Origin of the sequence: Dyella sp. (genome assembly GCF_035685805.1) — a bacterium.
Classification (GTDB): domain Bacteria; phylum Pseudomonadota; class Gammaproteobacteria; order Xanthomonadales; family Rhodanobacteraceae; genus Dyella_A.
In genome coordinates this window covers 57,672-112,146 of sequence record NZ_DASSAB010000034.1, presented here as the reverse complement: position 1 = coordinate 112,146, position 54,475 = coordinate 57,672, and the positions used below count along the sequence as shown (strand labels likewise).

At 69.0% G+C, this 54,475-nt stretch carries 55 protein-coding genes and 1 riboswitch (2 of these 56 only partly in view); of the genes, 23 read left to right on the top strand and 32 right to left on the bottom strand.

The window, feature by feature from the left end:
• From VFG40_RS08455 to VFG40_RS08440, 4 genes are all read right to left on the bottom strand, one after another.
• Window positions 1-379, bottom strand: partial view of an RNA polymerase sigma factor gene (locus tag VFG40_RS08455; protein WP_324896914.1) — the 5' end (the start) only. Its footprint begins 881 nt before the window's first position; the window shows 379 of its 1,260 coding nt (coding positions 1-379); its start codon is at window positions 377-379; the stop codon falls past the left edge of the window.
• Between the two features lie 50 nt (window positions 380-429).
• A complete protein-coding gene (locus tag VFG40_RS08450; protein WP_324896913.1) occupies window positions 430-864 on the bottom strand; it encodes a YciI family protein in 435 nt (144 codons plus the stop codon).
• 93 nt (window positions 865-957) lie between these two features.
• Window positions 958-3,360, bottom strand: a complete 2,403-nt coding sequence (locus VFG40_RS08445) for a penicillin acylase family protein (protein ID WP_324896912.1) — start codon at window positions 3,358-3,360, stop codon at window positions 958-960.
• Window positions 3,357-4,175: a phosphodiester glycosidase family protein gene (locus VFG40_RS08440; RefSeq protein WP_324896911.1), complete on the bottom strand. Its 819-nt coding sequence runs from the start codon at window positions 4,173-4,175 to the stop codon at window positions 3,357-3,359. Before VFG40_RS08440 ends, VFG40_RS08445 begins: the two co-directional genes overlap by 4 nt.
• 106 nt (window positions 4,176-4,281) lie before the next feature.
• Between VFG40_RS08440 and VFG40_RS08435 the strand changes: the two genes are divergently transcribed.
• On the top strand, window positions 4,282-4,770 hold the full coding sequence (locus VFG40_RS08435; protein WP_324896910.1) for an NUDIX hydrolase: 489 nt from the start codon (window positions 4,282-4,284) through the stop codon (window positions 4,768-4,770).
• Between the two features lie 5 nt (window positions 4,771-4,775).
• Entirely contained in the window at window positions 4,776-5,186 is a 411-nt protein-coding gene (locus tag VFG40_RS08430) for an NUDIX hydrolase (protein WP_324896909.1), read from the top strand.
• Window positions 5,187-5,200: 14 nt separating this feature from the next.
• Here VFG40_RS08430 and VFG40_RS08425 read toward each other — a convergent pair whose 3' ends face one another.
• Window positions 5,201-5,647 (bottom strand): hypothetical protein, encoded by a 447-nt coding sequence (locus VFG40_RS08425; RefSeq protein WP_324896907.1) that lies wholly within the window; start codon window positions 5,645-5,647, stop codon window positions 5,201-5,203.
• Between the two features lie 211 nt (window positions 5,648-5,858).
• Complete coding sequence (gene parC, locus VFG40_RS08420; protein ID WP_324896905.1) at window positions 5,859-8,096, bottom strand: DNA topoisomerase IV subunit A; 2,238 nt, start codon at window positions 8,094-8,096, stop codon at window positions 5,859-5,861.
• 187 nt (window positions 8,097-8,283) lie between these two features.
• Here parC and VFG40_RS08415 point away from each other — a divergent pair, with 187 nt between their 5' ends.
• Window positions 8,284-9,075 (top strand): N-formylglutamate amidohydrolase, encoded by a 792-nt coding sequence (locus tag VFG40_RS08415; protein ID WP_324896903.1) that lies wholly within the window; start codon window positions 8,284-8,286, stop codon window positions 9,073-9,075.
• A 13-nt stretch (window positions 9,076-9,088) separates the two neighbouring features.
• On the opposite strand, the gene VFG40_RS08410 is transcribed toward VFG40_RS08415, so the two are convergent.
• The 8 genes from VFG40_RS08410 to crcB form a co-directional block, all read right to left on the bottom strand.
• Entirely contained in the window at window positions 9,089-9,964 is an 876-nt protein-coding gene (locus VFG40_RS08410; protein WP_324896902.1) for a TraB/GumN family protein, read from the bottom strand.
• A gap of 32 nt (window positions 9,965-9,996) precedes the next feature.
• Complete coding sequence (locus VFG40_RS08405) at window positions 9,997-10,752, bottom strand: hypothetical protein (protein WP_324896900.1); 756 nt, start codon at window positions 10,750-10,752, stop codon at window positions 9,997-9,999.
• A 362-nt stretch (window positions 10,753-11,114) separates the two neighbouring features.
• Complete coding sequence (locus VFG40_RS08400) at window positions 11,115-11,486, bottom strand: cupin domain-containing protein (protein WP_324896898.1); 372 nt, start codon at window positions 11,484-11,486, stop codon at window positions 11,115-11,117.
• 83 nt (window positions 11,487-11,569) lie between these two features.
• Window positions 11,570-13,030 carry a GGDEF domain-containing protein gene (locus VFG40_RS08395; protein ID WP_324896896.1) on the bottom strand — a complete coding sequence of 487 codons (1,461 nt, stop codon included), beginning with the start codon at window positions 13,028-13,030 and terminating at the stop codon, window positions 11,570-11,572.
• Between the two features lie 116 nt (window positions 13,031-13,146).
• Window positions 13,147-14,175: a proline iminopeptidase-family hydrolase gene (locus VFG40_RS08390; RefSeq protein WP_324896894.1), complete on the bottom strand. Its 1,029-nt coding sequence runs from the start codon at window positions 14,173-14,175 to the stop codon at window positions 13,147-13,149.
• Window positions 14,176-14,249: 74 nt separating this feature from the next.
• Complete coding sequence (cfa, locus tag VFG40_RS08385) at window positions 14,250-15,368, bottom strand: cyclopropane fatty acyl phospholipid synthase (protein ID WP_324896892.1); 1,119 nt, start codon at window positions 15,366-15,368, stop codon at window positions 14,250-14,252.
• Window positions 15,369-15,486: 118 nt separating this feature from the next.
• Entirely contained in the window at window positions 15,487-15,807 is a 321-nt protein-coding gene (locus VFG40_RS08380) for a putative PII-like signaling protein (protein WP_324896889.1), read from the bottom strand.
• Between the two features lie 32 nt (window positions 15,808-15,839).
• Window positions 15,840-16,229, bottom strand: coding sequence for a fluoride efflux transporter CrcB (gene crcB, locus VFG40_RS08375; protein ID WP_414649272.1), 390 nt, complete (start codon window positions 16,227-16,229; stop codon window positions 15,840-15,842).
• Between the two features lie 87 nt (window positions 16,230-16,316).
• Window positions 16,317-16,378, bottom strand: a riboswitch (Fluoride riboswitch).
• A 91-nt stretch (window positions 16,379-16,469) separates the two neighbouring features.
• Here crcB and VFG40_RS08370 point away from each other — a divergent pair.
• From VFG40_RS08370 to chaB, 3 genes are all read left to right on the top strand, one after another.
• Window positions 16,470-17,729, top strand: a complete 1,260-nt coding sequence (locus VFG40_RS08370; protein ID WP_324896885.1) for a multidrug effflux MFS transporter — start codon at window positions 16,470-16,472, stop codon at window positions 17,727-17,729.
• Between the two features lie 134 nt (window positions 17,730-17,863).
• Window positions 17,864-20,125 carry a DUF5916 domain-containing protein gene (locus VFG40_RS08365; protein ID WP_324896883.1) on the top strand — a complete coding sequence of 754 codons (2,262 nt, stop codon included), beginning with the start codon at window positions 17,864-17,866 and terminating at the stop codon, window positions 20,123-20,125.
• 158 nt (window positions 20,126-20,283) lie between these two features.
• Window positions 20,284-20,511, top strand: a complete 228-nt coding sequence (chaB, locus tag VFG40_RS08360; RefSeq protein WP_324896881.1) for a putative cation transport regulator ChaB — start codon at window positions 20,284-20,286, stop codon at window positions 20,509-20,511.
• 40 nt (window positions 20,512-20,551) lie between these two features.
• On the opposite strand, the gene VFG40_RS08355 is transcribed toward chaB, so the two are convergent.
• The 5 genes from VFG40_RS08355 to VFG40_RS08335 are packed head-to-tail and all read right to left on the bottom strand — an operon-like array spanning window position 20,552 to window position 23,580.
• Complete coding sequence (locus VFG40_RS08355) at window positions 20,552-21,025, bottom strand: hypothetical protein (protein ID WP_324896879.1); 474 nt, start codon at window positions 21,023-21,025, stop codon at window positions 20,552-20,554.
• A gap of 40 nt (window positions 21,026-21,065) precedes the next feature.
• Window positions 21,066-21,332: a cell division topological specificity factor MinE gene (gene minE, locus VFG40_RS08350; RefSeq protein WP_324896877.1), complete on the bottom strand. Its 267-nt coding sequence runs from the start codon at window positions 21,330-21,332 to the stop codon at window positions 21,066-21,068.
• Between the two features lie 5 nt (window positions 21,333-21,337).
• A complete protein-coding gene (minD, locus tag VFG40_RS08345) occupies window positions 21,338-22,153 on the bottom strand; it encodes a septum site-determining protein MinD (RefSeq protein WP_324896875.1) in 816 nt (271 codons plus the stop codon).
• Window positions 22,154-22,207: 54 nt separating this feature from the next.
• Window positions 22,208-22,993: a septum site-determining protein MinC gene (gene minC / locus VFG40_RS08340; protein ID WP_324896873.1), complete on the bottom strand. Its 786-nt coding sequence runs from the start codon at window positions 22,991-22,993 to the stop codon at window positions 22,208-22,210.
• Complete coding sequence (locus VFG40_RS08335) at window positions 22,990-23,580, bottom strand: GNAT family N-acetyltransferase (protein WP_324896870.1); 591 nt, start codon at window positions 23,578-23,580, stop codon at window positions 22,990-22,992. The genes minC and VFG40_RS08335 overlap by 4 nt, the downstream gene beginning before the upstream one ends.
• Window positions 23,581-23,764: 184 nt before the next feature.
• On the opposite strand from VFG40_RS08335, the gene VFG40_RS08330 reads away from it, so the two are divergent.
• The 7 genes from VFG40_RS08330 (at window position 23,765) to VFG40_RS08300 (ending at window position 32,184) form a co-directional block, all read left to right on the top strand.
• Complete coding sequence (locus VFG40_RS08330) at window positions 23,765-24,994, top strand: sensor histidine kinase (protein ID WP_324896868.1); 1,230 nt, start codon at window positions 23,765-23,767, stop codon at window positions 24,992-24,994.
• A 142-nt stretch (window positions 24,995-25,136) separates the two neighbouring features.
• Window positions 25,137-25,778 (top strand): response regulator, encoded by a 642-nt coding sequence (locus VFG40_RS08325; protein WP_324896866.1) that lies wholly within the window; start codon window positions 25,137-25,139, stop codon window positions 25,776-25,778.
• Between the two features lie 254 nt (window positions 25,779-26,032).
• Window positions 26,033-27,436: an SRPBCC family protein gene (locus VFG40_RS08320; RefSeq protein WP_324896864.1), complete on the top strand. Its 1,404-nt coding sequence runs from the start codon at window positions 26,033-26,035 to the stop codon at window positions 27,434-27,436.
• 235 nt (window positions 27,437-27,671) lie between these two features.
• Window positions 27,672-28,619, top strand: coding sequence for an ABC transporter ATP-binding protein (locus VFG40_RS08315; RefSeq protein ID WP_324896862.1), 948 nt, complete (start codon window positions 27,672-27,674; stop codon window positions 28,617-28,619).
• Window positions 28,616-29,350 (top strand): ABC transporter permease subunit, encoded by a 735-nt coding sequence (locus VFG40_RS08310; protein ID WP_324896860.1) that lies wholly within the window; start codon window positions 28,616-28,618, stop codon window positions 29,348-29,350. The genes VFG40_RS08315 and VFG40_RS08310 overlap by 4 nt, the downstream gene beginning before the upstream one ends.
• 1 nt (window position 29,351) lies before the next feature.
• Window positions 29,352-31,226: a GldG family protein gene (locus VFG40_RS08305; protein WP_324896859.1), complete on the top strand. Its 1,875-nt coding sequence runs from the start codon at window positions 29,352-29,354 to the stop codon at window positions 31,224-31,226.
• 85 nt (window positions 31,227-31,311) lie between these two features.
• Window positions 31,312-32,184: a cytochrome c oxidase assembly protein gene (locus VFG40_RS08300; protein WP_324896857.1), complete on the top strand. Its 873-nt coding sequence runs from the start codon at window positions 31,312-31,314 to the stop codon at window positions 32,182-32,184.
• Window positions 32,185-32,195: 11 nt separating this feature from the next.
• On the opposite strand, the gene VFG40_RS08295 is transcribed toward VFG40_RS08300, so the two are convergent.
• A complete protein-coding gene (locus tag VFG40_RS08295) occupies window positions 32,196-32,690 on the bottom strand; it encodes a copper chaperone PCu(A)C (protein ID WP_324896855.1) in 495 nt (164 codons plus the stop codon).
• Window positions 32,690-33,307, bottom strand: a complete 618-nt coding sequence (locus VFG40_RS08290; protein WP_324896853.1) for an SCO family protein — start codon at window positions 33,305-33,307, stop codon at window positions 32,690-32,692. Before VFG40_RS08290 ends, VFG40_RS08295 begins: the two co-directional genes overlap by 1 nt.
• 79 nt (window positions 33,308-33,386) lie before the next feature.
• Here VFG40_RS08290 and VFG40_RS08285 point away from each other — a divergent pair, with 79 nt between their 5' ends.
• Both VFG40_RS08285 and VFG40_RS08280 read left to right on the top strand, forming a co-directional pair.
• Window positions 33,387-33,782, top strand: coding sequence for a DUF423 domain-containing protein (locus VFG40_RS08285; protein ID WP_324896851.1), 396 nt, complete (start codon window positions 33,387-33,389; stop codon window positions 33,780-33,782).
• 51 nt (window positions 33,783-33,833) lie between these two features.
• The gene (locus tag VFG40_RS08280; RefSeq protein WP_324896849.1) at window positions 33,834-34,235 is read left to right on the top strand and encodes a hypothetical protein; all 402 of its coding nucleotides are present in this window, start codon (window positions 33,834-33,836) and stop codon (window positions 34,233-34,235) included.
• A gap of 10 nt (window positions 34,236-34,245) precedes the next feature.
• On the opposite strand, the gene VFG40_RS08275 is transcribed toward VFG40_RS08280, so the two are convergent.
• The 3 genes from VFG40_RS08275 to VFG40_RS08265 all read right to left on the bottom strand — a co-directional run bounded on the left by VFG40_RS08275 (window position 34,246) and on the right by VFG40_RS08265 (window position 36,749).
• Window positions 34,246-35,598 (bottom strand): alpha/beta hydrolase, encoded by a 1,353-nt coding sequence (locus tag VFG40_RS08275; RefSeq protein WP_324896847.1) that lies wholly within the window; start codon window positions 35,596-35,598, stop codon window positions 34,246-34,248.
• Window positions 35,599-35,609: 11 nt separating this feature from the next.
• Window positions 35,610-35,795, bottom strand: a complete 186-nt coding sequence (locus tag VFG40_RS08270) for a type II toxin-antitoxin system antitoxin (RefSeq protein WP_324896845.1) — start codon at window positions 35,793-35,795, stop codon at window positions 35,610-35,612.
• Window positions 35,796-35,882: 87 nt separating this feature from the next.
• A complete protein-coding gene (locus VFG40_RS08265; protein ID WP_324896843.1) occupies window positions 35,883-36,749 on the bottom strand; it encodes an SPFH domain-containing protein in 867 nt (288 codons plus the stop codon).
• A 130-nt stretch (window positions 36,750-36,879) separates the two neighbouring features.
• On the opposite strand from VFG40_RS08265, the gene purT reads away from it, so the two are divergent.
• A complete protein-coding gene (gene purT / locus VFG40_RS08260) occupies window positions 36,880-38,070 on the top strand; it encodes a formate-dependent phosphoribosylglycinamide formyltransferase (RefSeq protein WP_324896841.1) in 1,191 nt (396 codons plus the stop codon).
• A gap of 46 nt (window positions 38,071-38,116) precedes the next feature.
• Complete coding sequence (locus tag VFG40_RS08255; protein WP_324896839.1) at window positions 38,117-39,643, top strand: FMN-binding glutamate synthase family protein; 1,527 nt, start codon at window positions 38,117-38,119, stop codon at window positions 39,641-39,643.
• A gap of 165 nt (window positions 39,644-39,808) precedes the next feature.
• Here VFG40_RS08255 and VFG40_RS08250 read toward each other — a convergent pair whose 3' ends face one another.
• The 6 genes from VFG40_RS08250 to VFG40_RS08225 form a co-directional block, all read right to left on the bottom strand.
• Window positions 39,809-40,534: an arginyltransferase gene (locus VFG40_RS08250; protein WP_324896837.1), complete on the bottom strand. Its 726-nt coding sequence runs from the start codon at window positions 40,532-40,534 to the stop codon at window positions 39,809-39,811.
• Between the two features lie 93 nt (window positions 40,535-40,627).
• The gene (locus tag VFG40_RS08245; RefSeq protein ID WP_324896835.1) at window positions 40,628-42,538 is read right to left on the bottom strand and encodes a GAF domain-containing protein; all 1,911 of its coding nucleotides are present in this window, start codon (window positions 42,536-42,538) and stop codon (window positions 40,628-40,630) included.
• Window positions 42,535-43,137: a biliverdin-producing heme oxygenase gene (locus VFG40_RS08240; protein WP_324896833.1), complete on the bottom strand. Its 603-nt coding sequence runs from the start codon at window positions 43,135-43,137 to the stop codon at window positions 42,535-42,537. Before VFG40_RS08240 ends, VFG40_RS08245 begins: the two co-directional genes overlap by 4 nt.
• Window positions 43,138-43,164: 27 nt before the next feature.
• A complete protein-coding gene (locus VFG40_RS08235; protein WP_324896831.1) occupies window positions 43,165-43,557 on the bottom strand; it encodes a putative signal transducing protein in 393 nt (130 codons plus the stop codon).
• Between the two features lie 19 nt (window positions 43,558-43,576).
• Window positions 43,577-44,443 carry an acyl-CoA thioesterase II gene (gene tesB / locus VFG40_RS08230; RefSeq protein WP_324896829.1) on the bottom strand — a complete coding sequence of 289 codons (867 nt, stop codon included), beginning with the start codon at window positions 44,441-44,443 and terminating at the stop codon, window positions 43,577-43,579.
• Between the two features lie 93 nt (window positions 44,444-44,536).
• The gene (locus tag VFG40_RS08225) at window positions 44,537-45,094 is read right to left on the bottom strand and encodes an N-acetylmuramoyl-L-alanine amidase (protein ID WP_324896827.1); all 558 of its coding nucleotides are present in this window, start codon (window positions 45,092-45,094) and stop codon (window positions 44,537-44,539) included.
• Window positions 45,095-45,154: 60 nt separating this feature from the next.
• Between VFG40_RS08225 and VFG40_RS08220 the strand changes: the two genes are divergently transcribed.
• The 3 genes from VFG40_RS08220 to VFG40_RS08210 all read left to right on the top strand — a co-directional run bounded on the left by VFG40_RS08220 (window position 45,155) and on the right by VFG40_RS08210 (window position 48,383).
• Window positions 45,155-45,682 carry an alpha/beta fold hydrolase gene (locus VFG40_RS08220; protein WP_324896825.1) on the top strand — a complete coding sequence of 176 codons (528 nt, stop codon included), beginning with the start codon at window positions 45,155-45,157 and terminating at the stop codon, window positions 45,680-45,682.
• A complete protein-coding gene (gene rlmKL / locus VFG40_RS08215; RefSeq protein ID WP_324896823.1) occupies window positions 45,679-47,868 on the top strand; it encodes a bifunctional 23S rRNA (guanine(2069)-N(7))-methyltransferase RlmK/23S rRNA (guanine(2445)-N(2))-methyltransferase RlmL in 2,190 nt (729 codons plus the stop codon). Before VFG40_RS08220 ends, rlmKL begins: the two co-directional genes overlap by 4 nt.
• Before the next feature lie 62 nt (window positions 47,869-47,930).
• The gene (locus VFG40_RS08210; protein WP_324896821.1) at window positions 47,931-48,383 is read left to right on the top strand and encodes a hypothetical protein; all 453 of its coding nucleotides are present in this window, start codon (window positions 47,931-47,933) and stop codon (window positions 48,381-48,383) included.
• A gap of 95 nt (window positions 48,384-48,478) precedes the next feature.
• Here VFG40_RS08210 and VFG40_RS08205 read toward each other — a convergent pair whose 3' ends face one another.
• Window positions 48,479-48,916: a DUF6491 family protein gene (locus tag VFG40_RS08205; RefSeq protein WP_324896819.1), complete on the bottom strand. Its 438-nt coding sequence runs from the start codon at window positions 48,914-48,916 to the stop codon at window positions 48,479-48,481.
• 205 nt (window positions 48,917-49,121) lie between these two features.
• Between VFG40_RS08205 and egtB the strand changes: the two genes are divergently transcribed.
• The 3 genes from egtB to VFG40_RS08190 all read left to right on the top strand — a co-directional run bounded on the left by egtB (window position 49,122) and on the right by VFG40_RS08190 (window position 52,580).
• Entirely contained in the window at window positions 49,122-50,372 is a 1,251-nt protein-coding gene (egtB, locus tag VFG40_RS08200) for an ergothioneine biosynthesis protein EgtB (RefSeq protein ID WP_324896817.1), read from the top strand.
• On the top strand, window positions 50,369-51,352 hold the full coding sequence (gene egtD / locus VFG40_RS08195; RefSeq protein ID WP_324896815.1) for an L-histidine N(alpha)-methyltransferase: 984 nt from the start codon (window positions 50,369-50,371) through the stop codon (window positions 51,350-51,352). Before egtB ends, egtD begins: the two co-directional genes overlap by 4 nt.
• A gap of 250 nt (window positions 51,353-51,602) precedes the next feature.
• Window positions 51,603-52,580, top strand: coding sequence for an NAD(P)/FAD-dependent oxidoreductase (locus VFG40_RS08190; protein ID WP_324896813.1), 978 nt, complete (start codon window positions 51,603-51,605; stop codon window positions 52,578-52,580).
• A 27-nt stretch (window positions 52,581-52,607) separates the two neighbouring features.
• Here the strand turns inward: VFG40_RS08190 and mfd are convergent, their stop codons facing one another.
• A protein-coding gene (gene mfd / locus VFG40_RS08185; protein WP_324896811.1) for a transcription-repair coupling factor crosses the window boundary here: on the bottom strand, window positions 52,608-54,475 show its 3' portion. 1,594 nt of this gene lie beyond the right edge of the window; the window shows 1,868 of its 3,462 coding nt (coding positions 1,595-3,462); its start codon lies off the right edge, out of view; the stop codon is at window positions 52,608-52,610.

Genomic DNA, 54,475 nt, shown 5'->3' with positions numbered 1-54,475 from the left:
GCGGCAGCACCGGGTGGCAGGCGATGAAGATCAGCCGCAGCAGGTCGTCGCCGATATCGTCGTCGAGCGCGTCGAGGTCGGGCATCACGTGCGGCTCATGCTCGGGATCGCCGCCGAGCAGCGCATGCTTGCGCTCGGCCAGCTGGCGATGCCGCAGCTGGTCGATCGCGCGGTGTCTGGCGGTGGTGGTGAGCCAGGCACCGGGATTGTCCGGAATGCCGCTGGTGGGCCAGCGCTCCAGCGCCGCCACCAGCGCGTCCTGCGCCAGCTCCTCGGCCAGGTCCAGGTCGCGCACCACGCGCATCAGCGTGCCGATCACCCTCGGCGATTCCAGTCGCCATACGGCGTCGATGCGACGGTGGAGTTCGGCCTGGTCCATGCGGCCGATCACAGCACTGGCGGGCGCGGGCGGCAAGCATGCCGATGCCATCAGCGCGCCCGGTCGGCCAGCTCCCCGCGCAGGCGCGCTTCGGCGGCCTGCAGCTCGGGCGACATGGCGTCGGCGAAGTCCTCCGCCTCGTACAGCGGACGGATCTCGATCTCGCATTGGCCCTCGAACGGTGGCGGGCAGCGCCGCGCCCATTCCAGTGCCTCGTCCATCGAGCGCACCTGCCACAGCCAGAAGCCTGCGATCAGCTCGCCGGGCTCGGCGAACGGAGCATCGATCACCTGCTGCTTGCCGTCGGCGAAGCGCACCCGCTTGCCCTCGCGGCTGGGCTTGATGCCTTCGCCGGCCAGCATCACGCCAGCCCTCATCAGCTCCTCGTTGAAGCGACCCATCGCCTCCAGGAGCTCGCTGGAGGGCACCGCCCCGGCCTGACTCTCCGATTCCGCGGTCGCCCGCACCATCACCATGCATCGCATCGTCAATCCTCCGGACGAGCCGCGACGGGCGGCTCCTGCCATGACGACGAAGCAGCCGCCGCCGGATCGACAACGCCGATGCCGGCCCGGCGGTTATGGCGTGAGGGTCAGCGTGTGCCGGGCAGGGCCGGGCAGCAACGGGGTCGGGCGGCCGTGAACCCAGTCGGCGTGGCCGGCACCGAAGAACGGCGAGAGCGGGTTGTCGCTCTGGCCACCGGGCATGTGGAAGATGCCGTTCGCTTCATGCCCCGGCGACACGTCCAGCCGCTCCGATGCCCCGAAGCCCGGCGCGGCCACGCGGGGCAGGTTGCCGTCACCGGGCAGCGGTTCGTCGGGCATGTCGATCACACGGGCCAGCCAGCCGGGCAGCGCACGCGCCAGCGGATGGTTCACCGCCGCACGGTTGCGTTCGCCCCAGGTGCGTGCGGAGAGGCCACCGGGCTGGCTACCGAGCTCGTCGACCACCTGCCTGGCGGCGGTGAGCAGCAGCGCGTGCCAGTCGGCGTAGGCCGGGTCGAGCAGATGTGCCGGCTGCTGGTGCACCAGCGCCCAGACCGCCGCTTCCGGATCGCCGAGGCCGGGCCAGGTGAAGTCGGCAAAGCGCGCCTGCACGCGCGCGGCGAACGGCGCGAGCACGTCCGCGTGCACGCGCTCGCGGAACGCGCGCACCAGCCGGTAGTCCACGCTGTCCACAGCGGCGCGGCCGCGCCAGCGGCGGGTGAGATCGCGCAGCTGCACCAGTTGCGCATCGGTGCTGTCGGCCAGCGTCTGCTGCAGCAGGCGCTGCCAGCGCGTGAGCAGCGCGGCACGGGTATCGAGCTGGATGTCCAGCGCATCGGCGGGCGAAAAACGCGCGTGCATGCGCAGGTCGTCGCGAAGAGTCTGCGCGCGGGCCCCGAGGTCGTGCCCGCCGTTGCCGAGCAGCGCCAGGGCGGCGCCGTCGACGGTCCGGTTGTTGGCGGTCCAGAGCCGGCCATCGGCGGGGTTCTTGACGCGCGGGTATTGCTCCGCGCCGGCCCAGCCGACCCAGCCGGTATCCGGGCGTGACCAGTCGGCCGGCACCAGCGGATCGATGCCTCGACGCAACGGGATGCTGTTGCTGGCGATGGTCCAGCCGATCTGCCCGTCGCGGTCGGCCACGAGCAGGTTCTGCGCCGGCATGCCCAGCGTGGGGGCGAGGTCGAGCGCGTGCGCCATGTCGGGCGCGCGTTCGAGCTGCATCAGGGCAAGGTTGTAACCGCGTGGCCGGGCGCCAGTCCATGCCAGCGCCAGCGGCGTGCCGTCGGTGTCGGTGGCAAGGATCGGGCCCCAGCGCGTGTCCTGCACCGTGATCAGGTGGTCGGGCGCGCCCTTCACGTGGATCGTCTCGCGGTGCCGGTCGATCGGGTCCCAGCCGTCCGGCGTGCGGTAGCGCGTGGCGTCATCGGGATCGCGCTGCACGCGTACCCAGTCCTGCCAGTCGCCGTAACTGTTGGTGAAACCCCAGGCGACCTGGCCGTTCGATCCGACCACCAGCGCCGGCGTGCCGGGCAGGGTGACGCCGCTGGCATCGCGCATGCCCCCGGGCGCGCCGGGGTCCGGGTAGCGCAGGCGCGCACGGAACCACAGGTTCGGCACGCGCAGGCCCAGGTGCATGTCGTTGGCCAGCAGCGCCGCGCCGGTGCCGGTGAGCGTGCCGGCCACCGCAAAGCTGTTGCTGCCAGGGCGGGCGTCGTCGAGCGCCGGCGCCAGCACCGCGGCCAGGTCGCGGCCTTGCGCCGCGGCGCCCTGGCGCAGGTCGAGCGTGGCTGCGCCCGGTACGACCGGCACGCGCGACAGGGCCCCGATCAGCGGCGCCTCCCAATCCGGATCGGGCGCCAGCAGAAAATCCACCAGCGGCCGCGGCAGCACGGCACGCATCTGCGCGATGCGCAGCTCGCGCGTGTTGCGGCCGTCGCCGTTGAGGTCCAGATACATCGCGGCAATCACCAGCAGGCTGTCTTCCGAGCGCCAGGGCTGCGGCCGCGTGCCGAGCAGGAAGTACTCCCACGGGCGGACGGCCAGATCGGTCAGCCCGGCGTTGACGCCGTCGCGGTAGCGATCCAGCGTGCGGCGCTGGTCGGCCGGCAGCCGTGCATAGGCTTGCGCCACCACCGCACGCAGGCGCAGGCGGCGATGGGCGATGTCGGTATCCAGTGCGGCCTTGCCCACCAGCGCGGCCAGTTCGCCGGCGCTCAGCCGGCGCATCAGGTCCATCGAGAAATAACGTTCCTGCGCGTGCACGTAGCCCAGCGCGTAGCTGATGTCCTCACGCGAGCGGCCCTGCAGCGTGGCGGTGCCCAGCGCATCGCGCGTGACGCTGACCGGCGCGCTCAGCCCGCGCGCGGTCACCTCGCCGTCCAGCGCCGCCCGGCTGCGCGCCAGCAGCACCCAGATGCCGATGCCGGCGGCGAGCACCAGCAGCACGATGGCGACGAGCAGGCGGCGCAGCCAGCGCCCGGCGGTCGCGCGCCTCATGAATCGCCGAACACCGCGAAGATGCCCGCGTACGGCTTGAGCATGAACGAGGGCGCGCCGCTGTAGCCTTCGCCGTCGACATAGAACTGCGAGATGGTGCCGTCGAGGTACAGCGCGTCGCGGCAGCCGATTTCGTCGCGGAACAGCCGGGCGAAGGTGTGGAAATTCACCGGCGTCTCGCTGACCGCGAACACAACGCGGGTCGGCGTCCTGGCGCACACGCCACTGCGCCATTTCATGCTCGAGGAGTCGTCCACGAACTGCGGGTTGATGCGGCCGTCGATCAGCAGCATGGGGCCGGACTGGGTGGCCAGCGCCGCGGCCTTGCCGTCGGCCTTGAATGCCTCGCTGGTGCGCACCGCGGCGTGGCCATCCGGATACACCGCGAACACTCCGTTGGGACGCAGCGAGAAATTGCCCGCCGCGGGATCGCCGTGTGCCAGGTTCAGCGGTACCAGCGTGCGGCCGGACTCCACGTGCAGCCCGAGCGGCGCATTCTTGCGATCGTAGATGCCGGCATTGGCCGCGAACAGCAGGTGCCTGCCGTGTGCCTTGCCCCACGCCTGCAGGTTTTCGATGCTGCCGTACGGCTCGCCGGTGTCGGGATTGCGCCAGTGCAGCGCGAGCGGATGGCGGGTGAGATCCAGGCTCACCAGGTGAAAGCGCTGGCCGTCGAAATCGCGCTCCTCGCTTTCCAGCGCGCGTGCCCTGCGCGCGCATCCGATCAACGTCAGCAACGCCACCGCCAGCACGAGCCAGGGGCGCAGGGCCGGACGTGTGCGACCGGGGCGGGGGGAGAGCGGGAGGGCAGGCATCCGCCGATGGTCGCCGGGCGCGGCCGGGCGACGCAAGCCCGTGCCCGACGAGGGTTCAGGCTGGCGCGCCGGGCGGGCTACACTGCGACCTTTTGCGCCTGCCCCCATGCCTTACTGTCCCATCGTCGCCACGCTCGGTTACGTGCTCTCGCCGGATCGCCGCCGGGTGCTGATGATCCACCGCAACGCCCGCCCCGACGACCAGCACCTGGGCAAGTACAACGGCCTGGGCGGCAAGATGGAGCCGGGCGAAGACGCCGTCGCCTGCATGCGTCGCGAGATCCGCGAGGAGGCCGGCATCGAGTGCACGACGATGCAGCTGCGCGGCACGCTCAACTGGCCCGGCTTCGGCAAGCAGGGTGAGGACTGGCTGGGCTTCATCTTCATCATCGACGCCTTCGCGGGCACGCCGCTGGAGACCAATGCGGAAGGCACGCTGGAGTGGGTCGAGCGCGATCGGCTGATGGAACTGCCGATGTGGGAAGGCGATCGCCACTTCCTGCCGCTGGTGTTCGACGACGATCCCCGGCCGTTCCACGGCGTGATGCCGTACCGGAACGGGCGCATGCAGTCGTGGTCCTACAGCCGCCTGTGAGCGGGATGCCTGGGCTGATCCGCATCGTGGTGGCGGTGATCCGCGACGACGCCGGCCGGGTGCTGCTGGTACGCAAGCGCGGCGCGGTGGTGTTCCAGCAACCGGGCGGCAAGCGCGACCCGCACGACGCCGACGATCTCGGCACGCTGGCCCGCGAGCTGCGCGAGGAGCTCGGGGTGGCGCTGGTACCCGGGTCGGTACGCCATCTGGGGCGAGCCAGCGCGCCGGCCGCGAACGAGCCGGGCTGCACCGTCGAAGGCGAGATCTATGCGGTGGCGGTGACCGGCCAGGCGCGCGCGCGGGCCGAGATCGAGGAGCTGCGCTGGATCGATCCGGCCGCACCGGGCGACCTGCCCATCGCGCGGCTCAGCCGCGAACACATCCTGCCCCTTCTGCACCGGCCTTCACACAGCTGAGGTCGGCGGCCCGGTCAGCGTCCGAAGCGGCGACCGTCGTGATCGAAATGCCCCTGGCCGGCGCCGATCGAGATGCTCACGCCGCCGGTCGGGTGATCGCAGTCGCCGAAGGCCTTGGTGAGGTTGACCGTGCCGGTCTGGTAGTTGCCGCTGAAGCGGCTTCCCGCCACCACGCCCATGCCTACGCTGCCGTGCATCTGGGTCGCGTTGTAGGTGGCGTCGTCGCAGGTGTCGGTGGGCGGCTCGTTGGCGGCGATGGCCGCATCGGTGGTGCCGCTGGTATCGCCGTAATAGACGCCCGGTGCCGTGCTGGCGGCAGCCGGAGCGGCTGCGCTGCTGCTGGCCGCGGGAACCGCGCCCGGCGGCAGCTTGAGGTTGAGCGGCCGGTTCGCGCTCTGCGCCGTCGCGGAGGTAGCAAGCGTGCCGGCAAGGAGTACGGCGAGGGTTCGATGCATGGACATGTGCGCTCCGCGGGTGAGGCCGTGTCAACCCGCGGGGGCGCGGTGCGTGCACGGCCATGCTTTGGGTGCCGCGACGGCGGGAAGTTCCTGCCGGCTGAGCGCATGGTCGCATCCTGCGCTGCAAGGCGTGCTCTGCTGCCTGCTGCGCCAGCGAAGAGTGCAGCCCGGGCGCCGTGCCGGCCGGACGGCGGATCGCGGCGCCGCGGTCGCGTCAGCCGCTGGTCTCGATCCGCTCCACCCGGCGCAGGCCGCGCGGCAGCACGCCGCCACGGCTGGCGCGGTTGCCGCCGTACTCCACCAGGTCGGCCCACTTCAGCGTGAGCTTGCGCTGGCCGGCACACATGGTGACCTCGCCCTTGCCCTCGGCGACCACGGCCACGCCCACCACGCGCTCGCCCTCCGCCAACTGCTTCTTCGGGATCTCGATCAGCTTGTTGCCCTTGCCCTTGTCCAGCTCCGGCAGCTCGGCGACCGAGAACATCAGCAGGTGACCTTCGCCGGTGACCACCACGATGCGATCGCGCGACGGATCGGCGCTGATCTGCGGCGCCAGCACTTTCGCGCCGTCGCTGAGGCTGATGATCTGCTTGCCGGCCTTGTTGCGGCCGGTGAGCGCCTCGAAGCGGGTGACGAAGCCGTAGCCGAAATCGGTGGCGAGGATCAGCCTCGTGTCGTTGTCGCCGGCGGCCAGCGCGTCGAAGCTGGCGCCCTGCGGCGGGCTGAAGCGGCCGGTCAGCGGCTCGCCGTTGCCGCGTGCCGAGGGCAGCGTGTGCGCCGCGGTCGAATAGCTGCGGCCGGTGGAGTCGATCACCGCGATCTGCTGCGTGGTGCGGGCGCGCACGAACGCGGCCAGGCCGTCGCCGTCGCGGTAGTTGAGCCCCTCCGCATCCAGTTCATGGCCCTTGCCGGCGCGTATCCAGCCCTTCTGGCTGAGCACCACGGTGACCGGCTCGCTGGCCACCAGCGCGCTCTCGTCCAGCGCCTGCGCCACGTCGCGCTGCACCAGCGGCGAGCGGCGGTCGTCGCCGAACTTGGCCGCGTCGGCGCGCAGTTCTTCCTTGATCAGGCCCTTGAGCTTGGCCGGCGACTTCAGCAGCACGTTGATGCGCGCGCGCTCCTCCTCCAGCTGGTCGGCCTCGGCGGTGATCTTCATTTCCTCCAGCCGCGCCAGCTGGCGCAGGCGCGTCTCGAGGATGTAGTCGGTCTGCTCCTCGCTGAGCCGGAAGCGGCTCATCAGCACGACCTTGGGCTCGTCCTCGGTGCGGACGATTCGGATCACCTCGTCCAGGTTGAGGTAGGCAATGCGCAGGCCTTCCAGCAGGTGCAGGCGGCGCTCGACCTTGGCCAACCGGTGTTCGAGACGACGGGTGACGGTGGTGGTTCGGAAGCTCAGCCACTCGCTGAGGATGCGCTTGAGATCCTTCACCTGCGGACGGCCGTCCAGGCCGATCATGTTGAGATTGACGCGGAAGCTCTTTTCCAGATCGGTGGTGGCGAACAGGTGCTGCATCATCTCGGCCGCATCCACGCGGTTCGAGCGCGGCACGATGATCAGGCGGATCGGGTTCTCGTGGTCGGACTCGTCGCGCAGGTCCTCGATCATCGGCAGCTTCTTGGCGCGCATCTGCGCGGCGATCTGCTCGAGGATCTTCGACGGGCTGACCTGGTGCGGCAGCGCGGTGATCACCACGTTGCCGTCTTCCACCACGTACACCGCGCGGGCGCGCAGCGAGCCGCCGCCGGTGGTGTAGATCGCCTGCAGCTCCCTGCGCGGGGTGATGATCTCCGCCTCGGTCGGGTAGTCCGGGCCCAGCACGTGCTCGCACAGATCCGCCACGGTGGCGTCCGGGTCATCCAGCAAGCGGATGCAGGCGCTCGCCACTTCGCGCAGGTTGTGCGGCGGGATGTCGGTGGCCATGCCCACGGCGATGCCCATCGAGCCGTTCAGCAGCACGTGCGGCACGCGCGCGGGCAGCCAGCTGGGCTCGTCCATGGTGCCGTCGAAGTTCGGCACCCAGTCCACCGTGCCGTGCGCCAGCTCGCCCAGCAGCGCCTCGGCGATCGGGCTGAGCTTGGACTCGGTGTAGCGCATCGCCGCGAAGCTCTTGGGATCGTCCGGCGAGCCGAAGTTGCCCTGGCCGTCGACCAGCGGATAGCGGTACGAGAACGGCTGCGCCATCAGCACCATCGCTTCGTAGCAGGAGCTGTCGCCGTGCGGGTGGAACTTGCCGATCACGTCGCCGATGGTGCGCGCCGACTTCTTCGGCTTGGAGCCGGCCGCCAGGCCCAGCTCGCTCATCGCGTAGATGATGCGTCGCTGCACCGGCTTGAGGCCGTCGCCGACGAAGGGCAGGGCGCGGTCGAGCACCACGTACATGGAATAGTCGAGGTAGGCGCGCTCGGCGTATTCCTTCAGCGGAATCTGTTCGTAATTGGCTTGCAGGTTCATTTTTTCGATCAATCGATAAGCGCGCCGGCGGCGCGGACAGCCGGTCGATGGTGCCAGAACGGGCCGGGGGGTGACAGCTTGCGCCGGGCACAGTGCCGTGCTGCTGTCGCACGATCTGCGCCAGCGGCGCTGGCCGGTCGCGGGGTCACTCGGTATCGTCGCGGCTTTGCCCGCCGCGCCTCGATCCATGCCGTCTTCCCGCCTGCTAGGCCCCGCCGATCCCGCCCCGTTCACCGTGCACCGCGCCGAGGGCGCCTCGCCGTTCCTGCTTACCTGCGACCACGCCGGCCGCGCCGTGCCTGCTGCGCTGGGCGACCTGGGCGTGTCGGCGCCGGAGTGGGATCGCCACATCGCCTGGGACATCGGCGCGGCAGGCATGGCGCGGGTGATGGCCGAGACGCTGGACGCGTGGCTGATCTGCCAGACCTACTCGCGGCTGGTGATCGACTGCAACCGTCCGCTGGACGCGCCCGGTTTGATCGTCGCGGTGAGCGAGCGCACCGCCGTGCCGGGCAATCGTGATCTGTCGCCCGCCGCCGTGGCGGCCCGGTGCGAGGAGATCTTCCAGCCCTACCACCAGCGCACGGTGCAGGAGCTGGACCGGCGCGCCGCCGCTGGCCGGCCGACCATTCTGGTCACCGTGCACAGCTTCACGCCGGTATTCATGGATGATGCCCGCGCGTGGGAGCTGGGCGTGCTGTACCAGCGCGACGCGCGGCTGGCCCATCCGCTGCTGGAAGTGATGCGCGCCGAGGGCTGGTGCGTGGGCGACAACCAGCCCTATGCGGTGAGCGACGCCACCGACTATGCGATTCCGGTCTACGGCGAGCAGCGCGGCCTGCCGCACGTGGAGCTGGAGGTACGCCAGGACCTGATCGCCGACGCCGAGGGACAGCGCGTATGGGGCGAGCGCATAGCGCACTGGCTGCTGCGCGCCGCCCAGCACGCCGGGCTGCTTCCCCCGCCGTTGCAGTTGTAGGAGGACCGGGTCGTTACGGGGTGGGGACGCGGGTGCTGCGGATACCCAGCGTCTGCAGCTGTGCCTGCACGCTGTCGGGGCCTGCCAGGTGCGCGGCGCCCACGGCGATGAACACCGTGCCCGGCGTGTCGAGCATGGCCTTGATGCGGCCAGCCCACGCTGCGTTGCGCTGTACCAGCAGGCGCTGGTACAGCGCGGGCGTCTCGCGCTTCATCAGGTCGTTCTCGAGCCGGGCAATCGCGGCGCCGTCGCCGGCCTGCCATGCGTCGAGCAGGGCCTTCAGCTGCAGCGTGGCGTGATCGCTTTCGCGCACGGTGTGCCGCAGCATCTCCAGCTGCGTTGCGGTGGGCATGTCGGCGAGGAAGTGGATCTGCTCTTCGGCGGTTTCCAGCGCGCGCACCGGTTTGCCGGCCTTGGTCATCATGTCGCGCAGCTGGCGGTCGACGCCGCGCGCCGGGTCCAGTCCGGCCCTGGTCAGCGGTGCCAGCGTCAGCGTCAGGGTCGCCAGCCAGGGCCGCATCACATTGAGCGTGCTGGTGCCCGGCAGGCCCGCCTTACGGGCGGCGAGTTCCAGCCGGTGGAAGTCGCCGGCAGAAAGCAAGCTCGACAGCGGATGCGTGGCATCAATGCCCAGCCGCAACACCAACGCGGTCATGTTGGCCGGGTTGTCGTCGATGATCTCCACCACCAGCGCATCGCTTTGCGCCAACGCGCGGTCGAGCGCCGGGTAGCGCCAGTCGGCGTCCTTTGGCAGCAGGTGGATGGTGCCGAACAGGTACAGCGTGGTGTCAGTGTCCCGCACCACCCACAGCGCCGGCTTGGCAAGGATGGCGGTAGGCAGCAGCAGGACGAGGCAGACCAGTGCCCGTGCGATCAGGAGCGACTTCATGCGGACAGTGTCAGCGCAGGCCTGGGGTCGGTTCAATCGTTATCGGCAGCGGAGTCTGTCGGTGCCGCCGGCCGACCGTGCACATGTGTGCCTGCAGACGGTGTGATGGGGCCACCTGATCGATCAAGGGCTGCCGCGGTGGTGCGATCGGCACGGGTAGTGCGTATCAGCGACTGGTAGCGGATCCAGCCCACGGCCAGTGCGATGGCGCCGAATGTGGCCGGTCCCCCAGGCCAGGCGTGGCTGTGGAGCAGATTGATGCCCAGGCTGGATACGCCCAGCAGACCGGCAGGTGCCCAGCCGCTGCCGCCGCGCTTGAGTGACGCCGCGGCGGCGATCGTGCCGATGCCAAGGGAGACACGGCCAAGCACAGCCAGCGACGGAGGGCCGTCCACGCCCGTGCCGCCCATGATCGGGTGCGTCCACAGCGCATCGATCGCGCTTTGCCAGGCCTGGGGATTGGCCGACGCCTGCGCGGAGCCGACCAGGATGCCTACCGCGACGCCGGCCACGGTGTCGAAAGCCACGAAGCTGAGCGCAAAGACAAACAGGGCGGTGCGGGCGATCGTGGATGCCACGTCGGAACGACTGCGCAACAGCATCGTCACCGCGAGGGCGGTCAGCGCAAACAGCGGAATTTGCGCGTAATGCACCAGCATCCACAGATGCACGTCGAGGTCCAGCAGGTCATCCGGGTGCGGATGGAACAGCTCGACCACGGCCAGCACGAGCGGCGCGGCGGCCGCCCTCGTGGCCTCGAATCCGATGTTTTGTTCCTGGGGACGCATGGCAGTGACGCTCGAACGCAGATGCGCAGGCTTGAGAGAGATCGCGGCGAAGATTCGACGTGCGGCCAGGGCACGGCAACGTGTCGAACCATGGAGAGAGCCGCCGTGGAATAGGCGCCGGGTGACGTCTCGCCGACGTGAAAAATCAGAGCGGCCCTGCACCACGCGCTGGCCTGCGAGGCCGCCTTGGGCAAGCGGACGGGAGTGCGGTGGCGTGGCGGTGCGAAGGCGTGCGCCCGCGAATCATGGCCCGGCACGCGCTGCCATCGGCGACGCGTGCCCGGCCGTGGCGTCGCGGTTAGCAGCAGAAGCCGATCAGCCTGCCAGAGTGGCAGCGTGCGAGCTTCGGAACGGGCGCAGTCTCAAAGCGGGCGCAGTTGCTCTTCCAGCGAACGGGTTTGCGCGGTCACCTCGTCGCCGGTGTGACGGGTGGAGCGTCGCTCGATGAGGAGCAGGTGGCACTCCTGCGCCGCGACCGGATGGTGGCGCACGCCCTTGGGCACCACGCACATCTGTCCTTCGCCCAGTTCCACCACCCCGTCTTCCAGCTCGATGCGCAGCGCACCGTGCAGCACGTAGAACAGCTCGTCCTCGTCGGCGTGGCTGTGCCAGGTGAGCGAGCCGCGCACCTTGGCGACCTTGACCAGGCTGTCGTCGACCGCGGCCAGCACGCGCGGCGACCACAGTTCGTCCAGGCGTGCGGCGGCGTCGGTGGGAGTGAGTACATTGATCATGCGGCGACCCTAGGACCCGGCGGCGCCGCAATCAAGCCGGTTGATCGGGCCGTTTGCTCAGGCCGATCGCTCAGGCCGATCGCTCAGGCGAGGGCGGGTGTGCCGGCGTGGCGCTCGCGCTTGGCGGCCAGTAGCTGCGCATCGGCGCGATCGAACGCCTCCAGGATCGGCTCGCCGTCGCCCACCGCAACCACGCCGAAGCTGGCCGAGAGTGGCTCGGAAAGCCCTGGCACAGCCAGCCCCGCCAGCGCCAGCGCCAACCGGGCAGCGGTCGCCTGTGCCCGATCCAGCGCCATCCCCGGCAGCAGCACCATGAACTCGTCGCCGCCGAAACGCCCGACCAGGTCCGACTGGCGCAGCTGCATGCGCAGCGCACGCACCAGGCCCACCAGCACCTGGTCACCCATGGCGTGGCCGAAGCGGTCGTTGACCTGTTTGAAGCGGTCGATGTCGAGCACCACCAGCGACACCGGCATGCCCTGGCCGCGCGCATCGACCAGCTCACGCTCGGCACATTCGAAGAAGTGCGCCTTGGTGGCCACCTTGGTCAGCCCGTCGCTGAGCGCCATCTCGCCGAGCTGGCGGTTCTGCGTGATCAATGCCGGCACGGCCAGGCCGAAGCAGGCGCTGGCGGCGATCACGCAGATGGCGAACTGAAACACCAGCGCCTGGCCGATCAGGCCCAGTACGGCGACCATCACCGCCACCGCCGTGCCGAACAGCGCCATGCTGGCGGCGCTGCGCAAGGGGCTCTCGGTGTGCACGATCCACATCTGCGGAAGGATCAGGAAAAACAGCGCGAACGCCGCCTCGTGCTGGCCGGCCGGGGCGCTTGCCAGCAGCACCGCGAGCACCAGCGTCACGCTCAGCGCGAGCTTGCCCGCGTACGCACCGCGGCCGCGCGACAGCGTCTGGAACGACAGCCCGCCCAGCCAGGCCTCGATCGACGGGTAGCGCAGGCTGAGCACGCCGATGATCAGCGGCACGAACACCAGCACGCCCGCCATGTCGCCGATCCACCACGGCAGCCACAGTCCCGGCGTCGCCACCGGATCGACCAGGCCGGCCAGCGCCAGTGCGCGCACGCCCAGCAGTGCCGCCGCCAGCGCCGACAGTGAGCCGATCGCGAGGAACGCCATGACCACTGCCGGCGCCGTCGGCGAGGCACGGCGGCGGATCAATCGCCGCAGCACCAGCGCGCCGGTACCGTAGGACAGGCAGTGCGCGCCGGCGAACAGGGCGCCGGCGCCCAGCAGGTAACCGACCGGCGTGCCGGTGAGATACAGGCGATCGATCCACAGCGTGGCGACCATCGCGCAGGGCACCAGTACCGGCAGCGCGCGCCAGCCCATCACCAGCAGCGCCGCAAAGCTCAGCCCTGCCGGCGGAAACCACAGGCTGGCGTGGGGCGCGTATTGCATGAGGCCGGAAAGGCGCCACAGCACCAGCCAGCCGATCGCGAGAACGAGATAGCGGTGGGCGGCGCTGCGCTGCGCACCGCGGTTCGCCCACGCGCGCAGGCGGCCGAAGTCGTTGCCCGTCATCTTGGTCCCCTTGTGGATCGCCCAGGTGCGGCTGTCCCCCGACGGCCGGCCCGGTCAGTATGCCTGCCCGGCGCGCCCGCGCCCACGGCGGGAGCCGCGCCGGTGCCGCGCGGTGCTCACCTGGCTGCGACGCCCTCGAGGAACTTCACCAGCCCGGTGAAGTAGGTCTGCTGGTCGTCGTACATCGACATGTGGCTGCCCTTGGGGCACAGCAGCAGTTGGCCGTTGGGCAGCTCCCTGGCCATCTGCGCCATGTAGTCCGGATCCATGGTGTCGTACTGGCCGGCGATCACCAGCGTGGGCACGGTGATCTCGTGCAGGTCCCTGCTGCGGTCCCAGTGCTCCAGCACGCCGCTGGCGCCCAGCTCGCTGGGGCCCTGCATCAGCGTGTAGATGTGGCCGTTGACGTGACCGAACGCGCGCGTCACCGGCTCGGGCCACTGCGCCTGCGGCATGCGCAGCACGTGCTTCTCGTAGTGCATGGTGGTGAGGATCTGCATGTAGCGCGGGTCGTCGGTGCGGTGCTCCGCCTCCATCGCCTTCACCTCGGCCAGCTGCTTCGGATCCATCGCCGGTTCGAGCACGTGCTTCGCGTACGCGTTGTACTGCGGGATCGAGTCGACCATGTTGGAAATCACCAGGCACTTGAGGTGCTGGGGGTATTTGAGCGCGTACTCCATCGCCAGGATGCCGCCCCAGGAGTGGCCGAGCACGCAGAAGTTGTTCTTGTCCAGATGCAACGCCTGGCGCACCTGCTCGACCTCCTCGACGAAGCGGTCGGTGGTCCACAGCGCGTCGGTGCCGGGGCCCTTCGGCTGGTCGGAGTAGGCCGAGCCGAGCTGGTCGTAATAGATGTATTCGATGCCGGCGGCGGGCAGGTAGCTGTCGAACGCCTCGAAGTACTCGTGCGTCATGCCGGGCCCGCCGTGCAGCAGCAGTACCGCCAGCTTGGGGTTGTTGCCCACGCGCTTCGTCCACACGCGGAATTTGCCCAGCGGCGTGGTGATCGGAATCATCCTGACCCCGCCGGAGAGCACGTCGTCGTGCCCGGCATGGCTGTAGTAGCTGGCCGGCAGCGCGCTCTGCGCAGCGCAGGCGGCGAACGGCAGCACGAGGGTGGCCAGCAGTGCGGCGAACTTGATCATCACGATTCTCCCCGGGAAACCTGCCGACTATCCCGCGCACCGCAGCAGCGGGCAAGCGCGACGAAAGGCGTGCCTCATCGCGGCGCGCGGTAGCCGCCGGGCACGCCGCGGGGGCTGAGCACCAGTTGCCACAGCTGGTCGCGCCGGCTGCGGAACACCGCCGCCGACACCCCCAGGTAGAAACGCCACATGCGACGGAAGCGCTCGTCGTAGCGGTCGGACAGGCTGTCCCATGCGCGATCGAAGTTGTCGCGCCAGGCCATCAGGGTGCGGTCGTAATCGGCGCCGAAGTTGTGCCAGTCCTCCACCACGAACAGGCCCTCCAGCGCCGCGCTCAGTTGGCTGGCCGCGGGAATCATGGAGTTGGGGAAAATGTACTTTTCGATCCACGGGTCGGTCTGCGCCGGCGCGCCATGGCTGCCGATGGTGTGCAGTACCGACAGGCCGTCTTCCTTGAGGCAGCGCTGCACGGTCTCGAAGTAGCTCCGGTAGTTGCGCCCGCCCACGTGCTCGAACATGCCGATGGAGTAGACCGCGTCGAACGACTCGTCGATCTCGCGGTAATCCTGCACGCGGATCTCGATCGGCAGGCCGGCGCACAGTTCCCGTGCGAACGCCGCCTGCTCGGTGGACACGGTGATGCCCACCCCGTGCACGCCGTAGCGTTCGGCGGCGAACTTCAGTGCTTCACCCCAGCCGCAGCCGATGTCCAGCACGCGCTGTCCGCGCTTGAGCTGCAGCTTGCGGCAGACCAGGTCCAGCTTGGCCACCTGCGCGTCGTCGAGATTGTCCGCCTGCGCCCAGTAGCCGCACGAATACACCAGGCGCTTGCCCAGCATGGCGCGGAACAGGTCATTACCCAGGTTGTAATGGATTTGCGCCACGTCGTACGCATGCTCGCCGCGCTGGCGGTTGAGGAAGCGCGCCTTCAGATGGGCCAGCAGCGTGTCGAGCGTGCGCAGCTCCCGGTCCAGCTGCGAGGACAGCATGCGCGTGAACAGACCAGGCAGGTCGGTGGCGTCCCACCATCCGTCCATGTAGGCCTCGCCCAGCCCGAGCGAGCCGTGCGAAAACACCCGCGCGTACAGGCGCTCGTCGTGCACCCGCAGATCGCACGGGCGGTCGCCGTTGATCTGGATGCCGGCCTGGGCCAGCAGCTGTTCGGCCTTGCGTTGCAGCGAATCGGAGCTCATCGGCGCCTCCTACGCGATCCTCCAATGGGTGGGCCGCTGGCCCGGATGCCGATCGTGAACCGGCCCCGCACCATCGCCCGGGCACAGCAGGCGGGGCTTGACGTTGATCAAGCCGCGCTCAACCGGCCGGCACCACCCCGAACTGCGCCGGCAGGCGCGCCCAGAACAGCGGCACCTGTTCGGCCTCGATCCGCGCCACCAGCGCATCGGCTGCGGCCGCGTCGACGAGGAACTCCACCAGCACGGTCTGCTCGCCGGCCAGCTCGAAGAAATGGGCTGCGCTGATCTGCCCATGCCGGCCGAAACCGGCGATCGCCTTGAACGCCGAGCCACCATGCACGCGCTGCTCCCGGGCCGCTTCCAGCAACCATTCGTACAGCAGCTTGCCGTGGTGTTTCTGGTTCTCGTGCATGTAGAAACGCAGCGAATAACCGTTCATGCGCTCGGGCTCCCCCGGGGGTCGGATCAAGGTCAACGCGCGCCGCCCACGGCCCGCACCAGCGCGATGCCGGCCAGCGTCATGGCCAGTGTGCCGGCGACATGGGCGCCGACGATCGCCAGCGTCCACGCGTACTGCTGACGCAGCATCAGCGTGACCGTTTCGGCCGAAAAGGTGGAGAAGGTGGTGAGTCCGCCGAGGAACCCGGTGGTGAAGAACAGCCGCGCTGCCGGCGACAGCGCGTCGAACTGGCTCAACACCCCGATCGCCATGCCCATCAGCAGTCCGCCGAGCAGGTTCGCGCCCAGCGTGCCCAGCGGCAGCGTGGGGAACAGCGGGTTCAGCCACAGGCCGAGCATCCAGCGCAGCACCGCGCCGAGAAAGGCACCGCAGCCGACGGCGAGCAACGAGGGAAGGTCCATGCGCATCCGGGTTCCAGCAGAGGTGGTGCGGGCACGGCGGGCATGCCCAGGCGGCGCCTGGAACCATGCCCGGCCACCCCGCGCCGGGGTCGGTCAGGCATCATCAGCCTTGCGGCGGTTCAAGGAGGCATGCCATCTCCCTGCAACGGCCGGATCGTAGCAAATGCTCGGACGAACCGGTCAAGCGGCCGGTGCCGGCGATATGCTGGCATGCCTCGCCGTGATGACCTGCCCGTACCCATGAGCTCCGTCGCCCCCTCCGTTCCGCGCAGCCTGCCCTGGCTGCTGGCGGGGCTGTCGATGATCGGTCCGTTCTCGATCGACGCGGTATTCCCCGCGTTTCCGCTGGTCGGCGAAGCGTTTGCCGTGGACGACACCGCCCTGCAGCAGTTGATCAGCGTGTACCTGGTGACCTACGGCGCCATGAGCCTGTTCCACGGTGCGATCTCCGACGCGATCGGACGCAAGCCGGTGATCATCGCCGGCATGCTGGTGTATGCGCTGGCGTCGGTCGGCGCGGCGCTGTCGACCTCCTTCGCGATGCTGCTGGGATGCCGCGCGTTGCAGGGCGCGTGCGCCGGGGCAGGGCTGGTGGTGGGGCGGGCGATCGTGCGCGATTCGCTGCAGGGCCCCGCAGCGCAACAGCTGATGTCGCGGGTGATGATGATTTTCGGCATCGCGCCGGTGATCGCGCCCATGGTCGGTGCGCAGCTGCTGTGGCTGGACGGCTGGCACGGCATCTTCTGGCTGCTGATGGCGTTCACCGTGCTGATGGCGGTGGCGCTGCAACTGCTGCTGCGCGAGACGCACCCGCCGGCCAGCCGCACGGCGTTCGTGCCGCGCCAGCTGCTGGCCGGCTACGTGGCGTTCGGTCGTGACCGGCCGTTCGTGCCCCTGCTGCTCGCCAGTTCGGTGAATTTTGCCGGGTTGTTCCTGTTCATCGCCTCGGCGCCGCGGATCGTGCGCGAGCTGCTCCACCTGTCCGCGCAGGGTTTTCCGTGGCTGTTCCTGCCGGTGGTGGTGGGACTGGTGTTCGGCGCGTGGCTTTCCGGGCGGCTGGCGGTACGGCGCAGCGTGGCGTTCACGGTGAACCTGGGTTACGCCTGCATGCTGGGCGCGAGCGTGCTGCACGTGCTGGCCGCGCTTGCGTTCGCCCAGCCGAAGCTGCCGTGGTCGATGCTGCCGCTGGCGCTGCAGGGCGTGGGTGTGCAGCTGGCGTTTCCCACGCTCACCTTGCTGTTGCTGGACCGGTTTCCGCTGCGCCGCGGCGGGGCATCGTCGGTGCAGGCTTTCGTGAGCCTGCTGCTCAACGCCGGCGTGGCCGGCGTGCTGTCGCCGATGTTGTCCGGGGGCATGCTCGGGCTGGGCCTGGGCAGCCTGTGCCTCACCACGTGCGGCTGGCTGGCGTGGCGCTGGTATCAGCGCACGGTGCGGGTTCCGCCGGCGCCACCACCGCCGCGCGACGTGGCTTTGCAGGCGCAGATCGCCGAGCCGCGCTGAGCCATTGCGCATGCCGCGATCGGAGAAGATGCGGCGGAGCCATCCAAGGTTGGCATGACTTCTGCCAGTCGGCCGATCCGGCCTGGCGCACTAGGCTGCAGCACCTTTCCGTATTGCCGTCCCCACGGCCCGCCATGACTTTTCTGCGTCCCGATCATTCCTTGCGGGCCCTTGCCGGCGCCGCGGTCACCCTCGCCCTGCTGCTGGTATCGGGCCATGCCCGTGCGGTTGCCGTGGATGGCCGCATCGATCCAGCGGAGTGGAAGGGCGCGCGACACATCACCGACTTCCGCAAGGTCCAGCCTCTCACCGGTGCGCCCGCCAGCGAGCCCACCGAGGCCTGGGTGCTGGCCACGCCGGAGGGGCTGGCGATCGCCTTCCGCGCCACCCAGCCGCCCGGAGTGCCGCGTACCCATCAGCGCATCCGCCGCGACGAGCAGGCGCAGCTGGACCGGGTCAACCTGATGATCGACTTCGACGGTGACGGCCGCACCGGCTACAACTTCATGGTCACCCTCAGCGATGACATCAACGACGCCGTGATCACCAGCGAGAGTCGTTTCAGCACCGACTGGGACGGCAACTGGCAGCACGCGGTGAGCGAGGACGCGCAGGGCTGGAGCGCGGAGATGCTGATCCCCTGGTACATCGCGCCGATGCGCAAGGCCCAGGGCGGCGAGCGCACGGTGGGGCTGTACCTGGATCGGGTGATCGGCTCCACCGGCGAGCGCGACGCGTGGCCACAGGCGAGCTTCACCCGGCCGCGCTTCCTGTCGGACTTCACGCCGGTGACGTTGCCGGCCTACAGCCAGTCGCTGTTCGCGATCACGCCGTACGTGGTGGGCGTGCGCGACCAGGTGAACGGGCGCAACCAGGGCAAGGCCGGCGCGGACATCTTCTGGAAGCCGAACGGGCAGACCCAGCTCACCGCCACCATCAATCCGGACTTCGGCCAGGTGGAGAGCGACGACCTGGTGGTGAACTTCGGTGCCGAGGAAACCTTCTTCAGCGACAAGCGGCCATTCTTCACCGAGAACCAGGGCATCTTCGATTTCGGCCTGCTGATCGACAACAGCCAGCTGATCTACACCCGTCGCGTGGGCGGGCTCGCCGACGACGGCCACGGCGCGGCCGAGGTGTCGGCGGCGCTCAAGCTCAACGGCAGCGTCGGCGGCACCAAGTACGGCGTGATGGCGGCGCAGGAAGACGGCGAGATCGGCCGCACCTTCGGAGCGCTCCGTCTGACGCACGACTACGGCACGCAGACCCTGGGCCTGCTGGCGACGCGTGTGGAACATCCATTGCTGGATCGGGACGCCAACGTGCTGGGTCTCGACCACCGCTGGCAGCCAAACGCCAAGCTCACGGTGACCAGCAACGTGGTGGGCAGCGATATCGTGCAGCACGGGCGGAGCGTGCGCGATACCGGCGCCACCACGGTGGTGCAGTACGAGATGAACGAGCGCTGGAGCCAGCAGTGGCTGGGCATGCACTTCGGCAACCAGCTCGACCTCAATGACTTCGGTTACCTGCCGCGCAACAGTTTCAACTATGCGCACTGGGAGGTGCGGCGACGCTTCACCGGCCTGCCGGCGTCGTCGGCCTACGCCTCGGTGCAGTGGCGCTCCCGCATCATCGGCATCGACAACGACCACGGCCTGCCGCTGGAACGCGAGTTGCGCTTCATCCGCATCGGCGACCGGCGCGATGGCGGCAACGACACCTTCCAGCTCAATCTCGATACGGCCGCCTACGACGACCTGTTGACCCGCCGCCACGGCGACCTGCACACGCCGGCCACGTTCCAGGTGTACTGGGATCGCGTCAGTCCGCGTCGGGGCGCCTGGTCGCACGAGTTCGAGGCGGAGGTGAGCGGCAATCAGCTCACCGGCGCAGACCGCGTCGGCTACGAGCTGACCTATCTGCCCACGTACTTCGTCAACGACGCCTTCAACCTGTTCAGCGGGGTGACCTACGGCTTCACGCCGAACTGGCTGGTGTGGCAGCGCGACAACCTCATCGGCAGCTTCGACAGCCGCGAGATCCTGCTCAACGCGGGGCTCAACTGGGCCATCGGCAGCCGTCAGGAGCTGCGCGTGAAACTGCAGGCGCTTGGCCTGGATGCGCGGTTGCTGCAGGCCTACCGGGTGGGCGCCGATCGGCGCGCGCACCCGAGCGACGATGCGGTGAGCGACTTCAGCGTGCGCAACCTCGGCTTCCAGATCCGCTATCGCTACGAACTGGCGCCGCTGTCGGACCTGTACGTGGTCTACGGCCGCGGCGGTTACGCGCTGGATCCCCTGTTCCGCGGCGCGGCAAACCAGTTCAACCGCAGCTTCGATCTGCGCGACAGCGAGCAGCTGCTGGTGAAGCTGGCCTACCGTTTCGAGATCTAGCCGCTCCGCGCTCTGGTCGGCCCCACGTGATTCCGCGCGCTTGAGGCGCCGCCGACCTCCGCTGCCGGCAGGGGCTCGCTCGCCTGCGCTTCATGCCCGGTTGACGCCGGGGCGTCGAGCATGACGGCCCCTGCGCAGTGCTCCCGAGGTGCCGGCTGATGCCATACAAGTCGATCGACGATCTTCCCGACTCGGTGCGGGACAACGTGCCCAAGCATGCGCAGGAGATCTACCAGGCCGCCTTCAACAGCGCCTGGGACGAGTACGCCGAGAGCGATGAAAGGCGCGGCGATGCCTCGCGCGAGGAGACCGCGCATCGGGTGGCCTGGGCGGCGGTGAAAGGGCAATACCGCAAGGGAGACGACGGCCACTGGCACCGCAAGTAGCGCTGTCACCGGATAGCGCGCCGACGTGCCAGCGCGCCTGTCAGGGCAGCGAACGTTCGCGCAGGAAAGCCAGCGCATCGGCAGCGTCGTGCTCGAACCATGCGGCAGTGGAGCCAAGTCGGAACGAGTACCCCCACGCGTCCATGTCGGCCATCAGCCGGGCCCGCCCCACGCCGGGCAGCGCGTCGGCCAGCAGAATCTGCAGGTAGCAGGACGCATCCTCTTCGGCAATCGAATCGGTGGCGTCGGTGTGGACGGCGGCGCGGCGCTCCGGCGGCAGCACGATCAGGTGGCAGGCCTCATGCAGCAGCGAGTGCACCGGAGTGTCGTCGCGCGCGTACACGGTGCTGCCGATGACCCCGGCCTCCTCGTCGCCCCAGAAGCTGCCGGGAATCGGCACGCCGACGGCAACATGCTGCAGCTGCAGGTCGTAGCGCGCCAGCAGCGCAGCGGCAGCGGCCACGTCGAGGTCGGCCAGGCGCAGCACGTCGGGAGCGGGATCGGTCGGAAGCATCGAAAGTGGTCCGGGACGATGGTTCGCCCCGGACGCTGGATCAGCCGGCCGCGGGCTTGCCGTCCGGCAGTGCCACGGACAGCTCGAGCACCTCGTGGCCGCTGTCGTGCTCGAGGTTGATGGAGATCGCGTCGATATCCACCTGCACGTACTTCTTGATCACTTCCAGCAGTTCGTTGCGCATCAGCGGCAGGTAGTCGGGCGCGCCGCGGGTGGAGCGCTCCTGCGCCACGATGATGCGCAGGCGCTCCTTGGCCACGTTGGCGCTGGCTTCGGGCTTGCGCTTGAGGAAATCGAGGATACCCATGTCGATCAGCTCCCGAATACGCGCTGGAAGAAGCCCTTCTTGGTCACTTCGGTGAAGCGCAGCGGCCGCTCCTCGCCAAGAATGCGGGCAACCGTGTCGCTGTAGGCCTGGCCGGCCATGGAGTTCTCGTCCAGGATCACCGGCACGCCAGCGTTGGATGCCGCCAGCACGTTCTCCGATTCGGGAATCACGCCGACCACGCTGATGCCGAGGATCTCCTCGACGTCCTTCACGCTGAGCATTTCGCCCGCGGCGACGCGCGTGGGGTTGTAGCGGGTGAGCAGCAGGTGCTGGGTGATCGCGCCTTCGCCGCGCTCGGCGCGACGGGTCTTGCTGGCAAGCAGGCCCAGGATGCGGTCCGAATCGCGCACCGAGGACACTTCCGGATTCACCACCACCACCGCATGGTCGGCGAAATACATCGCCAGGTGCGCACCCTTCTCGATCCCGGCGGGCGAATCGCACACCACGTAGTCGAAGCCTTCGGCGGAGAGGCCATCCAGCACCTTCTCGACGCCTTCCTGGGTGAGCGCGTCCTTGTCGCGGGTCTGGCTGGCGGCGAGTACGTAGAGGTTCTCGTGGCGCTTGTCCTTGATCAGCGACTGCTTCAGCGTCGCTTCGCCGTGCACCACGTTGACGAAGTCGTACACCACGCGGCGCTCGCAACCCATGATCAGGTCGAGGTTGCGCAGGCCCACGTCGAAATCGATCACCGCGACTTTCTTGCCGGCAATGGCCAGCCCGGTGGCCAGCGAGGCACTGGTGGTGGTCTTGCCGACGCCGCCTTTGCCGGACGTGACAACGATGATCTGTGCAGTCAAGGGTTCATCTCCCGCGAATCGTTCTTGTTGTAGTGGAAGGCCCGCAAGCTCGTGTCAGAGCCGGGCGATCATCAATTTTTCACCATCGAGCCAGCATTGCACAGAGTGCCCTTCGAGGTCCTTGGGGATCTGTTCAAACACCCGGTAGTGCCCGGCGATGGCCACCAGTTCGGCGCGGAAGTCGGACACGTAGATGCGCGCCTTCTCGTCGCCCTGGGCACCGGCCATGGCGCGGCCGCGGAGGCTGCCGTAGATGTGGATGGTGCCGTCGGCGATCACCTCGGCGCCGTTGGCGATGGCGCCGGTCACCACCAGGTCGCGCTCGCGGGCATATACCTGCTGACCGGACCGGACCGCGCCGTCGTGGTGCTGGGCGCCGGCCGCGCCACCTGCATCGGGCGCCGACAGGATCTGTTCGCGCAGCGGCGCGGCCGCGACAGGGGCTGCGGTTGCAGCCGGCGCGGCGGCGGGTGCTGGCGCCGTGCCGCCGCCATCGGCCGGTTCGTAGGCGGCACGGAACTTGGCGATCAGCGGCAGGCCCATGCGCTTGGCCAGCGCCTCGGTCTCGCTGGTGCCGTAGGCCAGCCCCACCGGCAGCATGCCGGCGGTTCGCACTGCCTCCAGCAGCGCGTCGACGGTGCCGTCGTCCGGCAGGTCCAGCAGGTGACTCAGGTCCAGCACCACGGCCGCACGGGCGAACAGCTGGGGGGCAGAGCGCACGCGGCGCTCCAGTTCGTCGCACAGCGCGGCGGCATCGACGCGGCGCACGCGCACGCAGGCAATGCCGACCTGGCCGAAGCGAAGGTCACAGGCGTCGGAGGTATCCATCTTGGCGTTCATGCAAGGGGTTCTGAGGTGGGGCCGAGGCGCTCGGCCAGCCAGGGCTCGGCCGGCAACGCGCCGTGTTCCAGGTAGGTATCGCGCACGTAACTGTAGCTGGGCAGGTCCTTGGCCAGCAGGCTGACCTGCGGCCCGTGCTCGCCCATGCGCTGCTGGCCCACTTCCTGGAATCCGTAGGTGCCGTGGAACAGCACCACCACGTCGTCGCGTGGCTCCAGGAACACCTCGCACGCCAGCAGCGGCACGCGCACCTCGGCGTAGCTGGTGACGTCGCAATAGAAGATGCGGCCCAGCCCGTGACGCCGGAACGCGTTGGCGATGACGATGCGGTCGATGTACAGGAACTGTGGGTAGTGCTCGCAGAACCAGCGGTAGTTGGGGCTGTCGTAGTCGCGTCCGTTGCGCAGCGCAATCAGGAAACCAGCCAGCTGGCCGTCGATCTCCGCCACCCGGAAATAGTCCGCCTGCCGATAAAGCGACTGCAGCTGCTGCGCGTCGATGGCGAGGATGGAGCGGCCGGCCGCGTTGTTCAGTGCCAGCACGGCAGCCAGATCGCGCTCGCACACGTCGCGGATGGCAAGGGCCATTCGTTGCTCCGCAAGAGATTTGGAAGGGTGCGAGGCCGCCGTGCAGCCTGCGAGGTGGCGCATTATGCCACGCAGCCGTGGCACCGACACCCGCCACCGGCGCCTCGGGGTCGGTGGCCGGACACGGGGCATGCGTGACTTTCCGCGCATTGCGGCCGCCGTGGCGGGGCCTATGATGCCGGCCATGCCTTGGCTTCAGCTCAACCACGTCCGCGTCCTCCGGTATACCGGCCTGTTCACGTACCTGTGCGTGAGCCTGCCGCTGTGGCCGGGCAACTGGAGCCTGGCCCAGGTGAGCGTGTGGTGGAGCAATCCCACCTTGTCGGGCTGGATCATTTCCTACCTGCTCTTCGGCATGGCGTACGTGCTGCTCACGCGCGACAGCCGGATGGGCCTGAGCGGATCGCTGCGCGCAATCACCAAGATCCTCCTGCTGGTCCTGATCACGGTCTCGGCCATCGCGGTGGGCTGGTTCAGCCAGAGCGGACTGTCCGCCATGCTGATGCTGGTGATCGCAGTGGTGTTGCCCTGGCAGCTGCCGGTGGTGGCGGGCTTGGTGTGGCTGCTGGCGCAGAACCTGCTGTTGATTCCGGTCATCGCCAGCTACCAGGGCTGGACGGTGGGAACGGCGATCCTGCAGGTGTGCATGTACCTGGGGCTGTCGGCGCTGGTGTTCTTCACCTCGACGGTGGCGACCCAGCAGGCGGAAGAGCGCGAGGTGCAGCGACGGCTCAACTCCGAGCTGCGCGCGACCCGGGCGCTGCTGGCCGAATCCACCCGCATGGCCGAGCGCATGCGCATCGCGCGTGAGCTGCACGACCTGATCGGGCACCACCTCACCGCGCTGAGCCTCAACCTCGAAGTGGCCAGCCACCTGACCAACGAAGCGGCGGCCGATCACGTGCGCAAGGCCCAGGCCACCGCCAAGCATCTGCTGTCGGACGTACGCGAGGCGGTGAGCGAACTGCGCCAGGACGACGCGATCGACCTGACCGACGCACTGCGCAGCCTGATCGAGGGCGTTCCCGGCCTGGCCGTGCATGTGCAGACGCCGCCGCGCTTCAGTGTCGAGGATCCACGGCGGGCCCAGGTGCTGCTGCGCTGCGCCCAGGAGATCATCACCAACACCGCCCGGCACGCCGGCGCGCGCAACCTTTGGCTGCACTTCGCCTACGCCGACGACGGCATGCTCGGCCTGCACGCGCGCGACGACGGCCGCGGCGCGGCGAACTACGCCCCGGGCAACGGCATGAGCGGCATGCGCGAGCGTCTGGTCGAGTTCGGTGGCAGCGTGGTGGTGGATACCTCGGCGCTGCAGGGTTTCGCGCTGACGGTGCGGCTGCCGCTGGGCGAGGCAAGCGCGCTGGCGCATGCGCCGAGCCGGTCCGAGCCGCCGGCGCTGACCCTGCCATGACGCACGCCTCCGCGATGCGATGTGCTGCGCGCTCGATGAGTGGGCACGCGTGCCAGAATAATGCGACGCAGGGGGACTGCGGCGCGGTCGCGACAGGCTTGGGGGCCTGCCGACACGGTTATCCACGTTTTGAGGATCCGCAATGATTTCTGTCTGTCTCGTCGACGACCAGAACCTGGTGCGCCAGGGCGTGCGTTCGCTGCTGGACCTTGCCGAAGATATCCGTGTGATAGCCGAGTGCGCCGACGGCGCGCAGGCAGTGCTCGACATTCCCCGGATCAAGCCCGACGTGGTGCTGCTGGACCTGCGCATGCCCAACATGAGCGGGCTGGAAGTGCTGCAGGCGTTGTCAGCGCGCAACGAACTGCCGCCGACGATCATCCTCACCACGTTCGACGACGACCAGCTGGTGCTGCAGGGGCTGAAGGCCGGGGCGCGCGGCTACCTGCTGAAGGACGTGTCGCTGGAACAACTGGTGGAGGCCGTGCGTACCGTGGCCGCCGGCGGTTCGCTGGTGGCGCCGATGGTCACCCAGCGCCTGCTCGCCGGGGTGGGTCGGATCCAGAACCAGTTCACCAGCCTCGAGCAGCCCGACCCGCTGACCGAGCGCGAGACCGAGATCCTGCGACTGCTCTCCGGCGGCTACTCCAACAAGGAGATCGCCAACTCGCTGAAGGTGGCCGAGGGCACCGTGAAGAACCACGTGTCCAACATCCTCTCCAAGCTGGGCGTGCGCGACCGCACCCGCGCCGTGCTGAAGGCGCTGGAGCTGGGCATCGTCTGAAAGGGCGTCCGTTCGGCCGTCCATTCGCGGGCGCATGCACGGCGCCCCGGCGGCCCGCAGAGCCGCGCGGCGCCTCATTTTTCGGGATTTGCGGCGTATTGCGGGCGCAGATGGCGTTCCTCGCCGCGAGCAAGTAACATCCGTCGCTTCGGTATGCGCTCCTACCCGGCGCGGGCGGTTCCTTGCGGGCTTTCCGGGCGGCGGTGGCGGCAATCCCATCAAGTGCTGCGTAGAGACGCTCGGAGAACCCTGGAATGATGCGTGTTCTTGAATTTGTTGTCGCCCTGATCATCGTGGCCGTGCTGGCCGTGGTGGTGGGCATTGCGATGCCTGGCAGCGGCCACGTGGAAAGGTCGCTGGTGATCGGCAAGGACATGCGCCAGGTCTACGACGTGCTGAACAATTTCCGCCGCTTCCCGGACTATGCCGAGCTGAGCAGCAGCGACCCGACCATCAAGTACGACTTCTCCGGCAAGGCTTACGGGCCCGGCGCCGAAGTCAGCTGGGACGGCGCGCCGAAGAAGGCCGGCGACGGCAAGCTCACCATCGCCAGCGCCACGCCGGACTTCAACACCATCGACAGCCGGGTCAAGGAAGCCAAGATCGTCTGGAACCTGGACAGCGACTGGCGCGGTAACGACAAGCACTTCACGATCGATCTGGAGCGCTCGGGGCGCACCAACAAGCTGACCAAGGTGACCTGGGGCTACGACGTCGACTACGGCTGGAACCTGCTCAACCGCTATTCCAACCTCTACATCCACGGCGCGCCGGATGCCTTCATCCAGTACAGCCTGACCGGCCTGCAGAACATGCTGGCATCGGTGAAGAACGTCGAGTACGGCGATCTGGTGCCCTACATCGTGCAGACCAAGCCCACGCCGGTGCTGATGGTCTCGACCAAGATCGAGCGAGAGGGTGGTCTGGACGCGCTGTCGGAGACCACCAACGACGCGGTCAAGCTGCTCAAGGACACCGCCAAGAAGCTTGGCGTCAACGTGACCGGGCCGCGCATCCTCGTGGTGAGCAACTACGGCGACCAGACTTTCACGTTCGACATCGCGCTGCCGATCGACGCGACAACTCTCACGGTCGGCGGCGAGAGCCACGACCTGACGGCCGTGCAGAAGCCGACCCTGCCGAGCGACCCGGCGGCGGCTGCCTCGAGCGCCGCGCCGGCTTCCGCTGCATCCACTGCCGCACCGGCCGCCGCGCTGGCTGCCAATGCGCCGGGCACCACCGACAAGTACGGCCGCCTGATCATCGACCAGGACGTGCGCGCCACCATGATGTTCGGTGGCCCGGCGCTCAAGGGCGAGTGGAACGGCACCTACGCGGGCGTGCCGCAGACGCGCGACGAGCTCGAAGCGTATGCGCAGACGCACGGCTACAAGTTCGACAGCGTGGTCAATCGCTTCTACGACGTGCTGGCCCGTCCGGAACAGATCGACACCGACAACAACGTGACCCAGTACGCCCGCTACGACGTCTACCTGCCGCTCAGCGAAGCCCCCGAGCAGACGCCCGAGCAGGAAGCCGGCATCCAGCCGCCGACCCTGGACAGCGACCAGGCGCCTGCCGCCGCAGGTAGCGCAGCGGCTCCGGCCACCGGGGCCAGCGTGGACGCGCCGGCCGAGGCCGCCAGCGCCGGCAACTGATCGCCTAGTGTGACCGATCCAGCCCCGTCCGTCCGCGGACGGGGCTTTTTCTTGCGGCAAGACGCCGTCGCCTGAACCGGACAAAGGCGCTGCGTGACCAGGGGCATCCGTCACCGGGCCGATCGTGGCTGCTGCGGGTTCGTGGCGCGTCACGGTGCGCTACATTGTCCGGTGGCACTCGCGGTCGCCTGGCGGCCAGCGCCGTCCACCCGCATCCATCTCCAGCGGCCTAGCGATGATCGAAACCGAACAGCTCACCCGGCGTTATGGAAGGTTCACCGCGGTCGACGCGCTGAGCATCCGTGCCGAACCGGGCCAGGTGCTGGGGCTGCTGGGGCCCAACGGTGCGGGCAAGACCACCGCCATGCGCATGATCGCCGGCTTCCTTGCTCCCAGCAGCGGTACCGCGAGGGTCTGCGGGCACGACGTGCGCACGGCGCCGATGGAAGCGAAGCGGGCGCTTGGTTACCTGCCCGAAGGCGCGCCCGGCTACGGCGAGATGACGGTGCGGGAGTTCCTGATCTTCATCGCGCGCATGCGCGGGCTGCGCCGCGAAACCGCGGTGCGCCGGTTCGAAGACACGATCGCGCGGCTGCAGCTGGAGGACGTGCTGGACCAGTGCATCGACACGCTGTCGAAGGGGCTGCGGCGGCGCGTCGGCCTGGCCCAGGCGATCCTGCATGATCCACCCGTGCTCATGCTCGACGAGCCCACTGACGGGCTGGATCCGAACCAGAAGCATGCCGTGCGGCAGCTGATCGACGCGATGGCGCGCGAACGCACGATCCTGGTGTCCACGCATCTGCTCGAAGAGGTGCACGCGCTGTGCAACCGCGTGGTCATCATCGCGCGGGGCCGGCTGCTGGCGGACGCCACGCCGGCGGAGCTGGAGCAGCGTTCGCGCTATCACGGCGCGGTCTCGTTCAGTGCGCCCGGCAGTGCCGTGTCGCAGGAGATGCTGGGGCGGTTGCCGCAGGTGGCGTCGATCGAGGTCGATCCGCTGGACGGGCGCATCACGGTATTTCCGCGCGCGGGCCAGCGCATCCTCGAGCCGGTCGAGCAACTGCTGCGCGCGCAGGGCCTGGAGGTGTCGGAGATCCAGCTCGAGCGGGGACGGCTGGACGAGGTGTTCCGGCAGATCACCACGGCGGCGCCCGCTGAAGCCGGAGGGCGCGCAGCATGAGTCCAGTGCAGGTGATCATGCGGCGCGAAGTGCGCAGCTACTTCGTGACGCCGGTGGCGTATGTGTTCCTGGTGATCTTCCTGGTGCTGGCCGGCATCCTGACGTTCTACACCGGCGACTTCTACGAACGTCGCCAGGCCGATCTGCAGCCGTTCTTCGCGATGCACCCGTGGCTGTACCTGATCCTGGTGCCGGCGGTGTCGATGCGGATGTGGGCCGAGGAGGCCAAATCCGGCACGCTCGAGCTGCTGCTCACGCTGCCGGTGCGACTGTGGCAGGCGATGCTGGGCAAGTTCCTTGGCGCATGGCTGTTCGTGGGGCTGGCGCTGGCATTGACCTTTCCGATCTGGGTGACCGTCAACTACCTGGGCGATCCGGACAACGGCGTGATCCTGGCCGGTTATCTGGGCAGCTGGCTGATGGCCGGCGCATTCCTGGCGATCGGCGCATGCCTGTCGGCGCTCACCCAGAGCCAGGTGGTGGCGTTCATCCTCACTGCGCTGGTCTGCGTGCTGCTGTTGCTGGCCGGGCAGTCGCAGGTGCTGGATGTATTCCAGGAGGCGCTGCCCCGCAGGCTCGTGAACGGGGTCGCGCACCTGAGCATGCTGCGGCACTTCGAGGCGATCGCGCGCGGCGTCCTGGACCTGCGGGACCTGGCGTATTTCTTCCTCTCCATCGGCGCCTGGCTGACCGCCGGAGTGCTGCTGCTCGACCTGAAGCGGAGTCGCTGACGTGACGCGCTGGACGCTTTCGCGCCGCTCCCGCCTGCGCCTCGCGCTGGTCGCGCTGGTGCTCGTGTTCGTGGGGCTCACGCTGGCGCTCAGCCGCTGGATGCACGTGGCCCGGGTCGATCTCACGTCCGACCGGCTCTACACGCTCACCCCGGGCACGGTGCAGATCGTCGGCTCGCTGCAGCGACCGCTGCGCCTGACGCTGTATTTCTCCGACCACGCCGCCCGCGACTTGCCACAGCTGCGCAGCTACGAGCAGCGGGTGCGCGAGATGCTGCAGGAAATGGTTGCCCGTTCGGCTGGAAAGCTGCACCTGCAGGTGATCGATCCGGTGCCGTACTCCGACGATGAGGCCAGCGCCGAGGGCAACGGCCTGACTCCGCTCAACGGTGGCAGCAACGGCGAACGGGTGTTCTTCGGCCTGGTCGGTACCACGCTCCCGGCCGATGGCGTGGCGACCGGAGCGAACGGCAAGACACTGGGCATCGCATTCTTCGATCCGGCCCGCGAGACTTTCCTCGAATACGACATCGCCAAGCTGCTGTTCGAGCTCAACGAGACGCAGAAGCCGCGGATCGGGCTGATCAGCTCGCTGCCGATCGAAGGAAACCCGGTCATCGGCGAGCCCGCCTGGGCGGTGCTCGGCCAGCTCCAGCAGCTGTTCTCGATCAAGACCATCGACCCGGACTCGCTGACCCGGCTGAGCGACGATCTGCCGGTGGTGCTGCTGGTGCATCCGAAGCATCTGTCCGCCGCGGCCCAGTACGCGATCGACCAGTACGTGCTGCGCGGCGGACACCTGGTGGTGTTCGTCGATCCCTATGCAGAACTCGACACTGCGCCGTTCGTCAACGCGGCCACCGGTGTCACCGACGACCACAATTCGGACCTGCCGCGTCTGTTCAAGGCGTGGGGCGTGCTGTTCGACGATCGCAGCGTGGTGCTGGACCGGTCGCGCGCGCTGAAGATCGAGCTGGGCGACAGCAGCTTCAGCCATCCGGCAATGCTCGGGCTGGGCGCACAGGAGATCAACCGAAGCGACGCGGTCACCGCCAGCCTGCAGCAGATCGACCTGTCCTCGGCCGGGCATTTCGACTTGGCGCCGGACGCCTCGACGCGGCTGATACCGCTGCTGCAGGCCAGCGCCGACGCACACGCGGTGCCGGTGCAGCGGGTGGTGGAGTCGAGCAGCGATCCGACCCTGCTGTTGCGCGACTACGTCCCCGACGCCAGCCGCTACGTGCTCGCCGCGCGCCTGCGCGGCACCTTGCCCAGTGCCTTTCCGGAGCGGCGCGAACCGGGCCACCGAGCCCAGTCGGCGCCCGGCACCGAAGTAATCCTGGTGGCCGATACCGATCTGCTCACCGACCGCCTGTGGGTCGACACCCAGAGTTTCCTGGGCCAGCCGATGCTCAACGCGTTCGCCAGCAACGGCGACTTCATCACCAACCTGGTGGACAACCTCAGCGGCTCGTCCGCCCTGCTGTCGATCCGCGGACGGTTGACCTCCCAGCGTCCGTTCACGCGCGTGCAGGCGCTGCAGAGCGCGGCCGACCAGAAGTTTCTGGCCAAGAAGCAGGAGCTGGAGCGGGAGCTGGCCGAAACGCGCAGCCGCCTGGACGAACTGCAGCCTGCGCGCGGCAGTCGCGACAGCCAGGCGAGCGCCGAGCAGAAGCGCGAGATCGAGCAGTTCCTCCAGCGCAAGCTGGCGATCAGCAAGGAGCTGCGCGACGTGCAGCACCAGCTCAATGCGGAGATCGACGCCCTCGGGCTGCGCGTGAAGGTGATCAACATCGTCGTCGTGCCGGCGCTGATCACGCTGTTCGGGCTGCTCTACGGGTGGCGTCGCACGCGTCGCAGCCGACGGCGGGTGTGAGGGTGGCAATGTGCCGCGTGATCGTCCCTGCCTCGGCGACTAAGCTGACGGGCTTTGCGGGCGCCGTGGCTCGGATCGCAAGGTAATGTCGACGCTGTTGAAATGGCTCGTGCCGTGGGAGTTTTCGTGGCTGTTCCTGGCCACGTTCGTGCTGGCGTGCGTGTTGTACGTGCGCGGTGCGTCGCGCCTGCGGGTGAGTCGCGGCCGGCAGCTGTCGTTCTGGACCGGCATGGTGATGATCTACGTGTCGCTGCACACGTATTTCGATTACTACGCCGAGCACGAGTTCTTCATGCACCGCATCCAGCAGGTGCTGCTGCACCATCTGGCACCGCTGCTGATCATTGCCTGCTACCCCGGCACGGTGCTGCGCGCCGGTCTGTCGCTGCCGCTGCGCGTGCGGTTGCGGGCGCTGCAGCGCACCTGGCCGGCGCGGTGGGCGAGCGCGGTACTGCTGAATCCGGCGATCGCCACGCTGACCTTCGTGGCCTTCATCCTGGTGTGGCTGATTCCGCACATGCAGACGCTGGCGATGCTGGACTGGCGCATCTACCGCTTCATGAACTGGTCGATGGTGGTCAGCGGCTTCATTTACTGGTGGCTGGTGCTGGACCACCGCCCGCGGCCACCGGGGCGCATGACGCCGGGCCTGCGCGTGCTCTCGCCGGCCATCACGATGACGCCGCAGATCCTGGCCGGCGCGATCGTCACGTTCTCCAAGACCGACCTCTACCCGATCTTCGAAATCTGCGGCCGGGCCTTCACCTTCAACGTGCTCACCGGCCAGCTGGTGGGTGGCGTGATCATGTGGGTGCCGGCGGCGATCATCGAGTCGATCGGCGGCCTGCTTGCGCTGCGTCAGTGGCTGCGGCTATCGCGCAGCGGACGCATCCGCCGCGAGAGCGATGACCGTCGTCGCGCCGCCGCCGCACGCGCCGCGGCAGCCGGCAACCGCTGAAACCCCGGATCTCAGTGGGCGTGTTCGTCCTCGGCCGCGGGCACCTCGGCCGGCGCGTCACCCGCATCCACCGCGTTGGCCGGGCGGGCCAGGAAAGCCACCGGCAGGCGGCTTCCGTCGTCGAAATCCAGCATCAGCGGCACGGTGTCGCCGGGGCTGACGGTCGCGCCGGCCTGCATCAGCATCAGGTGGTAGCCGCCCGGCGCGAGCGCCACGCTGCCGTGGGGGGGAATCGCCAGCCGTTCGACCATGCTCATGCGGCCCATGCCGCCCGCGGTGGTGCTCTGGTGCAGCATCACGTGCGCGTAGCGGGTGCTGCCGGCACCGGTCAGTGCGACGGCCTGATCACCCTCGTTGTACAGCGTCACATAACCACCAGCGGGCAGCCCGGCGGGAAGCACGCGGATCCACGCGCCTTCGGCACGCACATGATCCGCCTGGCTGGCGTGGGCCGCGCCGGCGGCGAGCAGGCCGGCGGCCAGAACGAGGGAAGCGGAACGGGGCATCACGGTTGGACTCCGGGGTCGAGCAGCAGGTGCAGGTCGTGGACAAGGTCATCCTGCGAATCCGCTGGTGTGGACAGCAGGCGCGCGTGGCCCTGGCCGTCGAAGATGTAGATCGCCGAGCTGTGGCTCACTTCGTAGTTGCCATCGCCCGGATCGGGCTCACGGCTGAAGGCCGAGCGATAGCGCTTGCTCAACGCCTCGATATCTCCCGCCTTGCCGGTCAGGCCGACGGCGCGCTTGTCGAAGGCGTTGACGTACGCGTGCATCACCTCGGGCGTATCGCGCGCCGGGTCCACCGAGACGAACAGAATGCGCGCACCGTCGGCCAGCGGCCCCAGCCGCTGCATCACCACGTGCAGGTGGGCCAGCGTAAGCGGGCACACGTCCGGGCAGTGGGTGTAGCCGAAGTACAGCAGCACGACCTTGCCGCGGTAGTCCGCGCCCGTGGCCGGCTTGCCTTCGTCGTTGATGAGCTGGAAATCCAGGTCCGGCATGTGGCCGGTCACCTGGGTGAGCCGGAACGGCAGCGGCTCGCTGCGCTGGCAGCCGGCCAGCACCAGCGCTGCGGCAAAAAGCAGCGCGCAGGCGAGCCACGGGGCGGCGCGGCGTGCGCGCATGCGAAGATCGGAAATGGCCATCCCGCAAGGATACGACACGCCGTCGTGCGGCCAGCGCTTCCACCGAGGAAATCGCCCGATGTTGCGACAACCTGCCACCCGACTTGGCCGCGCTGGGCCACTGCTGGTTGCGATCGCCGGCGCCAGCGGCGTGCTGCTTGGGGCCTTCGGCGCGCATGCGCTGCGCGGCCGGCTCGATGCCGACGCCCTCGGCTGGTGGCATACCGCCACGCAGTACCAGCTCTGGCACGCACTGGCGCTGGCGCTGGCAGTGCACGCCGGGCGCGGGCGTGCCGCCGGGTTCGCCATCGGTGCCTTTGCGGTCGGCATCGTGCTGTTCAGCGGCAGCCTCTACCTGATGGCGCTGGGCGCGCCGCGCTGGTTCGGCGCGATCACTCCGCTGGGCGGCCTGGGGTTCATCGCCGGCTGGATTGCGCTGGCGATGGCCATGCGACGGGCGCCGCGGTCCGACTGACGGACGCGCCTGCGTCATCCGCATGTCACCTGGTGCCGGCAATCTGCCGGCATGAGCACCCTGTCGATCCACGCGCCGTCCCCGGCCAGCGACCGCCCCCGCCTGTTCGGTCAGCTGGCCGGCGGCCTTGCCCTGCTGGCGCTCGCCGGCGCGCTGCTGTTCGGCGGCGATCGCCACGGGCACGCCCCGGCGTCACCGTCCGAGAATCGCCTGGTGCGCTGGCAGGACAGCCGCCACGACTGGCTGCTGGTAGCCGATCGCGCCGCGCATCAGCTGGTGGTCTACGACGCGGCCACGGGCGCGCCGCTGCAACGGCTGGGTGAGCGCGACGGCGTGGGCGAGGTCGACTCGATCGCCCAGCTGGGCGATCTGCTGCTGGTGCAGGACGTCCGCGGCGAGGCCAGGGTGCTCGGCATGCCGGGCCTGCAGCCGCGCGCGCTGGCGTCGCGCTGAGGCGTTCGCATCAGGCGGCGGGCCGTGGTGCCTGCCGTGCGATCCAACCGGCGATGTCCGCGATCACCTGCGGCTGCACGTGTCCCGCCCGCGCATAGTCCGCCGGCGAGGGCGGATCGCCGGCCGGCATGAACAGATGCCCCAGGCCCGGGTATCCGCGCAGCGTGACTCGAGCGTCGCCTGCGAACGCCTTCCGCCACGCGACGAAGTCCTGCTCCGGCGTGACCTGGAAATCGTCCAGTCCCTGCATCACCAGCAGCGGCAGCCTCAGCTGGCCCGCGGTGGCGACGGCGTCGTAATGGGCCAGGCTCTGCCACCAGCTGGCCGGTGCGTGGAAGAACGTGCCGGCTGGCGGGTGTGCGGGATCGGCGTGCGCGAGCGCGTCGCGCGCCGTCTTCACCTGGCGGATTTGCCCGGCGATCGCCCGCTTCGGCGTGTCCGGGAGCGAGGCGAGGTAACCCAGCTGGCGCAGCACCAGATCCAGATCCAGTCGCTGCGGTGCCGCCAGCAGCACCAGGCCCGCGAGCCGCCCGTCGCGCTGCGCGATGCGCGGTGCCATCAGCGCCCCCAGGCTGTGGCCGAGCACGAAGACGCGATGCTCGTCGATGCCCGGCTGTCGACGCAGCAGGGTCAGCGCGGCGAGCGCGTCATCGGTCACTTCGTCGTCCACCGTCAGCGCGGTGCCGGTGAGCTGGCTGGCGTAGGTGAGCGTGCGCTTGTCGTAGCGCAGCGAGGCGATGCCGGCCTCCGCCAGTCCTACGGCGAGGTCACGCAGGGGCTTGTTCGGGCCGATCGTCTCGTCGCGGTCGTTCGGCCCGGAGCCGGCGACCAGCAGCACCGCCGGGAACGGCCCACGGCCTGCGGGCATCGTGAGCGTTGCAGGCAGCGGCCCCGGCGGCGAGGGGACGGCGAGCGACCGGTCGCTCAGTCCGGCGGGCGGCGAGGCCTGGGCAGCACCGTCCGGTGCAGGGGTGAAGAACAGGCCGGTTACCTTGCCCTCCTTGTTGCAGGCCACGCGCATCAGCAGGGTGGCTTTGGCAAAGTGCAGCGAGGTCTGCACCGCTTCTCCGCTCGCCAGCACCTGCGCCTGCGGCGGATCGCTGTCACGCAGCGCGCCCATCTGGGCCGGCAATGCCACAGTCCACACGGCCTGCAGCCGGCTGGCGGGCAGGGCAGTCGCCATCGCGGCGTCGAAATCGCGCGTGGCTTCGGCATAGTGCCCGGCGCGCAGGTTCTGCAGGATCGCTGCGGAGCGGGCGCTGCAGGCAGCGGTGGCCGCCTGCGCTGGCGCGGCGAGGCCGCCGGCCAGCATGAGCACCGACAGCAGTGACAGCGACGTGTGCAGTGCCGCGTTGATCTTCATCGGGTGTCTCCCTACGAGTCGTCGTCCATGGGTTCGGTCTTGCCGGGCTTGAGGCGCCCGGCCTTGCGCAGTGCATCGCGCAACAGGTACTCGATCTGCGCGTTGACGCTGCGCAATTCGTCCTCGGACCAGCGCTGCACCGCCTCGAGCACGGTGGCGCTGATCCGCAGCGGATAGGCTTTCTTCTCGGCCGCCATGCGCTCAGCGGGTGGTGCGCCGGCGCGACGCGAGCGCCACGACGAACAGCACGATCATCACGGGAAGCACGCTCATGCCCGGTCTCCTCAGTTGTACAGGCTGCCGGCGTTGACCACCGGCTGGGTGGCGCGATCGCCGCACAGCACCACCAGCAGGTTGCTGACCATTGCCGCCTTGCGCTCCTCGTCCAGCTCCACCACGCCCTGCGCGCGCAGCTGGTCCAGCGCCATCGCGACCATGCCCACGGCGCCTTCGACGATGCGTTCGCGCGCCGCCACGATGGCATTGGCCTGCTGGCGCTGCAGCATCGCCTGGGCGATCTCCTGGGCGTAGGCGAGGTGGCTGATGCGCGCCTCGATCACCTGCACGCCGGCCTTTTCCAGCCTTGCCTGGATCTCGTCGCGCAGATGGTTGTTGATCACCTCGCCGTGGCTGCGCAGCGAAGGCTTGGCGTCGTCATGCGCATCGTAGGGATAGTTCTGCGCCATCTGGCGCAGCGCCGACTCGGTCTGGATGTGCACGAAGTTCTCGTAATCGTCCACGCAGAACACCGCCTCGGCGGTGTCCAGCACCTGCCACACCACCACCGCGGCGATCTCGATCGGATTGCCGTCGCTGTCGTTGACCTTCAGCTTGCCGCTCTCGAAGTTGCGCACCCGGAGCGAGACCCGGCGCTTGCTGTAGAACGGGTTGGTCCACCGCAGCCCGGCCTCGCGCACCGTGCCGGCGTACTTGCCGAACAGCTGCAGCACCTGGCCGTCGTTCGGCGCCACCTGGAAGAACCCTTTCAGCATGAAAGCGGTGATCACCAGCACGAGGATGCCGGTGACGATTCCCGCGGCATCCTGACCTGGCGCGGCGTGGAGCAGCGTCGCCAGGCCGAGGGCCGCCAACACCACGCAGACCCCGATAAACGGAATGCCGACGATCGAAAAACCCTTGCGTTCGTTCATGACGTTATCTCCCCTAGTTGCAGATATTGGATATCAAATTGATATCAACCTGCAAGTGCCTCGTGGCGGCACCGGCCGGTGCTGCAAGGCCGCCCCTACAATGGGCCGCCAGACCTACCGGAGACCCCGCATGAAGCCTTTTGGCACGCCGCTTTCGAACCGCACCCTGCGCGTGCTCTTGCTTGGCTCCGGCGAATTGGGCAAGGAGGTGGCGATCGAGCTGCAGCGCCTTGCCGTGGAGGTGATCGCGGTCGACCGCTATGCCCATGCGCCGGCGATGCAGGTGGCGCACCGCAGCCACGTGATCGACATGCTCGACGGCGCCGCCCTGCGCGCCGTGATCGAGGCCGAACAGCCGGACCTGGTGGTGCCGGAGATCGAGGCAATCCACACGCCTACGCTGGTGGAGCTGGAAAAGGCCGGGCTGACGGTGATCCCCACCGCGCGCGCCGCCTGGCTGACGATGGACCGCGAAGGCATTCGCCGGCTGGCCGCCGAGGAGCTCGGGTTGCCCACCTCGCCGTATCGCTTCTGCGACGACGAGGCGCAGTACCGCGCCGCGGCCGATGCGCTGGGGTTCCCGTTCGTGATCAAGCCGGTGATGAGTTCCTCGGGCAAGGGCCAGAGCGTCGTACGCGACGCCTCGACGCTGCAGGCAGCGTGGGATTACGCGCAGGCGGGCGGTCGCGCGGGCAAGGGGCGGGTGATCGTCGAGGGCTTCGTCGATTTCGACTACGAGATCACCCTGCTCACCGTGCGCCATCGCGACGGTACCGCGTTCTGCGCGCCGATCGGTCATCGCCAGGAAGACGGCGACTACCGCGAGTCGTGGCAGCCGCAGCCGATGAGCGATGCGGCGCTCGCGGAGGCGCAGCGTCAGGCCGAGGCGATCACCGCCGCGCTGGGTGGCCGGGGCGTGTTCGGCGTGGAGTTTTTCGTCAAGGGCGATGCGGTGATCTTCTCCGAGGTGAGCCCGCGCCCGCACGACACCGGGCTGGTCACGCTGATCTCGCAGGATCTGTCGGAGTTCGCCCTGCACGCGCGGGCAATCCTCGGCCTGCCGATCCCGGCGATCCGCCAGCTGGGACCCTCGGCTTCATGTGCCAAGCTCGTCGAGGGCGAGGGCGAGGCACCGCAGTACTTCGGGCTGGCCGAGGCCTTGGCCGAGCCGGACACCCAGTTGCGCGTGTTCGGCAAGCCGGCGGTGAAGGGCCGCCGGCGCATGGCGGTGACCTTGGCGCGCGACCAGAGCATCGAAGCGGCCAAGGCCAAGGCGATTCGTGCGGCGGCAGCGCTGCGGGTGGAGCTGCCGACGGGCTGATCGGCGCGGGCAGCGGCAGGCAATCCAACAGGGGAGAAGACAGGGCATGGAAACATCCGGATTCGCGCACTGGCTGATCGTGGTGGTGCAGGTGTGCGCTGCACTGTTCCTGCTGCTGCTGGCGGTGGCGCTGGCGGTATTGCTGGTGACCTGGTTCGTCGATCGCAACCAGACCTCCAACTCGGTGTTGCGCAATTTCCCGGTGATCGGGCATTTCCGTTACGGCTTCCTGCGGCTGGGCGAGTTCTTCCGCCAATACCTGTACGCCAGCGATCGGGAGGAGTTGCCGTTCAACCGCGCCGAGCGGGTGTGGGTCTATCGGGCGGCGAAGAACACAGACAACACCAACGCCTTCGGCTCCACCCGCGACCTGCGCGCCGAGGGCGTGCCGTTCTTCGTCAATGCGGCGTTTCCGGCACTGGGCGACCACCACGTCGAGCCCAGGGCGCTGCGAATCGGCCCCCACGCGCGCGAGCCGTACGACCACGCCGCGTTCTTCAACATCTCGGCGATGAGTTTCGGCGCGTTGTCCGCCCCGGCGGTACGGGCGCTGTCGATCGGCGCGGCGAAGGCGGGCATCTGGCTCGACACGGGCGAGGGCGGGCTTGCGCCTTACCACCTGGAAGGCGGCTGCGACATCATCTTCGAGATCGGCACGGCCAAGTACGGGGTGCGCACGGACGATGGCCGCCTGGACGACGACAAGCTCATGGCGATCTGCGCGCACAAGCAGGTGAAGATGGTCAGCATCAAGCTCGGCCAGGGCGCCAAGCCCGGCATGGGCGGCCTGCTGCCGGCGGCCAAGGTGACGCCGGAGATCGCCGCGATCCGCGGTATCCCGGTGGGGCAGGATTCGCAGAGCCCGAACCGTCACCTGGATATCGCCAACGTGGCGCAGCTGATGGACGCCATCGCGCACGTCCGCGAACTTACCGGCAAGCCGACCGGTTTCAAGGCGGTGTTCGGCGGCATGGCGTGGATCGAGCAGCTGTGCGACGAGGTTGACCGACGCGGCATCGAGAGCGCGCCGGATTTCATCATCGTCGACGGCGCCGAGGGCGGCACCGGTGCCGCGCCCCAGACGCTGATGGAAGGGGTTGGGCTGCCGCTGCGCGAGGCGCTGCCGGAGCTGGTCAACACGCTGATCGCGCGCGGCCTGCGCGAGCGCATAAAGGTGATCTGCTCGGGCAAGTGCATCACCGCCTACGAGGTGGCGTGGGCGATGTCGATGGGTGCGGACTTCGTCAACTCGGCGCGCGGCTTCATGTTGTCGCTGGGCTGCATCCAGTCACTGCAGTGCAACCGCAACACCTGTCCCACCGGCATCACCACGCAGAACCCCAAACTGCAGCGCGGGCTGGTAGTTACCGACAAGAGCGAGAAGGTCTACCACTACGCGAAGAACGTGATGCACGAGGTCGGCATCATCGCCCACAGCTGCGGGCTGGACGACCCGCGCGAGTTGTCGCGCAGCCACTGCCGGGTGGTGGGCGACGACGGCCTGTCGGTACCGCTGGAGAAGCTTTTCCCCTATCCGCAGCCGCGCGCACGGACGGACCGCACCGTGGCGTGATCCGGCTGACCCGGCACGCACGCGGGCACCCTGCATTCGTGCGCGTCGCACAGCTGCCGCGGCGCGGCGAGGACGACGCGTGCTGCTGACGGGTGTGCTATGCCCGACCGCCGGGCAGGCTGACGAGGGTCGCGGGGCAGAAGCCGCCGCATGCCTCTGCGCCGCTCAGGCCCTGCGCGGCTCGTCCGGCGGCAGCGTGCGCCAGCCGTCCGGGCCGCGTACCTGCAGCGGGCGGAACCGGCGCTTGTAATCCATCTTGGCGTGGCCCTCGATCCAGAAACCCAGGTATACCCAGGGGATGCCGCGGCGCCGGGCCAGTTCCACCTGCTGCAGGATGGCGTAGGTGCCGAGGCTGCGCGCCGACTCGGACGGATCGAAGAAGGTGTACACCGCCGACAGCCCGGTCAGGCACACGTCGGTCACCGCAACGCCCAGCAGCCGCGCGCCCGCGCGGAACTCGAGGAACACCGTGGGGCTCCACGGCGCCGTGAGGAAGCGGCGGAAGTCGCTCGCCTCGGCCTCGTCCATGCCACCGCCGGCATGACGCGTGCGCAGGTAACGCTCGTACAGGGCATGGCGCTCGGCGTTGTAGCCGGGCATGCACTCGTGCACCGCCACGTCGGCATTGCGCTTGAGGCAGCGCCGCTGCGCCCGGTCGGGCGTGAAGTGCGCCACGTCGATGCGGCAGGGCGTGCAGGCCTTGCACTGCGGGCAGCTGGGAAAGTACAGGTGGCCGCCGGCGCGACGGAAGCCGCGCTCCAGCGCCGGGCCATAGAGCTGATCCAGCTGCGGCGCAGCTGGATCGATCACCAGGTTCTGCGCCGTGCGCTCGGCAAAATAGCCGCAGGCGTGGGGCAGGGTCTGGAACAGGCGGACGCGTTCGGAGCGCATGGCCCGATTCTATGCCTGTGCAGCACCCGTGAATCAACCGGCATGGCCGCGCGCCGTTTCCGCCGTTTCCGCCGCTGCCGCGGACGGCGGCGGTCAATCGTCGTGGTCGATCGCCAGCCAGTGGGTGAGCTGGCCGTGCTCGTCGCGCACCGGCTCGATCGCCAGCCGCGCGGGGTGGGGCCGGCCGTCGGCGTGTGCCAGCTGCACGCTGAGCAGGGCTTGCTGACGGTGCTCCAGGTCCATCTGGGCCAGCTGCAGCGTGGCGCGCTGGCGCGCCGGCTCGTGCAGCAGGGCGAGCAGCGGAGCACCGATGAGGTCCCGCGGCGAGCGGCCGAGGCGGCTGGCAAGGCGCTGGTTGGCGAAGGTGATATGGGCGTCGTGCCATGCCTGGCTCCCTGCCTGCACGATCAGCACGCCTTCGCGCACGCGTTCCAGCGAGGAGGAAAGCAGGGCCGTGTGGCGCTGGTAATGCTTGCGTTCCATCAGCTCGATCAGCACGCGCAGGCTGCGCGCGGACTCCAGGTGCTCCGGCGCCCACGGCCGCGCCTGGCCGCGCATGGTTTCCTGCCAGGCGGCAAAACTCTGCCGCGGCGACAGCCGTGCGCCGGGGATCGACTGCAGCTTGGATAAGTGCGGATTGCCGCCCCAGCGCACGTCGTGGACCATCTCGCGGCGCGTCCACAGGATCGCGCTGCGCGCGTCCGGTGCCAGCGGCATGAAGATCACGCCGGCGGCAATGGTGGCGAGGTCGGCCAGCGCGGGGAAACGCTCGCCCAGCGCGTGGGTGTGCAGCACGCCGCTGATTGCATCGTGGTCGGGGGCGATCGGCGTCACCTGCGCGCGAATACGCAGCAGGTTCTCGCGATCGGGGACGCGCCCGTACGTGGTGATCTCGTCGTCGGCGAAGATCGCCACGCCGTCGGCATCGACCACGTCAAGCAGCTGCGGGGCGAGCTCGGCGAGCCGGTTCGCGTCGATCTGGTCACGCTCGTCGAAGGCCGTGATCAGCTTCTCGCGCACGGTGAGCAGGCTGCTCTCCAGCTCCTCCTTGTTCATCGCCTGGATCGCGCCGATGCGCGCGGCCAGCGCCATCGCCGCGCCGTCGGCCAGCTCCCGCATCTCGTGGTCGGCGTAGCGCGGGCGGTAGTGGTGACAGGAAATCAGGCCCCACAGCCTGCCGTTGACGATGATCGAGGCCACCAGCGTGGCCGTGACGCCCATGTTGGACAGGTACTCCAGGTGCACCGGCGACACGCTGCGCAGCGAGACGTCGCTGAGATCGAGCGGCTGTCCGTCGGTGCCTTCGCCCGCCGCCAGGATCGGGCTGGGCGTGTAGTTGACGTCGCTGATGGCGCGTACGCGGTTGCGCAGGTACAGCGCGCGCGCCTGCTCGGGAATGTCGGTGGACGGGTAATGCAGCCCCAGGTACGGCTCGAGTCCCCGGCGCAGCGACTCGGCGATCACCTCGCCGTTCCAGTGTGCGTCGAACCGGTAGATCATCACCCGGTCGTAGCCCAGCAAATGGCGCAGGCTGCGTGCCACCCGTGCGGCGGCGGCATCGACGCTGCGATCGGCGTCCAGTTGGCGGCCCAGTTCATAGCTGCGGCGAAGCGGGTCCTCGTCGAAGCGCTCGGCATGCGGGGCCAGTTCGATCAGCAGATGCTGCCCATCGTCGTGGAACGCCGCGACCCACCGCACCGGCGGCGGCTCCGCCCGGCGGCTCAGCATGACCCGCATCCACGGGCTGTGCCAGGGCGCCGTGGCTTGCTCGTCCAGCGGCTTGTCCAGCGTCAGCAGCGCACGCCAGTCAGCGCCGAACAGATGCTCCAGCGGCAGCCCGAGCACGTCGCCGGCGTTGTCGCTCGCCTGCACGATAAGGCCGCTGGAGCGGTCGACCACCAGCAACACGCCGTGCGGCTGGATCGAGCCGGGCGCGTGGATCGGCTCGCGCGCGCACTCGCTGAGATCCGCCGCGCCGGGGCCCGGCGCGGGACCGGCGCTCACAGGCGCACCGCCTCCAGCATCCGCTGGAAACGATGGAACATGGCACGGGCGGCCAGCGTGGCCGTGTGTCGCGAGGTGGCATCGGGGAGATGTTGATCAAGCATCATCTGAAACGCTCTCCAGGATCCGCGGCCAGCGTGCTGGCCGATGCGGAAAAAGTGGTGGGCGTGTCCGGGGAAGCGCTTGCCAAGCGTGCGGGCCAGCAACTGGCCGCCGAGCGCGGAACCCTCGATCACATAGAGTTCGCCCCATGATGCGGATGGGTCGCGAATCATCGGTGAATGCATCGGTTCGCTAGCGTCGATCGGTTCAGCTTTGTCGCCAGCGCCTAGCTCGCACAGATCCTGTTCGAGCGCCTCGGTGCGCGAGCTGTAACGCCAGCCTGCCGCTGCCACCGGTCCGGCCAGCCAGGCCGCGTGTTGCGCTTCCCACGACCGGTGGACCGCATGCTGGGCAATCAGCAGCCGGACGTAGGCGGTGTCATCCAGCGTGCCATGCAGCAGCGACTGCATGATCGGCGCGCGCTCGGCGGCCGCATGCTCCGCGCGGGTGGCTTCGCGCAGGTGCCGGTGCGCGGGCGAGTCAGGAGAGTCGGCCATCGAAGAACGCAGGCAAAGAGACCGGCGCTAGAGCACGTTCATGTAACGCAGCATCAGGATCACCATGGCGCCGCCCACGGCGAGCAGCACGATCCGCCGCACCCGCGTCACCACGCTGCGGCGCCGCGCGAGCGGCGACGGGTTGCGTGCTTCTGCCAGCGCCTCGGCGTGGCGGATCACCGGCTCGATCCCGATCTGCTTGAGCAGTTCGCGGGCGCGGGTGTAATCGTCGGCGTGGGTCACCCACACCTGCGGCCACTGATCGCGGCTCTCGCGCTGCTGGATGTAGCTGAAGCGCTGGTAGCCGGGCTTGTTCCAGCGCGAGACGTTCTGCACCGAGCAGGTGATGTCGTGCTCGCTGAGCAGCGCGACCAGTCGATCGATGTTGGGCTGGTGCGGCGAAGTGTAGAGCTGGCGCATGGGACAGGTCCGTCGGTGGTCAGCTGTCGCGCAGGCGGATCAGGCCTTCCTGCGCCGTGGAAGCGACGAGGCGGCCGTCGCGGCTGAAGATCTGCCCGCGCGCCAGCCCGCGTGCGCCCTGCGCGGTGGGGCTGTCGAACGAGTAAAGCAGCCACTCGTCCACCCGGAACGGGCGATGGAACCACAGCGCGTGATCGAGGCTGGCCATCTGCACGTTGTGGGTCATGTACGAGATGCCGTGCGGCAGCGTCGCGGTGCCGATCAGGTGGAAATCCGACGCGTAGGCGAGCAGCGCGCGGTGCAGGATCGCCGAGTCGTCGATCGGCGCGGTGAGGCGGAACCAGATGTGCTGGATCGGCGGGCGCTTGACCGGGTGCAGGTCGTCGCGCGGCCACACCTGGCGGAACTCGAACGGGCCGTCGATGCCCAGCCAGCGCTGCAGCTTCACCGGCAGCTTGGCCAGCTCCTCGGGCGACAGGTGGCGCATCGGCTCGACGTCGTCCGGCGCCGGAACCTCCGGCATCGAGGTCTGGTGCTCGAAGCCCTTTTCCGGTTCCTGGAACGAGATCGAGCCGTTGAGGATGGGCTGGCCGTGCTGGATCGCCACCACCCGGCGCGAGGAGAACGTGCCGCCGTCGCGGGTGCGTTCCACGCTGTAGACGATCGGCGCCTCGATGTCGCCCGCGCGCAGGAAGTACGCGTGCAGCGAATGCGCCTCGCGCCGCGGATCGACCGTGCGCTGGGCGGCGGACAACGCCTGGCCCAGCACCTGGCCACCGAACACGAAGCGCGTGCCGATGTCGCGGCTCTGGCCACGGAACAGGTTGTCTTCCAGCCGTTCCAGGTCGAGCAGGTCGACCAGCTCCCGGACGTGTTCCTCGCGCATGTGCCGCTCGATAGGTGGGGAAAGTAGCCGGCGATTATAGCGGGGCGGGATGCCGGGGCGGATCGGCCGCAAACAGCAGACTACCGGCCGGTGTCAGTCCCGGATGCGTCGCAACCTGCACGCTGCCAGCACGGCGTCCCACGGAAACAGCGGCCCCGGATCGAGCTTGCGCGGCACTTCCACCGACGGATCGTCGCTGGCCGGCATCCGCGCCGTGTCCAGGTCCTCGTGTCCGGCGATTTCGCGCAGTGCCGGAAACTCGCGCCGCAGCCGGGCCAGCAAAGCCACCAGCGCGGCGATCTGCGTGTCCGGATAGGGCTCGGTCATCGTCTGGTGGCGCGCATCCCACCAGTGCGGATAGCGCCCCAGGTTCACCAGCTCGATGCCGATGGAATGCGGGTTGAAGCCGCGCACGTGGTGCGCCACGCGGGTGCCCGGGACGTAGCGTTCGATGCGACCGTCGCGGTCAATGTAGTAATGCCCGCTGTTGCCGGTGCCGCTTTCGTGCTGCACCCGCTCGCCGTACTCGCGCGCGGTGGCGAGGTCCGGCAGCTCGGTGCAGTGGATCACCACCAGGGTCACCGCGCTGGCCGGGCGCTCGGCGAGGCAGTCGACGTAGGGCAGGGGGTGGTCGTGGATGCGTGGCGGCATGGGCGAAAGTCTCGCACGGCGCCGGGTATCATGGACGGCCCGCCCCGCCCAGGAGCCGCCATGCGCAGCCCGATCATCCTCTCGCACGGTTCCGATTCCGGCCCCGACGCCACCAAGGTCAGCGCGCTGGCCGCGCTCGCCGAATCGCTGGGCCGGACCACGCTGCGCCCTGACTACCGTGAGGACGATGCGCTGGGCCACGCCGGGTCCGTACCGGCGCGATTGGCTCGCCTGCGTGCCGCGATCGCGGCGCAGTCGGCGCCGCCGGTGCTGGTCGGGTCCAGCATGGGCGCGTTCGTTTCGGGACTGGCCTCGCTGGAGCATTCCGTGGCCGGCCTGTTCCTGCTCGCCACGCCCGAGCGCATTCCCGGCTGGGATGTCGATTTCGACGTGACGCCCGACGTGCCCACGATGCTCATCCACGGCTGGCGCGACGAGCTGTGCCCGCTGGACGACATGTATACCTTCGCTTCCCGCCGCGAGTTGCCGCTACTGATCCTCGACGACGACCACCGCCTCGGCGCCAGCGTGGACGCCATCGCCGGCCAGTTCCGCCTGTTCCTCGATCAACTGGCGGCGCGCGCATGACGGCATTCTTCGCCAGCTGCCCCAAGGGCCTGGAATACCTGCTCAAGGATGAACTCGCCGCGCTCGGCGGCGAGGAACTGCGCGAGACGGTCGCCGGCGTGCATTTTTCCGGCACGCTGGAAACCGCCTACCGCGCCTGCCTGTGGTCGCGTTTGGCCAGCCGCGTGCTGCTGCCGCTGGGCGAGTTCGAGGCGGCCGATGACGAGGCGCTGTATGCCGGCGTGCAATCGATCGACTGGTCCAGCCATCTCGCCAGTCGCGCCACGCTGGCGGTGGACGCGCACACCACGCTGAGCAAGCTCACCCACAGCCAGTACCTGGCGCAGCGGGTGAAGGACGCGGTGGTCGACCAGTTCCGCCAGCGCGACGGCGAGCGTCCCAGCGTGGATACCGACGAGCCGGACGTGCGCATCAATGTGCGCCTGCGCCGCGATCGCGCCACGCTGTCGCTGGATCTTTCCGGCAGCCCGCTGCACCGCCGCGGCTGGCGTGAGCTGCAGGGCGAGGCGCCGCTGAAGGAAAACCTCGCCGCCGCGATGCTGCTGCGCGCCGGCTGGCCACAGATCTACGCCGAGGGCGGCGCATTGCTCGACCCGATGTGCGGCTCCGGAACGCTGCTGGTGGAAGGCGCCTGGATGGCCGCCGACGTGGCGCCGGGCCTGCACCGCGAGTACTTCGGCTTTCTCGGCTGGGCGCAGCACGACATTTCGCTGTGGAAGCGCCTGCACGAGGAGGCCACCCAGCGCGCCGAGGCCGGTCTGCGCGCGCTGCGCCCGTGCTTCTTCGGTTCCGACTCGGACCCGCGCATGGTGCAGACCGCCAAGCGCAACGCGCAGGAGGCGGGCGTGGCCGGCTTCTTCACGCTGGATCGGCACGACGCGCTGCACGTGGCGCCGCCGCCGGGCGTGCAGCGCGGTCTGGTGATCACCAACCCGCCCTACGGCGAGCGCCTGGGCGAGCGCGAGCAGATGCCGCCGCTGTACCGCGCGCTGGGCGAGATGCTGCGCGCGCGCTTCACCGGCTGGCGCGCCGCGGTGCTGGCCGGCGACGTGGAGCTGGGCCGCGCCATGCCGCTGCGCGCGGAGAAGAAGTACACGCTCTACAACGGCGCGCTGGAAACCGTGCTGCTGATCTTCGAGCTGCACGCCCGCGAGGCGATGCCGCACGAATCCAAGCCGCTGTCGCCCGGCGCGCAGATGCTGAAGAACCGGCTGGAGAAAAACCTCAAGCACCTGCGCAAGCGGCTGCAGCGCGAAGGCATCCACTGCTGGCGCGCCTACGACCAGGACCTGCCCGAGTACGCTGCCGCGATTGACGTCTACGCCAATGCGGCGGGCGACACGTGGCTGCATATCCAGGAATACCGCGCGCCGGTGGAGATCCCGGTGGAAACGGCGCGCACGCGCATGCGCGAGATCACCCGCGTGGCGGGCGAGGTGTTCGGCCTGCCGCGCGAGCGCATCGCGCTGAAGACCCGCGAGCGCGGCAAGGGCGGGTCGAAGTACGGCCAGTTCGACCAGCGCGGTGAGTTCGTCGAAGTGGAAGAGGGCGGGCTGAAGTTCCTGGTCAACCTCACCGACTACCTCGACACCGGTCTGTTCCTCGACCACCGGCTGGTGCGCGCGCGGCTGCGCGAGCTGGCCAAGGGCCGGCGCTTCCTCAACCTGTTCGCCTACACCGCCACCGCCAGCGTCTATGCGGCGGCCAGTGGCGCGCGCGACACCACCAGCGTGGACCTCTCGGCCACGTACCTGGACTGGGCCTCGCGCAACCTCGCGCTGAACGGCTTCACCGGCAGCACGCACAAGCTGATCCAGGCCGATGCGCTGGAGTTCCTGCGCGGCGAGCGCGATCGCTACGGGGTGATCTACGTCGATCCACCGACGTTCTCCAACTCCAAGCGCGCCGAGGATTTCGACGTGCAGCGCGACCACGTCGCCCTGCTCAACGCCTGCGGCGACCGGCTGGCAAACGACGGGGTGATCGTGTTCTCCAACAATTTCCGCCGCTTCGCGCTGGATCGCGCGGCGCTGGAGGAGCGCTTCACCATCGAGGACTGGACCGCCCCCAGCATCCCGTTCGATTTCGGCCGCCGCACCGACATCCACGGCTGCTGGCTGCTGCGGCCGCACGCGGTGGAGGGCGGGGCGAACCCGTGGGATACCGCACGCATCAAGCGTCGGTGAGGTTTCAGTGCACATTAAGTCGACGAAGCCGAGCATGCATCGGGCATAGACGGAGGAAAGTCATGACTCGCATCAACGGCAAGATCCGCGGCGCGGCACTCGGCGTGATGGTGGCCTCGGCCCTGGCACTTCCGCTCAGCGCCACGGCCGGCGGCTGGGGCCGCCACGGCGGCGGTTACCACGGCGGCTATCACGGCTATCACGGCGGCTACCGCGGTCATCACGGTGGCTATCACGGCGGCTACGGCCACGGCGGCTATTACCGCGGCGGCCACTGGAGCGGCGGCCGCTGGATCGCGGGCGCGGTGGTGGCCGGCGCAGTCATCGGCCTGGTCGATGCGGCGGTCAATCCCGCGCCGGTCTACTACGAGCGACCGGTCGTCTACAGCCGCCCGCGCACCGTCATCTACGAAGAGCGGCCGGTGGTCGAGCGTCGTGTGGTGGAAACCCGCACCGTGGTCTACGACGACGGTTATCCGACCCGCTACGTCCGCGACGACGGTTACGACGACTGACGCGTCCTCGCGCATCGCGCATGCAAGGTTGAACCAAAAAGCCCGGCTAACGCCGGGCTTTTTTTATGCTCTGCGGAACCGGGGCTGTGCACCGCTCAGGGTTGCGCCGGAGGCAATTCGGCGGCATTGCCGTGGCGCCGTGCCTGGACCGACAGTTGCTCGAACGCGCCCTTGTCGATCATCTGCACCGACGCGATGGCGCACGGCGGCTGTTGTACCGACGACACGGTCTCGCCTACCTCGCCGCAGATGCGCCCGGCGCTGATCGCCTGGTTGGCCTCGTTCGGGTGGAAGAACAGTCCAGGTGGCCCCAGCAGCAGCCGCGGACAGTCGTGGGTGAGGTTGACGCGGTAGCGCTTGGGGCCGGTGCGCACGGTCGCCGTGCGTGCATCGACGATGTGCCACTCGTTGATCTGATCGATACGGATGCAGTCGCCGATCGGCTTGATCGGCGTGCGTGCCTGTGGGCCGTCGGCAGCAATCGCGTGGGCGCTGATCAGGGCCAGACAGAGGAAGGAGCCGAGTACTTTCATGCAGGGGCCTCACATGTCGGGTGGGTGGTCGGCAGTCGCCGCAGGGGGTGTCTGTGACGCCTGACAACTATCCGCCATCGCCGTATCACAGGATCTGAACGTTGCCTGCGGCACCATCGCGGCCTCACGATTTCGATCTCGGCAACCCCGTGACCAAGCGCCCCGGCCGCCCGACAAACCGCTTCCGTCATCGCAGGGTGACCCCATGACGCAAGCGTCCCTGGCCCGCGCAGGCGAGCTCCAGCAGCGCTTTCTCCACGTCCGCCAGGCCACCGTCGCGCTCAGTGCGCCGCTCAGCGCCGAGGACCTGATGGTGCAGTCGATGCCCGACGCCAGTCCGGGCAAGTGGCACCTCGCGCACACCACGTGGTTCTTCGAGCACTTCGTGCTGGGGCGACGTCCCGGCCACCGCCCGCGCCATCCCGAGTGGCTGGTGCTGCTCAACTCGTACTACCAGTCGGTCGGGCCGATGCACGCGCGCCCGCAGCGTGGATTGCTGTCGCGCCCGACGCTGGCGCAGGTGCTCGATTACCGGCGTTACGTGGACGACGCGGTGAGCGAATGGCTGGGCAGCAGCGACGACCCGGAGCTGGCAAGCCTGGTGGAGCTCGGCATCAATCACGAGCAGCAGCATCAGGAGCTTCTGCTCACCGATATCAAGCATGCGCTGTGGTGCAACCCGATGCGGCCGGCCTATGCCGAGAAGGCGCCTGCGCCCTCGACCGAGGCCGCCGTGGCCATGCGTTTCGTGACCGGCGCCGAGGGCGTGGTGGAGGTCGGCCACGACGGCGACGGTTTCGCGTTCGACAACGAAACGCCTCGCCATCGCACGCTGCTGCAGCCGCACGCGCTGGCCAATCGCCTGGTGACCAACGCCGAGTACCGCGCCTTCGTGCATGACGGCGGCTATCGCGAAGCCGGCCTGTGGCTGTCCGACGGCTGGGCTACGGTGCAGGCCGAAGCGTGGCAGCACCCGCTGTACTGGGATGACGCGCTGGCAACTGAGTTCACCCTGGCCGGCGTGCGGCCGATCGACCCGGACGCGCCGGTTTGCCATCTGAGCTATTTCGAGGCCGATGCTTTCGCGCGCTGGGCCGGTGCCCGCCTGCCGACCGAGGCCGAATGGGAAACCGCCGCGCGCGGGCTGCCCCTGCGTGGCAACCTGCAGGAGCGCGGGCGATTGCAGCCGCAGGCGGCCACGGCCGGCGAGGGCCTGCTGCAGATGTACGGCGACGTGTGGGAATGGACCGGCTCGCCGTACGTGAGCTATCCGGGCTTCAAGCCGCTGCCCGGCTCGCTGGGCGAGTACAACGGCAAGTTCATGAACGGCCAGTGGGTGCTGCGTGGCGGCTCGTGTGTCACGCCGTGCGACCACCTTCGCGCAAGCTACCGCAACTTCTTTCCACCACATGCCCGCTGGCAGTTCGCAGGGATTCGACTGGGACACGATCGATGAATTCACAAGTAGCCGACCTGCGCGACGACGACCGCCGTCCGCCGGACAACCTGGTGCTGGAGATCGTCCAGCGCGGCCTGCGTGCCAGCCCCAAGCGGCTGCCCTCGTGGCTGTTCTACGACGAGCGCGGTTCGCAGCTGTTCGAGCAGATCTGCGAGCAGCCGGAGTATTACCTCACCCGCTGCGAGATCGCCCTGATGCAGTCGCTGGGCGCGCAGATCGCGCAGTCGCTGGGGCCGGACGTGCGTCTGGTGGAGTACGGCAGCGGCCATGCGATCAAGACCGACATCCTGCTGCAGCACCTGGACGCCCCGGTGGCCTACGTGCCGGTGGAGATTTCCCCCGAGCCGCTGCGCCTGAGCGTGCAGCGGCTGGCGGAGCGTTTTCCGCACGTGCCAATGCAGCCGCTGTGCGCGGACTTCACCAAGGCGCTGCGGCTGCCGATCTCGCCGCGTGCCGCGCGCCGCACGGTGATCTATTTTCCCGGCTCCACCATCGGCAACTTCGACGCCGCCGAAGCCGCCACCCTGCTGCGCAAGATGCGCAGCGAAATGGGCGAGCGCGGCGGGCTGCTGATCGGCGTGGACCTGAAGAAAGACCCCGCTTTGCTCGAGGCTGCCTACAACGACGCAGCCGGGGTCACGGCCGAGTTCACGCTCAACATGCTCGCCCACGTGAACCACGCCACGGGAAGCCAGTTCAACCTGGCGCAGTTCCGCCATCGCGCGCGCTACAACCCGATGGCCGGTCGCATCGAAACGCACATCGTCAGCACCGCCGAGCAGAGCGTGAGCGTGGGCCGGCAGCTGGTGCGCTTTCGCGATGGCGAGGCGATGCAGGTGGAATACAGCTGCAAGTATTCGGTCGAAGATTTCGCCGCCCTGGCCCGTCGCGCGGGGCTGGAAGTACGCGACGTGTGGCTCGATCCTGAGCGCATGTTCAGCGTGCAGTATCTGGTGCGCGCCGGCGCAGCCGGCTGACACGCCCGCAGCGTGCTCCGGCAAGGCCGGGGCACGCTGTGTGGCGCATCGGGAGCGGCGCGAGCGGCGCCGCTCGCCGCTGGAAACCAACGCGGTTCCCGCCGACTCCGCCCCATGATGTCCCTTGGCAGCTCGCGCCGGATGGCCATCGGCGCCGGCTCCGGACGAAATCACCCGCCTGCAACCCCACGCCGCATGTCCCCGATCCGGCGGCGATGCCACACTCGCCCGTCTTTTGCAGGCGACTGGCATGACCGGAACCACTAATCCCCGTATCGCCGTCATCGGTGCCGGCATGGCGGGCCTCGCATGTGCGCACGCGCTGCGCCAGCGCGGCCTGTCGCCGGTGGTGTTCGAGAAGAGCCGTGGCATCGGCGGCCGACTGGCCACGCGCCGTACCGAGCACGGAGATGGCTACGATCACGGCGCGCAGTTCGTCACGGCGCGCGAGGCAGGCTTCACCGCGCTGCTGGAAACCCTGCAGCACGCGGGCGCCGCTGCCACGTGGTCGCCGCGGTTGCCGGCGCAGGCGCCGCGCCCCACGCACGCCTGGTGGATCGGTACCGCGGGCATGAGTTCACTGGTCAGGCCGCTGTCGGCATCGCTGGATATCCGCCTGCGCACCACCGTGAGCGCGCTGCAACGCCAAGCCGGCCGATGGGAGCTGCAGCTTGCCGAGCAGTCGGTGGAAACGTTCGACGCCGTGGTCATCACGACGCCCGCACCGCAGGCGCAGGCGTTGCTGGCGGGAGCATCCCGGCTGGCCGATGCGCTCGAATCTGTCGCCATCGCAGCGTGCTGGGCCGTCATGCTGGGTTTCGATGCGCCCTGGGCGGTGCCCTTCGACGCGGCACGCTTCGACACCGGCGCGATCGCCTGGATCGCCCGCCAGTCCAGCCGCGACGGCTTGCCGGGCCAGGGCGATCGGTGGCTGCTCCACGCTGCGCCGGACTGGAGCACCGCGCATCTGGAGCACACGCCGGAGGAGGTGCTGGTGCTTCTGCAATCGGCGCTGGCAACCCAGACCCGAGTCGCCTTGCCGCCGCTGTCGTTCGCCCAGGCGCACCGCTGGCGCTACGCGATGACTACCCGACCGCTCGGCCAGCCGATGCTGGCCGAACCGTCCGAACGCATGTGGGTGGGCGGGGACTGGTGCCTGGGCGCGCGCGTGGAGAACGCGTGCCAGAGCGGCCTGGCGATTGCGGACGCGGTCGCTGCCAGCCTGTAGCCGCAGGCCGCAGCGTCCGCGACGGCGTCAGCCGGGCCGGCGTGCGCCGAGCAGGATCAGCACTTCCTGCGCACTGCGGATGCGCTCGGTGGCGCCGGGCAGGTCCAGCGTGATCTTCAGCTTGTCCTGGCCGTCCAGCTTGTAGACGCGTGGCAGGCTCTGGATCAGCTTGATGATCAGCAGCGGATCGACCTCGGGATTCTCGCGGAACAGGATGCGCCCGCCGTTGGGGCCGAAGTCCAGCTTGCGGATGCCCAGCGGCGTGGCCATCAGCTTGAGCGTGGCCACCGCGAACAGGGTCTTGGTCGGCTCCGGCAGCAGCCCGAAACGGTCGATCATCTCCACCTGCAGGTCGCGCAGGTGCTCGTCGCTCTTGGCGCTGGCGATGCGCTTGTACAGCGTCAGGCGCGCATGCACGTCGGGCAGGTAGTCGTCCGGAATCAGTGCCGGCAGGTGCAGCTCCACCTCGGTCTCGTGCTCGGAGCTCAAGTCGAAGTCCGGCACCTTGCCGCTCTTCAGCGCGCGCACGGCGCGGTCCAGCAGCTCGGTGTACAGGCCGAAGCCGATCTCCTGGATCTGGCCGGACTGCTCGTCGCCCAGCAGCTCGCCCGCACCGCGGATTTCCAGGTCGTGGGTGGCCAGGGTGAAGCCGGCGCCGAGCTCCTCCAGCGAGGCCAGCGCTTCCAGGCGCTTCTCGGCATCGGCGGTCATCGACTTGCGGTCCGGCACCACCAGGTAGGCATAGGCGCGGTGGTGCGAGCGGCCGACACGGCCGCGCAGCTGGTGCAGCTGGGCCAGGCCGAAGCGGTCGGCGCGGTTGATGATGATGGTGTTGGCCGTCGGGATGTCGATGCCGGTCTCGATGATCGTGGTGCACACCAGCACGTTGAAGCGCTGGCGATGGAAGTCCGCCATCACGCTTTCCAGTTCGCGCTCGGGCATCTGGCCGTGGGCGATGCCGATGCGCGCCTCGGGTATCAGCTCTTCGAGTTCGCGCCGGGTGCGCTCGATCGAGTCCACCTCGTTGTGCAGGAAGTACACCTGGCCGCCGCGCGAGAGTTCGCGCTGGAACGCCTCGCGGATGGTCGCCGGATCCCACGCCGCCACGAACGTGCGCACGGCCATGCGGTGCGCGGGCGGGGTGGTGATCAGCGACAGGTCGCGCAGGCCGGCCATCGCCATGTTGAGCGTGCGCGGGATCGGCGTGGCGGTCATGGTCAGGAGGTCGACCTCGGCGCGCAGCTTCTTCAGCTGCTCCTTCTGGCGCACGCCGAAGCGCTGCTCCTCGTCGACCACCACCAGGCCCAGGTTCTTGAACTTGATGTCCGGCTGCAGCAGCTTGTGCGTGCCCACGATCACGTCAATCTCGCCCGCTTCGAGCTTCTTCAGCGCCGCGTTGACGTCCTTGCTGGAGCGAAAGCGCGAGAGCACGTCCACCTTCACCGGCCAGTCGGCAAAGCGGTCGGCGAAGTTGCGGTAGTGCTGCTGGGCGAGCAGGGTAGTCGGCACCAGCACGGCGACCTGTTTGCCCGCGGTGGCGGCGGCGAAGGCGGCACGCAGGGCCACCTCGGTCTTGCCGAAACCGACGTCGCCGCAGATCACCCGGTCCATCGCGCGCGGTGCGGCCAGGTCGCCCAGCACCGCGTCGATCGCCTGCTCCTGATCGGGGGTTTCCTCGAACGGGAAGCTGGCACCGAATTCCTCCACCATCTGCCGGTCGATCGCCAGCGACTGGCCGCCGCGCGCCTCGCGCTGGGCGTAGATCGCCAGCAGCTCGGCGGCCACGTCGCGCACTTTCTCCGCGGCCTTCTTGCGCGCACGCTCCCAGGCGTCGCCGCCCAGCGAATGCAGCGGCGCCAGCTCCGGCGCGGTGCCGGAGTAGCGGCTGACCAGGC

What these genes read in the sequence shown, in the direction of transcription:
- tesB (WP_324896829.1), bottom strand. Translation starts at nt 44,443, where the DNA reads ATGCGCGAGGAACACGTCCGGGAGCTGGTCGACCTGCTCGACCTGGAA.
- VFG40_RS08285 (WP_324896851.1), top strand. Translation starts at nt 33,387, where the DNA reads ATGTTGCGACAACCTGCCACCCGACTTGGCCGCGCTGGGCCACTGCTG.
- VFG40_RS08300 (WP_324896857.1), top strand. Translation starts at nt 31,312, where the DNA reads ATGTCGACGCTGTTGAAATGGCTCGTGCCGTGGGAGTTTTCGTGGCTG.
- VFG40_RS08265 (WP_324896843.1), bottom strand. Translation starts at nt 36,749, where the DNA reads ATGAACGAACGCAAGGGTTTTTCGATCGTCGGCATTCCGTTTATCGGG.
- VFG40_RS08255 (WP_324896839.1), top strand. Translation starts at nt 38,117, where the DNA reads ATGGAAACATCCGGATTCGCGCACTGGCTGATCGTGGTGGTGCAGGTG.
- crcB (WP_414649272.1), bottom strand. Translation starts at nt 16,229, where the DNA reads ATGGACCTTCCCTCGTTGCTCGCCGTCGGCTGCGGTGCCTTTCTCGGC.
- VFG40_RS08380 (WP_324896889.1), bottom strand. Translation starts at nt 15,807, where the DNA reads ATGAACGGTTATTCGCTGCGTTTCTACATGCACGAGAACCAGAAACAC.
- VFG40_RS08450 (WP_324896913.1), bottom strand. Translation starts at nt 864, where the DNA reads ATGCGATGCATGGTGATGGTGCGGGCGACCGCGGAATCGGAGAGTCAG.
- rlmKL (WP_324896823.1), top strand. Translation starts at nt 45,679, where the DNA reads ATGACGGCATTCTTCGCCAGCTGCCCCAAGGGCCTGGAATACCTGCTC.
- egtB (WP_324896817.1), top strand. Translation starts at nt 49,122, where the DNA reads ATGACGCAAGCGTCCCTGGCCCGCGCAGGCGAGCTCCAGCAGCGCTTT.
- VFG40_RS08395 (WP_324896896.1), bottom strand. Translation starts at nt 13,030, where the DNA reads ATGACGGGCAACGACTTCGGCCGCCTGCGCGCGTGGGCGAACCGCGGT.
- VFG40_RS08225 (WP_324896827.1), bottom strand. Translation starts at nt 45,094, where the DNA reads ATGCCGCCACGCATCCACGACCACCCCCTGCCCTACGTCGACTGCCTC.
- VFG40_RS08400 (WP_324896898.1), bottom strand. Translation starts at nt 11,486, where the DNA reads ATGATCAATGTACTCACTCCCACCGACGCCGCCGCACGCCTGGACGAA.
- VFG40_RS08205 (WP_324896819.1), bottom strand. Translation starts at nt 48,916, where the DNA reads ATGAAAGTACTCGGCTCCTTCCTCTGTCTGGCCCTGATCAGCGCCCAC.
- VFG40_RS08310 (WP_324896860.1), top strand. Translation starts at nt 28,616, where the DNA reads ATGAGTCCAGTGCAGGTGATCATGCGGCGCGAAGTGCGCAGCTACTTC.
- VFG40_RS08235 (WP_324896831.1), bottom strand. Translation starts at nt 43,557, where the DNA reads ATGCGCCAGCTCTACACTTCGCCGCACCAGCCCAACATCGATCGACTG.
- VFG40_RS08210 (WP_324896821.1), top strand. Translation starts at nt 47,931, where the DNA reads ATGACTCGCATCAACGGCAAGATCCGCGGCGCGGCACTCGGCGTGATG.
- VFG40_RS08355 (WP_324896879.1), bottom strand. Translation starts at nt 21,025, where the DNA reads ATGCTTCCGACCGATCCCGCTCCCGACGTGCTGCGCCTGGCCGACCTC.
- VFG40_RS08405 (WP_324896900.1), bottom strand. Translation starts at nt 10,752, where the DNA reads ATGCGTCCCCAGGAACAAAACATCGGATTCGAGGCCACGAGGGCGGCC.
- VFG40_RS08190 (WP_324896813.1), top strand. Translation starts at nt 51,603, where the DNA reads ATGACCGGAACCACTAATCCCCGTATCGCCGTCATCGGTGCCGGCATG.
- minC (WP_324896873.1), bottom strand. Translation starts at nt 22,993, where the DNA reads ATGAACGCCAAGATGGATACCTCCGACGCCTGTGACCTTCGCTTCGGC.
- VFG40_RS08250 (WP_324896837.1), bottom strand. Translation starts at nt 40,534, where the DNA reads ATGCGCTCCGAACGCGTCCGCCTGTTCCAGACCCTGCCCCACGCCTGC.
- VFG40_RS08415 (WP_324896903.1), top strand. Translation starts at nt 8,284, where the DNA reads ATGCCGTCTTCCCGCCTGCTAGGCCCCGCCGATCCCGCCCCGTTCACC.
- VFG40_RS08275 (WP_324896847.1), bottom strand. Translation starts at nt 35,598, where the DNA reads ATGAAGATCAACGCGGCACTGCACACGTCGCTGTCACTGCTGTCGGTG.
- chaB (WP_324896881.1), top strand. Translation starts at nt 20,284, where the DNA reads ATGCCATACAAGTCGATCGACGATCTTCCCGACTCGGTGCGGGACAAC.
- VFG40_RS08330 (WP_324896868.1), top strand. Translation starts at nt 23,765, where the DNA reads ATGCCTTGGCTTCAGCTCAACCACGTCCGCGTCCTCCGGTATACCGGC.
- VFG40_RS08365 (WP_324896883.1), top strand. Translation starts at nt 17,864, where the DNA reads ATGACTTTTCTGCGTCCCGATCATTCCTTGCGGGCCCTTGCCGGCGCC.
- minE (WP_324896877.1), bottom strand. Translation starts at nt 21,332, where the DNA reads ATGGGTATCCTCGATTTCCTCAAGCGCAAGCCCGAAGCCAGCGCCAAC.
- VFG40_RS08425 (WP_324896907.1), bottom strand. Translation starts at nt 5,647, where the DNA reads ATGTCCATGCATCGAACCCTCGCCGTACTCCTTGCCGGCACGCTTGCT.
- VFG40_RS08295 (WP_324896855.1), bottom strand. Translation starts at nt 32,690, where the DNA reads ATGCCCCGTTCCGCTTCCCTCGTTCTGGCCGCCGGCCTGCTCGCCGCC.
- purT (WP_324896841.1), top strand. Translation starts at nt 36,880, where the DNA reads ATGAAGCCTTTTGGCACGCCGCTTTCGAACCGCACCCTGCGCGTGCTC.
- cfa (WP_324896892.1), bottom strand. Translation starts at nt 15,368, where the DNA reads ATGAGCTCCGATTCGCTGCAACGCAAGGCCGAACAGCTGCTGGCCCAG.
- VFG40_RS08280 (WP_324896849.1), top strand. Translation starts at nt 33,834, where the DNA reads ATGAGCACCCTGTCGATCCACGCGCCGTCCCCGGCCAGCGACCGCCCC.
- VFG40_RS08410 (WP_324896902.1), bottom strand. Translation starts at nt 9,964, where the DNA reads ATGAAGTCGCTCCTGATCGCACGGGCACTGGTCTGCCTCGTCCTGCTG.
- VFG40_RS08325 (WP_324896866.1), top strand. Translation starts at nt 25,137, where the DNA reads ATGATTTCTGTCTGTCTCGTCGACGACCAGAACCTGGTGCGCCAGGGC.
- VFG40_RS08335 (WP_324896870.1), bottom strand. Translation starts at nt 23,580, where the DNA reads ATGGCCCTTGCCATCCGCGACGTGTGCGAGCGCGATCTGGCTGCCGTG.
- VFG40_RS08435 (WP_324896910.1), top strand. Translation starts at nt 4,282, where the DNA reads ATGCCTTACTGTCCCATCGTCGCCACGCTCGGTTACGTGCTCTCGCCG.
- VFG40_RS08445 (WP_324896912.1), bottom strand. Translation starts at nt 3,360, where the DNA reads ATGAGGCGCGCGACCGCCGGGCGCTGGCTGCGCCGCCTGCTCGTCGCC.
- VFG40_RS08370 (WP_324896885.1), top strand. Translation starts at nt 16,470, where the DNA reads ATGAGCTCCGTCGCCCCCTCCGTTCCGCGCAGCCTGCCCTGGCTGCTG.
- VFG40_RS08440 (WP_324896911.1), bottom strand. Translation starts at nt 4,175, where the DNA reads ATGCCTGCCCTCCCGCTCTCCCCCCGCCCCGGTCGCACACGTCCGGCC.
- VFG40_RS08430 (WP_324896909.1), top strand. Translation starts at nt 4,776, where the DNA reads ATGCCTGGGCTGATCCGCATCGTGGTGGCGGTGATCCGCGACGACGCC.
- VFG40_RS08240 (WP_324896833.1), bottom strand. Translation starts at nt 43,137, where the DNA reads ATGGCCGACTCTCCTGACTCGCCCGCGCACCGGCACCTGCGCGAAGCC.
- parC (WP_324896905.1), bottom strand. Translation starts at nt 8,096, where the DNA reads ATGAACCTGCAAGCCAATTACGAACAGATTCCGCTGAAGGAATACGCC.
- VFG40_RS08220 (WP_324896825.1), top strand. Translation starts at nt 45,155, where the DNA reads ATGCGCAGCCCGATCATCCTCTCGCACGGTTCCGATTCCGGCCCCGAC.
- VFG40_RS08290 (WP_324896853.1), bottom strand. Translation starts at nt 33,307, where the DNA reads ATGCGCGCACGCCGCGCCGCCCCGTGGCTCGCCTGCGCGCTGCTTTTT.
- VFG40_RS08320 (WP_324896864.1), top strand. Translation starts at nt 26,033, where the DNA reads ATGATGCGTGTTCTTGAATTTGTTGTCGCCCTGATCATCGTGGCCGTG.
- egtD (WP_324896815.1), top strand. Translation starts at nt 50,369, where the DNA reads ATGAATTCACAAGTAGCCGACCTGCGCGACGACGACCGCCGTCCGCCG.
- VFG40_RS08315 (WP_324896862.1), top strand. Translation starts at nt 27,672, where the DNA reads ATGATCGAAACCGAACAGCTCACCCGGCGTTATGGAAGGTTCACCGCG.
- VFG40_RS08390 (WP_324896894.1), bottom strand. Translation starts at nt 14,175, where the DNA reads ATGATCAAGTTCGCCGCACTGCTGGCCACCCTCGTGCTGCCGTTCGCC.
- VFG40_RS08270 (WP_324896845.1), bottom strand. Translation starts at nt 35,795, where the DNA reads ATGGCGGCCGAGAAGAAAGCCTATCCGCTGCGGATCAGCGCCACCGTG.